The organism is Acinetobacter sp. GWC1_38_13, assembly GCF_001767535.1.
Taxonomy (GTDB): Bacteria; Pseudomonadota; Gammaproteobacteria; order Pseudomonadales; family Moraxellaceae; genus Acinetobacter; species Acinetobacter junii.
This window is the reverse complement of the sequence record NZ_MELG01000070.1, coordinates 1-42105: the sequence shown is the minus strand read 5'-3', so window position 1 is coordinate 42105 and position 42105 is coordinate 1. Positions and strand designations below refer to the sequence as shown.

At 37.6% G+C, this 42105-nt stretch carries 43 protein-coding genes, 1 tRNA gene and 2 pseudogenes; 19 read left to right on the top strand and 27 right to left on the bottom strand.

Annotated elements, in window-relative coordinates:
• The 3 genes from A2003_RS06960 to A2003_RS06950 form a co-directional block, all read left to right on the top strand.
• A partial coding sequence (locus A2003_RS06960) for an FAD-dependent monooxygenase (protein WP_286687041.1) occupies positions 1-791 on the top strand: 791 nt, incomplete at its 5' end.
• On the top strand, positions 788-2020 hold the full coding sequence (locus A2003_RS06955; protein WP_039048051.1) for an FAD-dependent monooxygenase: 1233 nt from the start codon (positions 788-790) through the stop codon (positions 2018-2020). The genes A2003_RS06960 and A2003_RS06955, both read left to right, overlap by 4 nt.
• A gap of 173 nt (positions 2021-2193) precedes the next feature.
• Positions 2194-2442, top strand: coding sequence for a hypothetical protein (locus tag A2003_RS06950; protein ID WP_004912421.1), 249 nt, complete (start codon positions 2194-2196; stop codon positions 2440-2442).
• Between the two features lie 21 nt (positions 2443-2463).
• On the opposite strand, the gene A2003_RS06945 is transcribed toward A2003_RS06950, so the two are convergent.
• Positions 2464-2913, bottom strand: coding sequence for a MerR family transcriptional regulator (locus A2003_RS06945; RefSeq protein ID WP_171053783.1), 450 nt, complete (start codon positions 2911-2913; stop codon positions 2464-2466).
• A gap of 61 nt (positions 2914-2974) precedes the next feature.
• On the opposite strand from A2003_RS06945, the gene A2003_RS06940 reads away from it, so the two are divergent.
• Positions 2975-3616 carry a cation efflux transmembrane domain-containing protein gene (locus A2003_RS06940; protein WP_212388323.1) on the top strand — a complete coding sequence of 214 codons (642 nt, stop codon included), beginning with the start codon at positions 2975-2977 and terminating at the stop codon, positions 3614-3616.
• 14 nt (positions 3617-3630) lie between these two features.
• Here the strand turns inward: A2003_RS06940 and A2003_RS06935 are convergent, their stop codons facing one another.
• Both A2003_RS06935 and rsmI read right to left on the bottom strand, forming a co-directional pair.
• Entirely contained in the window at positions 3631-4005 is a 375-nt protein-coding gene (locus tag A2003_RS06935; RefSeq protein WP_004912413.1) for a hypothetical protein, read from the bottom strand.
• 20 nt (positions 4006-4025) lie between these two features.
• On the bottom strand, positions 4026-4868 hold the full coding sequence (rsmI, locus tag A2003_RS06930; RefSeq protein WP_004963095.1) for a 16S rRNA (cytidine(1402)-2'-O)-methyltransferase: 843 nt from the start codon (positions 4866-4868) through the stop codon (positions 4026-4028).
• A gap of 16 nt (positions 4869-4884) precedes the next feature.
• On the opposite strand from rsmI, the gene A2003_RS06925 reads away from it, so the two are divergent.
• The 4 genes from A2003_RS06925 to A2003_RS06910 all read left to right on the top strand — a co-directional run bounded on the left by A2003_RS06925 (position 4885) and on the right by A2003_RS06910 (position 7893).
• The gene (locus A2003_RS06925) at positions 4885-5820 is read left to right on the top strand and encodes a penicillin-binding protein activator (RefSeq protein ID WP_005402308.1); all 936 of its coding nucleotides are present in this window, start codon (positions 4885-4887) and stop codon (positions 5818-5820) included.
• A gap of 12 nt (positions 5821-5832) precedes the next feature.
• The gene (locus A2003_RS06920) at positions 5833-6237 is read left to right on the top strand and encodes a YraN family protein (protein ID WP_004955268.1); all 405 of its coding nucleotides are present in this window, start codon (positions 5833-5835) and stop codon (positions 6235-6237) included.
• A 69-nt stretch (positions 6238-6306) separates the two neighbouring features.
• Positions 6307-7017, top strand: coding sequence for a BON domain-containing protein (locus A2003_RS06915; protein ID WP_004955265.1), 711 nt, complete (start codon positions 6307-6309; stop codon positions 7015-7017).
• A gap of 3 nt (positions 7018-7020) precedes the next feature.
• A complete protein-coding gene (locus tag A2003_RS06910; protein WP_004912398.1) occupies positions 7021-7893 on the top strand; it encodes an alpha/beta hydrolase in 873 nt (290 codons plus the stop codon).
• A gap of 17 nt (positions 7894-7910) precedes the next feature.
• Here A2003_RS06910 and nudC read toward each other — a convergent pair whose 3' ends face one another.
• From nudC to dnaQ, 3 genes are all read right to left on the bottom strand, one after another.
• The gene (gene nudC, locus A2003_RS06905) at positions 7911-8663 is read right to left on the bottom strand and encodes an NAD(+) diphosphatase (RefSeq protein WP_286687040.1); all 753 of its coding nucleotides are present in this window, start codon (positions 8661-8663) and stop codon (positions 7911-7913) included.
• Entirely contained in the window at positions 8663-10309 is a 1647-nt protein-coding gene (locus A2003_RS06900; RefSeq protein WP_286687039.1) for a chemotaxis protein, read from the bottom strand. Before A2003_RS06900 ends, nudC begins: the two co-directional genes overlap by 1 nt.
• A 126-nt stretch (positions 10310-10435) precedes the next feature.
• Positions 10436-11782 (bottom strand): DNA polymerase III subunit epsilon, encoded by a 1347-nt coding sequence (gene dnaQ / locus A2003_RS06895; protein ID WP_286687038.1) that lies wholly within the window; start codon positions 11780-11782, stop codon positions 10436-10438.
• A gap of 282 nt (positions 11783-12064) precedes the next feature.
• On the opposite strand from dnaQ, the gene A2003_RS06890 reads away from it, so the two are divergent.
• From A2003_RS06890 to A2003_RS06865, 6 genes are all read left to right on the top strand, one after another.
• Positions 12065-15310, top strand: coding sequence for a lytic transglycosylase (locus A2003_RS06890; protein ID WP_279680178.1), 3246 nt, complete (start codon positions 12065-12067; stop codon positions 15308-15310).
• 6 nt (positions 15311-15316) lie between these two features.
• Positions 15317-17155 carry an extracellular solute-binding protein gene (locus tag A2003_RS06885; protein ID WP_286687037.1) on the top strand — a complete coding sequence of 613 codons (1839 nt, stop codon included), beginning with the start codon at positions 15317-15319 and terminating at the stop codon, positions 17153-17155.
• A 24-nt stretch (positions 17156-17179) separates the two neighbouring features.
• Positions 17180-18250, top strand: coding sequence for a microcin C ABC transporter permease YejB (gene yejB, locus A2003_RS06880; RefSeq protein ID WP_286687036.1), 1071 nt, complete (start codon positions 17180-17182; stop codon positions 18248-18250).
• Positions 18250-19260, top strand: a complete 1011-nt coding sequence (locus A2003_RS06875) for an ABC transporter permease (protein ID WP_286687035.1) — start codon at positions 18250-18252, stop codon at positions 19258-19260. Before yejB ends, A2003_RS06875 begins: the two co-directional genes overlap by 1 nt.
• A complete protein-coding gene (locus A2003_RS06870) occupies positions 19235-20821 on the top strand; it encodes a dipeptide ABC transporter ATP-binding protein (protein ID WP_286687034.1) in 1587 nt (528 codons plus the stop codon). The genes A2003_RS06875 and A2003_RS06870 overlap by 26 nt, the downstream gene beginning before the upstream one ends.
• Positions 20822-20933: 112 nt before the next feature.
• Positions 20934-22178 (top strand): NADH:flavin oxidoreductase/NADH oxidase family protein, encoded by a 1245-nt coding sequence (locus tag A2003_RS06865; RefSeq protein ID WP_004963068.1) that lies wholly within the window; start codon positions 20934-20936, stop codon positions 22176-22178.
• A 5-nt stretch (positions 22179-22183) separates the two neighbouring features.
• On the opposite strand, the gene A2003_RS06860 is transcribed toward A2003_RS06865, so the two are convergent.
• From A2003_RS06860 to pyrC, 15 genes are all read right to left on the bottom strand, one after another.
• Complete coding sequence (locus tag A2003_RS06860) at positions 22184-22867, bottom strand: glutathione S-transferase N-terminal domain-containing protein (RefSeq protein ID WP_005402314.1); 684 nt, start codon at positions 22865-22867, stop codon at positions 22184-22186.
• A gap of 250 nt (positions 22868-23117) precedes the next feature.
• Positions 23118-23945, bottom strand: a complete 828-nt coding sequence (locus A2003_RS06855) for a tyrosine-type recombinase/integrase (protein WP_286687033.1) — start codon at positions 23943-23945, stop codon at positions 23118-23120.
• A 226-nt stretch (positions 23946-24171) separates the two neighbouring features.
• Positions 24172-24369 (bottom strand): hypothetical protein, encoded by a 198-nt coding sequence (locus tag A2003_RS06850; protein ID WP_286687032.1) that lies wholly within the window; start codon positions 24367-24369, stop codon positions 24172-24174.
• Entirely contained in the window at positions 24366-25742 is a 1377-nt protein-coding gene (locus A2003_RS06845; protein ID WP_286687031.1) for a zonular occludens toxin domain-containing protein, read from the bottom strand. Before A2003_RS06845 ends, A2003_RS06850 begins: the two co-directional genes overlap by 4 nt.
• Before the next feature lie 62 nt (positions 25743-25804).
• Positions 25805-26080 carry a DUF2523 family protein gene (locus A2003_RS06840; protein WP_286687030.1) on the bottom strand — a complete coding sequence of 92 codons (276 nt, stop codon included), beginning with the start codon at positions 26078-26080 and terminating at the stop codon, positions 25805-25807.
• Positions 26073-27314, bottom strand: coding sequence for a virulence factor TspB C-terminal domain-related protein (locus A2003_RS06835; protein WP_286687029.1), 1242 nt, complete (start codon positions 27312-27314; stop codon positions 26073-26075). Before A2003_RS06835 ends, A2003_RS06840 begins: the two co-directional genes overlap by 8 nt.
• A 96-nt stretch (positions 27315-27410) precedes the next feature.
• Positions 27411-27677 (bottom strand): major capsid protein, encoded by a 267-nt coding sequence (locus A2003_RS06830; protein WP_286687028.1) that lies wholly within the window; start codon positions 27675-27677, stop codon positions 27411-27413.
• A gap of 18 nt (positions 27678-27695) precedes the next feature.
• On the bottom strand, positions 27696-27893 hold the full coding sequence (locus A2003_RS06825; RefSeq protein ID WP_286687027.1) for a hypothetical protein: 198 nt from the start codon (positions 27891-27893) through the stop codon (positions 27696-27698).
• A gap of 22 nt (positions 27894-27915) precedes the next feature.
• Complete coding sequence (locus A2003_RS06820) at positions 27916-28209, bottom strand: hypothetical protein (RefSeq protein WP_286687026.1); 294 nt, start codon at positions 28207-28209, stop codon at positions 27916-27918.
• A 38-nt stretch (positions 28210-28247) separates the two neighbouring features.
• Positions 28248-29420, bottom strand: a complete 1173-nt coding sequence (locus tag A2003_RS06815) for a replication initiation factor domain-containing protein (protein ID WP_286687025.1) — start codon at positions 29418-29420, stop codon at positions 28248-28250.
• Positions 29410-29652, bottom strand: a complete 243-nt coding sequence (locus tag A2003_RS06810; protein ID WP_286687024.1) for a hypothetical protein — start codon at positions 29650-29652, stop codon at positions 29410-29412. Before A2003_RS06810 ends, A2003_RS06815 begins: the two co-directional genes overlap by 11 nt.
• A 12-nt stretch (positions 29653-29664) precedes the next feature.
• Positions 29665-29913: a hypothetical protein gene (locus A2003_RS06805; protein WP_286687023.1), complete on the bottom strand. Its 249-nt coding sequence runs from the start codon at positions 29911-29913 to the stop codon at positions 29665-29667.
• A 357-nt stretch (positions 29914-30270) separates the two neighbouring features.
• Positions 30271-30346, bottom strand: a tRNA-Glu gene (locus A2003_RS06800).
• Positions 30347-30365: 19 nt separating this feature from the next.
• Positions 30366-31031 carry a ribonuclease T gene (gene rnt, locus A2003_RS06795; protein ID WP_125318442.1) on the bottom strand — a complete coding sequence of 222 codons (666 nt, stop codon included), beginning with the start codon at positions 31029-31031 and terminating at the stop codon, positions 30366-30368.
• A complete protein-coding gene (gene pyrC, locus A2003_RS06790; protein WP_005402315.1) occupies positions 31016-32050 on the bottom strand; it encodes a dihydroorotase in 1035 nt (344 codons plus the stop codon). Before pyrC ends, rnt begins: the two co-directional genes overlap by 16 nt.
• A 162-nt stretch (positions 32051-32212) precedes the next feature.
• Here pyrC and A2003_RS06785 point away from each other — a divergent pair, with 162 nt between their 5' ends.
• Positions 32213-33475: a GGDEF domain-containing protein gene (locus tag A2003_RS06785; RefSeq protein ID WP_286687022.1), complete on the top strand. Its 1263-nt coding sequence runs from the start codon at positions 32213-32215 to the stop codon at positions 33473-33475.
• Positions 33476-33537: 62 nt separating this feature from the next.
• On the opposite strand, the gene A2003_RS06780 is transcribed toward A2003_RS06785, so the two are convergent.
• Entirely contained in the window at positions 33538-34737 is a 1200-nt protein-coding gene (locus A2003_RS06780; RefSeq protein ID WP_004912365.1) for a L,D-transpeptidase family protein, read from the bottom strand.
• 202 nt (positions 34738-34939) lie between these two features.
• Here A2003_RS06780 and hemE point away from each other — a divergent pair, with 202 nt between their 5' ends.
• The 4 genes from hemE to A2003_RS06760 all read left to right on the top strand — a co-directional run bounded on the left by hemE (position 34940) and on the right by A2003_RS06760 (position 39470).
• Positions 34940-36013 (top strand): uroporphyrinogen decarboxylase, encoded by a 1074-nt coding sequence (gene hemE / locus A2003_RS06775; protein WP_004912363.1) that lies wholly within the window; start codon positions 34940-34942, stop codon positions 36011-36013.
• Between the two features lie 42 nt (positions 36014-36055).
• Entirely contained in the window at positions 36056-36850 is a 795-nt protein-coding gene (locus tag A2003_RS06770; protein WP_004955231.1) for a DUF817 family protein, read from the top strand.
• Between the two features lie 184 nt (positions 36851-37034).
• On the top strand, positions 37035-37505 hold the full coding sequence (locus A2003_RS06765) for a DUF3015 family protein (protein ID WP_039048096.1): 471 nt from the start codon (positions 37035-37037) through the stop codon (positions 37503-37505).
• An 84-nt stretch (positions 37506-37589) separates the two neighbouring features.
• Complete coding sequence (locus tag A2003_RS06760) at positions 37590-39470, top strand: Lnb N-terminal periplasmic domain-containing protein (RefSeq protein ID WP_286687021.1); 1881 nt, start codon at positions 37590-37592, stop codon at positions 39468-39470.
• Between the two features lie 36 nt (positions 39471-39506).
• Here A2003_RS06760 and A2003_RS06755 read toward each other — a convergent pair whose 3' ends face one another.
• The 5 genes and pseudogenes from A2003_RS06755 to A2003_RS06735 form a co-directional block, all read right to left on the bottom strand.
• The gene (locus A2003_RS06755; protein WP_087540557.1) at positions 39507-39869 is read right to left on the bottom strand and encodes a cupin domain-containing protein; all 363 of its coding nucleotides are present in this window, start codon (positions 39867-39869) and stop codon (positions 39507-39509) included.
• Positions 39870-39882: 13 nt separating this feature from the next.
• Entirely contained in the window at positions 39883-40431 is a 549-nt protein-coding gene (gene folE / locus A2003_RS06750) for a GTP cyclohydrolase I FolE (protein WP_017397502.1), read from the bottom strand.
• A gap of 90 nt (positions 40432-40521) precedes the next feature.
• Complete coding sequence (locus tag A2003_RS06745) at positions 40522-41211, bottom strand: Smr/MutS family protein (protein ID WP_020899737.1); 690 nt, start codon at positions 41209-41211, stop codon at positions 40522-40524.
• 159 nt (positions 41212-41370) lie between these two features.
• A pseudogene (locus tag A2003_RS15050) lies at positions 41371-41847 on the bottom strand (GNAT family N-acetyltransferase).
• A gap of 136 nt (positions 41848-41983) precedes the next feature.
• Positions 41984-42105: pseudogene (locus A2003_RS06735) on the bottom strand (indole-3-glycerol phosphate synthase TrpC); the annotation flags it as partial.

The window sequence follows — 42105 nt, the reverse complement described above, 5'->3', positions numbered from 1 at the left end:
CACTGACACAAGATGCAGATGAGGTTCACATTGAAGCCATGCGTAATGGTGAATATATACACTCGCTCAAATCAAAGTTAGTGATCGCAGCAGATGGTCGTGATTCTTTCTGTCGTCAAGCAATTGGTGTGGGTGTGGATGAACATGATTATGACCAAGTTGCGATTGTCACAACGGTTCAAACCTCTAAACCTCATCAACAGGTTGGTTTTGAGCGTTTTAGCGCATTAGGACCATTGGCATTATTACCTTTACCTGGTGAATATCGTCGTTCTGTCGTTTGGCCAGTTAAAAAAGGTACTGAAGCTGAATGGTTGGGTGAAGAAAATGATCAGCACTTCTTAGATGCTCTACAAGAAACTTATGGCGATCGTGCGGGTAAATTTGAAAAAACGGGTAAACGTTTTAGCTATCAATTGTCACAAGTTCTGGCTCACAAGCAGGCGGTTGGTCGTGTAGTTCTCATGGGTAATGCAGCGCACACAATACATCCTGTTGCAGGGCAAGGCTTTAACCTTTGTTTGCGAGATGCCGATGTATTGGTTCGTTATTTACTAGAACAGCTAGCGAAGTCTGATGATATTGGTCATCCTGATAATTTATTGGCTTATGAGCAAGCACGTTTAACAGATCAGCAGCGTGTGATTAAGTTCTGTGATTCAGTGGTGCGCGGTTTTAGTAATCAAAATCCGCTTCTTAAATTAATAAGAAATACAGGATTGATTGCATTTGATGTGATTCCTGGCATTAAGCCTTTGGTTGCGAACTATGCGATGGGGCTAAAAGCATGAGTGAAATGTTAGATGTCGTCATTGTTGGTGGTGGATTAGTCGGTGGTTTAACAGCTTTGTTGCTAGCACAAGGTGGCGTGCAAGCAACTGTATTGGATGCTGCACCAGTGCTTGATCAAGACAAAACTTTAGCCGTGATGAATCCACGTGTGTTAGCTTTAAGTCAAGCAACGATTCATCTACTAAAGACGGTTGATGTTTGGAATGATTTAGCACGACAAATGCCATATTCAGGTATGCAAGTCTGGAATAAAAATGGTTATGGTGAAATAAATTTTGGGCATGCTTCTGAAGAGCAACCTCATGCAAATCAAGCTTTAGGTTCAATGGTTGAGCCAAGTGTTTTGAATATTGCGATACAGCAAAAAATGTTACAGCAGCTCAAAGATTACCGTACCCAAGTAAAAGTTATTCGCATTGAGCAAATTGCAAAAGGTTGGTCGATTCAACTCGCCGATGGCACGATCCTCAAAACTAAGTTATTGATCGGTGCTGATGGTGCAAACTCATTTGTACGTGAGCAAGCTTATATTGATTTAGATATTTTAGACTACAAACAAGCCGCAATCAGTTGTGCGATTAAAACGACACAACCGAATCAATATGTCGCACGCCAAATTTTTTTACCTACTGGTCCACTTGCATTTCTACCTATGGCAAGCTTAGATCAACAAGAAAATGGCTACTGGCAATCAATTGTATGGACTCTACCTGATGATTATGCGGATGAATATTCGAAGTTATCAGATCAGGAGTTTATGCAATTACTGACACGTGAAAGTTTGCAAATGTTGGGTGAAGTGGTCGATGTAAGATCAAGAGCACAATTCCCACTTAAAGCAAGAGCAGCTCAGCGTTATATCAAATCTGGTTTAGCTTTGATTGGAGATGCTGCACATGTCATCCATCCTTTGGCAGGTCAGGGCGTAAATATCGGTTGCTTAGACGCAGCAGTTTTATGTGATGTTTTATTGCATGATTTAAAACGTGGTGTATGGGCAAATGAGCAAACTTTGCTTCGCTATGAACATCAACGTAAAGGTCAAAACGACGCCATGATGCACAGTATGTCAGCAATCGGGTGGTTAGAAAGTTCAGAGCTATTTCCCTTTGTTTGGGCAAGGAACTTTGGATTAAAGCAAGTTGAACAATTTGAAGTACTCAAGGGTCGCTTTATGCAACAAGCGAATGGATTGGGTGCATTGCAACACACACGCTACGCTTGCTAAAAAATAGTAGATATTTTTTATACAATCATTTATAAATCAGAGTGAATTTGGTCGTTAAAAGTACAATTTGTTAAACATTCTACTTTGATAAATGAGAAGAGCTTGTTACATTTCACAAAGTTCTGATGACCAAATAACGATGATGAAGATTTAGTCATTGTGGGGAGAGTAATATGACGGAAATTAATGATTACGATGAAAATACTGAAGACTCTGCTGTAGACGATGAAGAGGCGAAAGCAGCAGAAAGCGGTGCAGATAGTGAAGAAGCAACGATTGATGATGCTGATCTAGCTGAAGCTGAAACGCTAACAGTGACTGCTAAACAGAAGCAGCGTCAGGCTTTGGAAGATGAAGTGGCTGCGTTCCTCGCTCGTGGTGGCAGAATTACTGAAGTTCCTCCTGGTGAACATCACGACTGAATTTAAAGCATTTCAAAGGCATCACGATTGTGATGCTTTTTTATGTTGATGTAATGTGAGATCGCATTCTAGTGGCTGATGTAATCCTTTTAGAATTCCGCATTGTTCTATCGTGCGGTGTTGAGAGCATTGTTGTTTCAGTTGAATAAAGTCTTGCTTGAGGTGCTCTAAATTTTGAATCTTTTGAGAAACTTCATTAAGGTATTGATCAATCAAGTGATCAACTTCGATACAGGTTTGGTTGGGATGAGTTGATAACTCTTTCAACTTTTGAATATCTTGCAGGGTTATGCCCAATTCGCGGCAATGTTTTAAAAATAAAAGTTCTGAAAGTATCTCTTCAGAATAATGTCGATAATTTCCTGCTGTACGTTTTGCTTTTTCAAGTAATCCAATCTTTTCATAATAACGAATGGTATCTATTGAAACACCTGACTTTTTAGATAATTGCCCAATTGTAAAATTCATTATGCTTGACTCTAGAGCTACTCAAGGGTTTTTAATCACTATAAAAGATTCTTAGAGAAAAGTCATGGCAGGATGTGGTTGTAATACAGCGTGTTCCCCAGCAAAAACAATGAGTCCTAAGTTTAGAAAGGCATTATGGATCGCATTGATTTTAAATGCGCTTATGTTTTTTGTAGAAATCATCGGAGGAGCGCATGCACAATCCGTGTCTCTATGGGCTGATGCACTAGATTTTGCAGGAGATGCTGCAAACTATGCTATTTCATTAATTGTGCTTTCTATGAGTTTGTATTGGCGAGCAACGGCAGCTTTACTGAAAGGAATCACTATGGCTGCTTTTGGTATCTTTGTGATCATTAAAGTGATTTGGTCATGGTGGATAGGTGTGATACCTGAACCTATGCTAATGGGAGCTATTGGGATATTGGCATTACTGGTTAACGTATTTGTTGCCATCATGCTTTATACATTTCGAGATGGTGATGCCAATATGCGTTCCGTATGGTTGTGTAGCCGTAATGATGCGATCGCAAATATTGCGGTAATTTTCGCTGCAGCAAGTGTTTGGGGAACAGGAACCGTCTATCCAGATTTATTGGTCGCTTTTATTATTGCTTACCTCGGTGTGAGCTCAGGATTGAGCGTAATTCAACAGGCGAGATCAGAGCGAAAAATGGATCAAAGTAAGGTTATGTCAAAAGCTTAGCAACATTGAAAAAATTACTGGAGTCTCCGTGCGATATGATTTAGGTAGTATTCAATATCAATTTCTCTATAACCCAATAACTGACCGATTCTACGTTCGATTGTGGGTTGAAAACCTTTTTGTAGTAAAGACTGCTCTAGTATCGATAGCAATTCATTAAGATGAGATTTTGGAGCATTCTTATAAATCAAACAAAATGTTATAGTTTTATTCGCATGTTGAGTTGGGAAGGTCTTCATAATCTTTTTTAAATTGCCTGAATTTAAATGGGATAAGAATTCATCTGGAACTTCCTCATAAAAAAGGGCAATAGGCTTTTCACCCGAAAGTAGTAACTCAAGTTCTCTACCTTCGTGTGGGCCTAAAGTAGGTGATAAATCTATTGCCATTTTTAGTCTGTTATGATGTTTTAATTATCATTTTGTGTTAATTCCAAAGCACGCTGATATGCTATTTTCTTTTTAATACCAGTCAAATCAGCTGCCAATTGTGAAGCTGCTTTGACGGAGAGATCTTGTAGTAATCGTTTTAATAAGTCATCTAGCTTATCTTGTTCCATATCTTTTTCAGTCGTAGCACCACCAACGACAACAACGATTTCACCTTTTTCTTGGTTGTGATCATTTTGAATAAACGTTACGAGTTCTTTTAACGTCATTTTTTTGATCGTTTCGAAAGTTTTAGTAATTTCGCGAGCAAAACCTACAGGTCGATCTTCACCAAAGACCTGAACCATATCTTGGATACATGCCAAAATTCGATGAGGTGCTTCGTAGAAAATTAATGTTTGTGTTTCATCTTTTAGCTTTTCAAGTTGACTAATGCGTTGAGAAGCTTTGGATGGAAGAAATCCTTCGAAACTAAAACGATCGCTAGGCAAACCAACAGCACTTAATGCTGCGATCGCTGCGCATGCACCAGGCACAGGAATAACACGTATTCCATGTTCTTGAGCAGCACGAACAAGTTTGAAACCAGGGTCACTAATTAATGGCGTTCCAGCATCACTGATTAGCGCGACGTCTTCACCATTTAACATTTTTTGGAGAAGTTGATCAATTTTGTTACTTTCATTGTGATCATGACACGCAGTTAATTGAGTTGAGATATTATAGTGTTTAAATAACTGTGCAGATTGACGAGTGTCTTCTGCCGCAACTACCGATACAGACTTTAAAATATCAATTGCACGATAGGTCATGTCATCTAAGTGCCCAATCGGGGTTGCTACAACAAATAATTGAGCACTCATAAAAGGTAACTCCCTAATGTATATAAAAAAATATTGGCTGCCGCTTTTTTTTGCAGCATTTGTGAGCCCAGCTTACGCGGACATCTTGGTGATTCTACCTGAATCTGGTGCTATGGCGCGAGCGAGTGAAAACATTAAACGTGGTTTCTTGAGTGCTTATGCAGCATCTGGCAGCCAAGAAAAAATAATTTTTGCCGATTCAACTAAAAATAGTATGGATTACATCTTTAAGAAGAAGGTGAATAACAAAATTAAATTGGTCGTTGGTCCTTTGGCTAGAACTGATATTGATGCTGTCATGCAACTGGAGCCTAAACTTCCTGTGCTGGCACTAAATGATGTGAATCAACATGCTGAAAATGTGTGGCAATTTAGTTTGTCGAAACAACATGATGCAGCTGCTTTGACCCAATTATTAAAAAACGATCGGGTAAAAAAATTATGGGTTCTGCGTGAAACTGGTACTGAAGCAGCCACAGAATTATTTATGCAGGCTCTTTCGGTAGAATTTGGTTCAGAAATACAAGTTATAGACACTCTGCCTAAAAAAATCTCGAGAAAGGAAGGGTTGTTACTGCTGGGGCATCATCAATGGATTCAACAACTAGGTGAGCTACCTGAAAAGAAAGTCTATGCAACACCATTAAGTATCGAGCAGGGACAGACTATTCCTTTAGGACTTAGCTTTTGTGATACGCCTGCATTGTATAATGGACAATGGGTAGATCTTATTGAAGCGTATAAAGAGCAGCCTGAAAATATGGCATTTCAACGCTTACTTGCTTTTGGTGGTGATGCATGGACAATCACTCAATATTTATTGAGTAATCAGAATCAGCAACAAACTTCATTTATGGGGCGAACTGGTGCAATAAGTTTTAAAGACAATAAAATTTTCAGACAACCAACTTGCTATCAGCAACAAGAGCACGGAATCCAAATCTTAAAATAAGAAATAAATGTCATGACAGAAAACGCAAATGAACTCGGACATTGGGCTGAGCAACAAGCATTAATCTATCTTCAACAATTTCAATATGAATGTGTCGCTCAAAATTACCATTCACGTTATGGAGAAATCGATTTAATTGTAAAACGACAGAATGAGTTGATTTTTGTTGAGATAAAGGCACGATCGGCAGGGAGCTATGCGGAGTCATGTGAAGTGATTACACGCTCGCAACAACGAAAAATAATAAAGACCGCGCAGCAGTTTTTACAGAAAAATCCTGATTATGAGGATTTTGATTGTCGTTTTGATGTGATTTGTTTTGATTTTCCACAGAAAATTGCAAAAACAGTACAACCAGACTTTTCAAAATTGCAGTATGATCAGCAGTGGATTGAACATGCATTTACTTTAGATTGAGCATTAATTTGGTCATTTTGAGATAAATACCTAAGATTGAACAAGTTTGTAGATAGGGAGTCTTGCCAAGTGTTAAAACGTTTAACGATTACGTTACTTTGCGCTGCAAGTTTATCAGGATGTGCGAGTTTTATTTCGGGTGGAACAGGAACTTCACCTGTCGGCACAGATAGTGGGGAACGTAGTCTCGGACAAGTATTTATTGATTCGTCTATCAAGCGTACAGCCAATATTAATTTGTATAAATTAGATCACCGTTTTAAACAGTCCCGCATCAATATTGAAAGTTTTCATAGTAATGTCTTGTTAACGGGGCAGGTACCTGATCCATACTTGAAGCAATTAGCTGAAGATAATCTTCGAGCAATGAGTGATGTCAAAGCTGTACATAACTACATTACTGTTGGTGATAAAGTTGGCTACAACACGATTATGCAAGATGCAACAGTAACCGCAAATACTCGTGGTTTACTGATGAAAGCACCTGTAGTTTCAGATAGTAAAGTGTTGGTACACACTGAAAATGGTGTTCTTTATGTCATGGGACGTCTAAATACTGCGGAAATAAGAGATTTGGATGACGTCTTACAAAAAGTTGGTAATGTGAGTAAAATTGTTACTCTGATTGATAATATTGACCAATCATCTGGAACGATGGCGAGTTCAACCACAGCAACTCCTATGGTGGGTACAGTGACGACACAACCTCTCGTTGAAACTCCAGTAGCAATTGATCCCGATCAGGCAGAACCTGCGACTTCTACACCGACTGTACCCTAATTTATGAAGCAACTTATTCAACAAGTTCAAGAAAATGTGACACGGGCGAAAAGCTTTTATCAAGAGTTTCGTCTGTATGATCTAGCCAGTTACTCAATCAATTATCTGACACCAAAGGATACCTTTGAAAAGGAAGAGCATCTTGCCTATGGTTTAAAGGCAAGACATCGTTTAGACCTTTATCGAACTAAAAATCCTAAAAAGCAGCGACCATTGATTGTGTTCGTGCATGGTGGTTCATGGCAACATGGTAATAAACGTGATTATCTTTTCGTAGGTGAAAGTTTTGCTCGAGAAGGTTTTGATGTTGCTGTTATTAATTATCAACTTGCCCCAGAACAAATTTTTCCTGCATTTGTTGATGATCTTGCTCAAGCAATTCATTATCTAAATCAAAACCAAGCAAAACTTAATATTTCTACTGAAAACATTATATTAATGGGGCATTCCGCGGGTGCTTTTAATGTAATGTCAGTGGTTTATTCTCCGTACGCTCAGAACTTCAAATATACTGATAAGATCAAAGCAATCGTGGGAATGGCTGGTCCATATCATTTTGATTATAAAGATGATCCTCTTTCTGAACATGCCTTTGATCAGCATGTACCGTATAAGCAAGTGATGCCATATTATTTTGTCAATCCGAACAAGATTAAGCACTATTTGTTGATGGCGGAAAACGATCAGTTAGTAGGTAGTCATAATACATTTGATCTGGATAAAGCACTAAGAGAAAAAGGCAATCATAGCCATGTGATGGTGATTCCAAAAACAGGACATATTACCATCGTGGCAACACTTGCAAGTTTTGTCAGTCATTACTTCAAAACGAAACGCACCATTATGCATTTCTTGGAAGAGGCTTTAGAAGACTAAATAAAAAAGCATCTTAATTAAGATGCTTTTTTTTGACCTACGATTTGAGTAATCATACTGTGGGCAATACTGCCTTTGAATGGGATTTCAGGTAATTCATTAAACTTGAAGAACTGAGCGTCACTAATTTCTTCTACTTGCAATTCAATGTCACCCGATTCGTATTCAGCATGAAACGCTATCATTAAGTTACTAGGGAATGGCCAAGGTTGGCTAGACATGTAACGAATATTTTTGAGCTTTAAACCAACTTCTTCAAGTGTTTCACGTTGTACAGCTTCTTCAAGAGTTTCACCAACTTCAACAAAGCCTGCAATCAAACCATACATATTTGATTTGTTATGAGCGGATTTTGCTAGAAGAATCTCGTCAGTGCCTTTAGTGATGACTGTAATAATACAAGGCTGAACTCGAGGATATTGGTGGTACCCACAAGCAGGGCAAACCATCGCATATTCTCTCGAATGCACTTCGGTCATATGACCACAATGACTACAGAATTTATGGTTACGACGCCACTCAAGTAATTGGACAGCACGGCTTGCTTGTAAGAAATCCGAAGTATCCCATGATTGTATGAGTTCTCTGATCGGAACTAATTGATAGCCCTCTGGAATTGGCTCGTCATCAAGAAGATCACGTGCAATTACTTGGTCATCGTGATGAATAGGCAAATCACTTGCTAACTTTTCAACTTGAGGTAACTGTAAATTTTCATCTACTAAGAGCTTTTGATGTTGAAAAATATAAGCAAGTGATAGTTGGGTCATTATGCCGCTGCGCTTTGTAACTGTTGACTGTTTGATAATGCCACATCAAACATAGATTGCAACACAGGTTGTTTGTTCTTTAAGTTATCAACCAATAGATCAAGTCCTGCGACAACATTTAAAATACAGTTAATGTGTTCAGCCTCAAAAGTTTCATTTTGAGCAAGTCGATGTTCTGCAAATTGAACTGCACCTAACAAAGCGGTTTGTTGTGCAGTACTTCCCAAGAATAGGGCAGCACCTGATAGTTCTTTGAGATAAATAGGCAGAGACTCTAAATTGTGTGCTGTAGAGTCTTGAGCGTAAAGACTAAGTGTTTGGGTCAGCGTTTCAATGAGAGTTTTGGTTTCGCTTAATAAAGCTTTGTGAGCTTCATCTAAACGATCCAAAGAGATTTGCATGTTATTCACACGTAATTGTAAACGACTTGAAGTATAGTTACGTTCAAGAATCCCAATAGAATTCATCGAAGCTAAGATACTATTCATTAAATGTTGTACTGATGCTGCATCAGTCAATGTATTTGTTTGGCTGAGTTTTTCTGCTTGCTGCGTCAGTTCTTTTGCCGCTTCATTTAGATTGAGAATTTTAAATACATTTGAGAGCTGATGAAGTTTTTGCTGAAGTTCTTGAGTTTTTTCAGCAGACATATTTTCATGGTTATATTCAATCTCGTTGCGGATTTGAGCCATCTCATCCGTCATTAGTTGGCTAATGGTATGAATTGTTTCGTAGTCTGGTCCGTACAAATGGCGACTCAAAACTTGTAGCTGAGTATCACTGAGTAACTCATCACCAATATTAAGTTGTTCACGAATATGATGAGAAAGATCATCTTCTTGACTGATACAAATACTCAAGATATCTGCTAAATCATTTAAGTCAGTTTGAAATGCATTTGGATTAGCAAGAAATTGACCAATATTGGTTTCAATTTTAATAAATGTACGTAAGCGTGCTTCGGTAATTAGTAGATCTTCAATATGTCCTAAACCTACATTCACAAGTTGCCAATATTGTTGACTTGGCAAACCCGCTGCTAAACCAGCCATATAAACCGCAACAAGTTTTAAGCCCTGTAAATCCAAAGGTGTTTCTGCTTGTTTAATCAGTTTATTTAAGCACAATTTATATAACTGATGGACATACTGTGATTTTTCTAAATCAGGGGTCTTTGGCAAATCAAAATTTGGCGTAAAGCAATCCAATAAAGGTTGAATCGTTTGACCTTCTTTAGTGATTGGCTTGCCTAATGCTTTTTCTAAACGATTGAGTGTATCTAATAGGAACTGTGGAACTTTAACTTCACGTAAACAAATGAATTCGATATAACGTTTCAGCATGGTTGTGCCTTCGCTCAAAGCCACAACATCACTGGTTTTAATTTGTTCAGGTTGAGCCATGATTTTACGCATAAGCTCAGCAGAGTATTGCGTAATCTGCGATAGGTGTGGGATATCAATCAACGCTAGAACATTCGTGCATTGTTCAAACTGATTGAGAGCATCATCAATCCCAAATGGCAAGACTTGTTCTTCGGCAAGAGTATTGACTGCAGTCTCTACCAATTTAATCGAATTATCGATCTCATTTTTTATTATTAATAATGCCGTTGGGTCGAAATGAATCGAGGTTTGGTAAGACATATGACCTACACCTTTCCTAAGTTGTTATATCCATGAACCCTCTATGGAGAGGGTTTAAATCTTTAAGAGTTAATATAACTTAACTTTGAAAGCTTGAAACAAAAAAACCTGAACTTATAAGCAAATTTATTTTGCAAAAAAGCATGGTTTTCCATGTTTTTCTTCGAATTGTTTGACCCAAGTCTCATGTTGCTGAAGTTCATCATCAGTCGGGTAAATAATTGGCAAATCAATTTGTACGCGTTGGCGAGTGGTTTTATTCTGTAGTTGTTCTGTTTGGGATAGGGCATCCATATCAAATGAGACTTGTCCGCCTGTCATCGCCAAGTAAACATCAGCCAAAATTTCAGCATCGAGTAATGCACCGTGGAAGGTACGATCGCGAGCAGGAATTTCATAACGACGGACTAAGGCATCAAGTGAATTTTTTTGACCAGGATGCTTGTTTTTAGCAAGGGCGAGTGTATCCGTAACTTCACAAACTTCTGATAATGCTGGAAGCCCCGCGCGTTTAAACTCCATATCTAAGAAGTTCATATCGAAGGTCGCATTATGTGCAATAATTTCAGCACCTTTTAAAAATTCGAAAAGTACATCTGCGATTTCAGCATATTTAGGTTTGTCCGCTAAGAATTCATCAGTGATACCGTGTACATCGACTGAGTCGCCAACTGGTTTTTCTGGGTTAATATAAATATGAATTGAACTACCAGTAAGCTTACGATTAATCATTTCGATTGCACCCACCTCAATGATTCGATCGTTGTCTTGATAATAGAAACCTGTCGTTTCTGTATCTAGAATCAATTGGCGAGGGCCTTGTAGATTTAATTTTGCATCTGTAATTACAATGTATGGGTTTGAAGATTCATTTACAGATTTAACCTCTATATTTTCTTCGATTTGCTCTGTAACTTGTAAATCAATTTCAATCTCTTCAATCAACTCATCTGCTTCTGCATCAAGGTCCAAACCGAAGGGATCATCAAGCAGCCAATCAGATTCAGGCTTTTTTGTATCAGCGTTAGCCTGCGTCATTTTTGAGCTTTGTTTTGCAGTTTGTTCAGCACCCATGTTTGCTAGTTGATCAGCCATTTCATTTCCTGGATGGCCCGCATGACCTTTGATCCAGTTCCACTCGATATTTCTATTTGCGCACACGGCGTCTAATTTTTTCCACAAATCAGGATTTTTGACATCTTTCCAATTTTTCTTTTTCCAACCATGTATCCATTCAGTGATACCTTGTTTTACATAGTTTGAATCTGTCCAGATAATGAGGTGAGCATCGACTGGGCAAAAAGAAACACCTTCTATCGCTGCAGTTAATTCCATTCGATTATTGGTTGTTTCTAGCTCACCACCATAAATTTTATGTTCTTCGGTTTCTGTAATGATATAAGCTCCCCAACCACCTAATCCTGGATTGCCTTTACATGCGCCATCTACATAAAGTGTGATTGTTTGAGACATAGTTGAACCTAAAAGTTTAAACGAGAATGGTAGAGCGGATCATCATCAAAATAAGCAGAGTACTTTTTTAAAAAGTACAAGCGAAAACAGTGTATCACCCCTTGATTACGGGCGGTATTGTAAAACTAAATTGCATTGATGAACGTTACAAAACTCATCTTTTTTAATTTCTTGTAACATTTCGATGCGAATCACGTTAAATTATTGCCTTGTCTAAGTGACATGCTTTACTACAATGGCAAATCGAAGAAATAAACTAGCGTGAGTTGACTGGAAGTTTTTATGTATAAATCGACCACATTGGTGTGGCAACAATCTGCAACATCATTATTTAAAATTACTGTACTGACTTCTGCTTTAGCTGCGCTAGGAATCACGACAGGGTGTTCATCTACACCTCAGTCTTCTAAAGTCTCATCATCAAAACAATTAGGTTCTGGCTATTTGGATGCTAGTAGTTTGGATTCGTTAGAGGATTTACTATCAGCAACCGACATGCGTGCAGTAGAGGGTGATCGATTACTGGTTTTAAAACATGGTGATGTGTGGAAACGTATGACTGTTGGATTCAAAATGGATTTAAACCATTGGGATTCACGTATCGAAGCACAGCGTGGTTGGTTTATTTCTCGTCAACCATATTTAGATCGTTTGAGTGCGCGTGCCAGCCGATATCTTTATCACACTGTGAAAGAGGCTGAACGCCGTGGTATGCCAACGGAATTGGCTTTGCTACCAGTTATCGAAAGTTCTTACGATCCAGCAGCAACGAGTAGTGCAGCAGCAGCAGGATTATGGCAATTTATTCCAAGTACTGGACGTATTTATGGTTTACAGCAAACCAGTCTTTATGATGGTCGTCGTGACGTAGTTGAATCTACGCGTGCTGCATATGAGTTTTTAGGTAGCTTGTACAACCAGTTTGGATCATGGGAGTTAGCATTAGCTGCTTACAACGCAGGTCCCGGACGTATTCAACAAGCGATTAACCGTAATAAGGCAGCTGGCTTACCAACTGATTATTGGTCATTAAAATTGCCACAAGAAACGATGAACTATGTACCTCGTTTCTTGGCAGTTGCTCAAATTATCAAAAATCCAAGTGCTTATGGCGTGGCTTTACCTCCAATTGCCAATCGTCCTCACTTCCGTGAAGTCAGTTTGTCAGCACCTTTAGATCTGAATCAAATTTCATCTATTACAGGTCTAAGCCGTGCAGAGTTATATGCGCTCAACCCTGCATATCGTGGTGAAACGGTTGATCCAACAAGTCCGATGCGTATTTTGATTCCTGCAGACTTGAGTCCATCGATCGATGCAAAACTTCGTTCAGGTAAATCAAGTTCTGGTGGCTTCTGGGCGAGCAATCAGACTCCGCCTGCTATGAATAATACATTGAGTACTTCAACGACAACGCGCACAAGTACTGGACAGGCAATTAGTCCTTCGACAAAAACACCTCCGCCATTAACGGCAAGCACTACAACGCGTCCAACATCTACCACAACGACGAAGATGAGTACGCCTAAAGGTGCTGATGCATTGGCATCTTTTGCTGCTGCTGCTGATGTACCAAGTGCACCTCGTATTCCAGTGGCGATTACACCTGCGCCTAATGTCAAACCTGTGAATATTGAACCACCAATTTCACTAAAAGAGCGTGAGCAAATCGTTGCAGCGGTAAAAGACGAAGGTGAGAAGAAAACTGTTGCTCAAGTTTTAGAGCCTCAACCTACGCAGGCTGAAAAAGACCAAGTTGTTGCTGAAATTAAAGCAATTGCACCGAAAGGAACTGAAATTGTTGATCCTTTTGATGGCAAGATTAAGCTCACTGCGATCCAAACTAGCCAATCAGTGGCTGATGAAAAAGGTCAAGAAGTCACTAAAGGATTCGCTTATCCAAAAAACTTGGTTGAAGACGAAACCACTGCAAACAGTGATGATGCTAAACGAAACCAAGGTAAACCTTATATTAAAACGGACACCGATGTTGTTGTTGTAGCACCAAAAGGCAAACGTAGTACTTATGTCGTATTACCTGGTGACACATTGGCTGTGATTGCACAGAAAAATGGAGTGAACTGGCGTGATATCGCGCAGTGGAATCAAATTGATCCAAATGGAACCTTGTTTGTAGGTACTAGCTTGTATCTCTATGATGCAAAACCACAAGCTGAAGTTGTGAAAGCAACAGAAAATAAGCCTGATAGCTATGTCGTACAATCAGGTGATAGTCTTACCAATCTTGCTGCTCGTTTTGATTTGAGTATCAAACAACTAGCCGATTTTAATAATTTATCAGTTACTGATGGATTATTTGTAGGGCAAAAACTGAGCTTAAAAGAGCCAAAAAATTCAATACGTAGTTCTCAACAAAATAGTCGTGAGATTGATAAAGTTTCCACTAATAAAAAAGTGGCAACAAAATCATATACTGTGAAACGCGGTGAATATCTCAAATTAATTGCTGATCGTTATGCATTATCAAATCAAGAGTTGGCTGACCTAACTTCAGGTTTGACGGCTACGAGCGATTTGATGGTTGGTCAAAAAATCAATGTACCTCTACATGAGGTATCTAAAGTAGATGAGCCTACTGAATCAAATGCTAAGGTTAACTATAGCAATGTGACAGCTTCAACAAGTTATAAAACTGAAAATTATACGGTTCAACGTGGTGATACCTTATCCAGTATTGCCAGTAAATCGAAAATAACATTGAGTGAACTGGCTGATCTAAATAACTTGAAGTCCAACAGTGGTGTGCGTTTAGGCCAAACCTTGAAGATACCAGCAGGTTCATCTGTTCCAGAGCAGTACGTCGTTCAATCAGGTGATAGTTTAAATGCAATCGCAGGTAAATATGATTTAAGTGTAAATTATATTGCTGATTTGAATGGATTGGAGCGTACTGCTGGATTACGTGTAGGACAACGTTTAAAACTTGCTGGAGATGCACCTTCCAAGTCATCAAATGTCACAGCGACAAAAGTCAAAGATAAAGATGAAACGGCACCTGATATTTACACCGTAAAATCAGGAGATACTTTAAGTAATATCGCTAGTCGTTATTATCTACAGCTCGATTATGTAGCTGCATTAAATGGTTTGTCACGTAACAGTACTGTTCGTATTGGTCAGAAGCTCAAACTTTCTGGTGATGTACCAAAAACAGAAACAGCAAAAGTTGAGTCAAGTAAAACGAGCTCGAAATCTGTTTCTAGTAAAAATACGGAAAAATATACTGTAAAAGCTGGTGAATCCCTCAACAGTATTGCAAATCGTTTTGGTATGTCGACTCGTGAATTAGCTGATCTTAATGACTTGAAAGCAAATGCAGGGTTGCAGCGAGGTCAAACAATTTCTGTTCCTAAAGTTGTCACTGAATACAAGGTGAAGCGTGGTGATACCTTAATTGGTTTAGCAAGTAAATATGGTATGGAAACTAGCGCTTTGGCTGAGATGAATGATTTAACGCCAAGTACACAATTGCGTATAGGTGATGTTATTAAAGTGCCAAACCTGTAAGTACTGATGCTTTCATTATCTACAACTCTAAAGCTTAGTCTGTTCGGGCTAAGCTTTTTTGCTCAAACCACATTTGCAGCCCTTCAAACGACACCATACTTAGCGATGCATGTGCAGCCTAAATATGCCAATTTTTCAGTCATGCCATATGCGGATGTTAAAGCACCTAAAGGTGGTTTATTTAGCCAATCCACATTAGGCACTTTCGATAATTTAAATAGTATGAATGGAAAAGGGAGTGCAACAGAGGGCGTGAACTATCTTTTTGATAGTTTAATGGATCGCTCTTTGGATGAGCCACGAGTGATGTATCCACTACTTGCCGAAAAAGTAACTTACGATCCTGACAATCTGAAGTCCGTAATTTTTCACATGAATCCTCAAGCACGATTTAATAACGGGCAGGCATTAACATCGGATGATGTGAAATTTACTTTTGATACATATCAAACCAAAGCAAATTTGGGTTTGCAGATGTATTTATCAGATTTGGCAAAAACCGAAATTCTATCAAAGCACCAAATCAAATTTATATTTAAATCCAACAAAAATGTTGAAATGCCATTAATTGTGGCGAGTCTTCCAATTTATTCAAAAGCAGATTGGAAAAACAGAGATTTTACTCGCACTACGCTGCAACCTATTATTGGATCAGGGCCTTATATAGTTGATCGTATCGATGCGGGTCGGAGTATTACTTATAAACGCAGTCCAAATTACTGGGCGAAAGACCTTGCTGTTAACCGAGGGCGTTATAATTTTGATCGACTAAAATATGTGTATTATCGAAACTTAGAAGTGAGTTTCGAGGGATTTAAATCTCAACAATTTTATTTCTATGAAGAAAAAAATATCCGTAATTGGGTGAGGGGGTATAACTTTCCATCTTACCGATCAGGTTGGGTTAAAAAGTATAAGGCTCAATTAAGCACCCCACTGGATATACAAAGTTTAGTATTTAATACACGACGATCACCATTTCAAGATATTTATTTCAGACAGGCATTAACTTACGCCTATGATTTTGAATGGCAAAATAAAGCACTTTTTTTTAATCAAAATAGACGACTACAGAGTTTTTTTGATAATACTGACTTAGCCGCAGTTTCTAAACCAAGTTCTGCTGAGATGAAGATTTTAAAACCTTATCTAGCGAAGCTTCACCCGATCATCCAACAAGGTGTAGTCGCAGATTGGCGTTATCCTAAGTCGGATGCCAGTGGATTTAATCGTAATAACTTACTACAAGCACAAACAATCCTTAAACAAGCAGGATATAAGATCGTTAATGGTAAATTGCATGATCCGCAAGGTCGATTGATTCAAATAGAATTATTACTTCAACAAGAGAATCCACAACGTGAGCTGATGCCATTCGTGCGTAATTTAAAGCGACTTGGAATACAGGTCAATTTGCGTCAAGTGGATGTCCCGCAGTATATGGAGCGGATACGTCGTCAAGATTTCGATATGATGGTTTTTAAAATGCCGCAGACTTTGACCCCTGGAAAAGAGCAGGCACAATTTTGGGGAAGTAAGGCTGCAAATGAAGCAAATAATTATAACTATGCAGGAATACAATCTCCTGTAATTGATCAAATTATTGGAAAAATAATTGCAGCTAAAAGTCGAGATGAAGTTGTACTCTATACTCGAATTCTAGATCGCTTACTGCGTGCGGGCTATTACCATATTTTGACATATGGTAAACCACATCGTTGGTTTGCTTATTGGGATATTTATCAGCAACCAAAAACTAAACCAAAACTTTCTGTCGGGTGGGAATATTGGTGGGTTGATGCAAAGAAAGCCAAGATGCTCAATCAATCTTCGATTAAACATTAAATCAAATAATGAAGGATTAAGTTTATGCTTCACTATATTCTGAAAAGAATGATTTTGATGATTCCGACATTATTTTTTATTCTGTTAATCAATTTTATCATCGTACAAATCGCACCTGGCGGCCCAGTTGAGCAAGCCATACAACAAATACAAAATGCTCAAGGATTGGGTGTAAACCCAAATAATTCAAATACGCTGGGTGAATTGGCTCAGTATGAAGGCGCTCGCGGCTTAAGCCCTGAGATGATCGAAAAAATTAAAGCGCAATATGGGTTTGATCAGCCTGCTTATGAACGGTTTTGGATCATGCTCAAAGGATATTTAACCCTTGATTTTGGAACAAGCTTTTTCAAGGATAAAACAGTTGTACAATTACTGTATGAAAAACTTCCTGTTACCTTGTCCTTAGGTATATGGAGTACTTTCCTGATCTATATGATTGCAATTTCGCTAGGGATCAGCAAAGCCAAAAAGAATGGTTTGCTTTTTGACCGTGCGACCTCATTGTTATTGGCAATTAGTTACGCCGTCCCATCATTTGTATTTGCTATTGTACTTGTGGTTTTTTTTGCAGGTGGAAGTTATTGGCAGTGGTTTCCTTTACAAGGATTAGTGTCGGAAAATTTCGAGCATTTAAGCTTTATAGGAAAAGTTAAAGATTATCTTTGGCATATGTGCTTGCCGATTATCAGTATGGTATTGGGAAGTTTTGCTGCTTTGACGTATTTGACGAAATATTCTTTTGTTGAAGAACTTAATAAGCCTTATGTGCTGACAGCAAGATCAAAGGGATTGAATGAAAATCAGGTACTTTTTCGACATGTATTCCGCAATGCGATATTGATTGTTGTTGCTGCTTTACCTGAAACCTTGGTTGGTATTTTCTTTGTTGGTAATTTATTTATCGAAATCATTTTTAATTTGGATGGCGTAGGATTATTGGGTTTTGAAGCGATTACGCAACGTGATTATCCTGTGATTTTTGGTACTTTATTTCTATTTACATTCTTCGGTTTAATTCTTCGCCTTATAGGGGACATACTTTATCACTGGATAGACCCTCGCATTGATTTTGAATCACGAGGTGGGCGTTGATGTCACCTTTAATGAGAAATCGACTATATCGTTTTAAGCAAAATAAATTGGGATTTTTCAGTTTAATCTTATTTTTGATTATTTTTAGTCTTTCTATCTGCGCTGAGTTTATAGCAAATGATAAACCTCTGCTTGTTAGTTATAAGCAGTCACTCTATTTTCCATTATTCAAAGATTATCCTGAAACAACATTTGGTGGCATATTTGAAACATCGACTGATTATCATGATCCTGCTGTAAAACAATTGATCCAACAGCATGGCTGGATGATTTCACCAACTGTAGCTTTTTCATATCAAACTCCAAATTTATCTCTCACTGTTCCAGTACCATCTCAGCCGACATTACAAAACTGGTTAGGGACAGATGATCAAGGTCGTGACGTATTTGCTCGCATCTTGTATGGTCTAAGGGTTTCACTTTTATTTGGAATCGGGCTAACTATAGTGGCGGCTTGCATCGGAATAGTTGTAGGTGCAGTACAAGGATATTATGGTGGTTGGATTGATCTAATTGGACAGCGGCTCTTGGAGGTATGGGGGGGCTTACCCATGCTGTTTATTGTGATGATATTGGTCAGTATGTTTAGCCCAAATGTATATTGGCTCTTTTTAATTATGCTGTTATTTGGATGGACTGAATTAGTAGGATTAGTAAGAGCTGAGTTTTTGAGAGCACGAAATTTTGATTATGTACGCGCTGCTCAGGCTTTAGGTGTCAAAGACCATAATATTATTTTTAAACATATTTTACCAAATGCAATCAGTTCAAGTTTGTCGCAAATACCATTTATGCTTACAGCAAATATTATTGCTTTAACGGCACTAGATTTTCTTGGTTACGGATTACCTGCGGATGCAGCATCGTTAGGCGAACTGCTGTTGCAAGGGAAAAATAATTTAGATGCACCATGGCTAGTATTGTCTGGCTTTTTTACTTTGGCAATTGTGCTTTCACTTTTGATTTTTATTGGGGAGGCTGCTCGTGAAGCATTTGACCCCAAACAATAATACTGCCTTGTTGAAAGTTCAGAAATTAAGTATTGAAAACCAATTAGGCACTAAGCTTGTTGATAATTTCAACTTTGAACTTCATCATTCACAGACTTTGGCGATCGTTGGTGAAAGTGGTTCAGGAAAATCAATAACTTGCCTTGCAATATTAGGATTGTTATCTGATAGCCTTAAAGTAAAAGGTGAGATCCTGTTTGATGGTGTGGATTTGCTTAAAATGAATCAGCATCAATGGCAGCAAATTCGTGGCAAAAAAATTGGGATGATTTTTCAGGAACCGATGACAGCACTTAATCCATTACATCGTGTCGAAAAAATCGTTGGAGAGAATTTGTTGTTGCAAGGATTCTCTAAATCTAAAGTCAAAGAAAAGACCCTCGACTTATTAAATGAAGTCGGTTTAGAAGATGCAACTCATCTCTTGAAACGATTTCCACACGAGCTTTCTGGTGGTCAACGGCAGAGAGTCATGATTGCTATGGCATTGGCATTGGAACCTGAAATTTTAATCGCTGATGAACCGACTACAGCTTTGGATGTTGTTTTACAAAGACAAATTCTTGATTTGCTCAAACAATTACAACACCATCATAAAATGGCAATTCTCTTAATTAGTCATGATTTAAGTGTTGTTAAACAATATGCAGATGAAGTTTTAGTTGTTAATCAAGGACGAATTGAACAGCAGGGTGATATAAATGAAATTTTTCAACATCCCAAAAACGAATATACCAAAAGCCTGTTGCACCATGATTTTGGGATTGCACTAGAACAAAATAGTGGAAAAACGTTGCTTGAAATTCAAAATCTGTCAGTACGTTATCCGATTAGAAAAGGATTATTTAATCAAATAAAACAATATAAAACAGCTGTTAGTAATATTAGTTTCTTATTAATGTCAGGTGAGGCTTTAGGTATTGTGGGGCAAAGTGCATCAGGTAAAACATCGCTAGCACTAGCAATTGCTCGACTTATTCCTAGTGAGGGAGAAATAAATTTTGAGACACAGAATTTAAATCAACTAAATCAAAAACAGTTAAGACCTTTGCGTCAGCAATTTCAAATTGTCTTTCAAGATCCTCTAAGCAGTTTGAATCCTCGATTATCAGTTTTTCAAATTATCGCAGAAGGGCTTGAACTGAGTGCAGTAAAATCAAACCTGATCGAAAATATGATCGATGAGGTGTTAATAAAAGTTGAATTAACTCCTTCTGAAAAATTTAAATACCCACATGAGCTTTCTGGTGGGCAAAGGCAACGAGTCGCTCTGGCTAGAGCCTTGGTTTTGAAACCAAAGTTGTTGATCTTAGATGAACCTACATCAGCTCTTGACCGCATTACACAACAAGCAATTATTTTGCTTCTGCGACGGTTGCAACACCAAGAGCAGATCAGCTATTTAGTGATCAGTCATGACTTACAAGTCATAAAATCCCTCTGCCAAAATGTTTTGGTAATGCATGAAGGTAAAGCTTTGGAATATCAAGCTTCACAAGATTTATTTCGTGATCCTCAAAATGAATACACAAAATTATTGATTGAGGCGATTTGTATATAGCATTGTAATTAAACTGACATATGTTATTGTCAACTTATCGGAAGATATCTTGACATCAACAATAATCAGATTAAATTAGAGTAATTACTCTAATTTGTAGCAGAGGATGACCATGAGTCAGATTGCAGACAGTATCCAAATTCGCAACACAACATTCAAAAATCGTATTATCAAAGGTGCTATGAGTGAAGCTTTAGCTAATCACGAAGGTCAGCCGAATGATTTACATATTGGATTGTATGAAGCTTGGGCTAAAGGTGGCTTGGGTTGTGCAATTACAGGAAATGTAATGGTTAACATTGCGGCTAAAAATGAGCCAGGTGTCGTTGCGATCGAAACTGAACGTGATTTGGCGAAGTTGCAACAATGGGCTGCGGTAGGCAAAAAATACGGTATGGTACAATTAATTCAGTTGTCACATCCAGGTCGTCAATGTCCAAAAGGATTAAACAAAGAAACAGTAGCACCGTCTGCTGTACCTTTTAGCCCGATGTTAGCAACGATGTTTGGTACTCCACGTGAGTTACGACATGAAGAAATTCTAGATATCATCCAACGTTTCGCTACAGCTGCAGCAGTCTGTGAGAAGGCTGGATTTGAAGGTGTACAGTTACATGGTGCTCATGGTTATTTGATTAGCCAATTTTTATCACCACTAACCAATAAGCGTACTGATGAATGGGGTGGTTCAATTGAGAACCGTATGCGTTTCTTAATTGAAATTTATAAAGCCGTTCGTGCTGCGACTTCAGAAAACTTTATTATTTCGGTAAAACTCAATTCAGCTGATTTCCAACGTGGTGGTATTACTGAAGAAGATGTGATTGCAGTATTTAAAGCAATCGATGCTGCAGGAATTGATATCATCGAGATTTCTGGTGGTACTTATGAAGCACCTGCAATGGCCGGTGCAAAAGCAGAATCACGTAAAGCAAGTACTATTGCACGTGAAGCATATTTCTTAGAGTTTGCTGAAAAGATTCGTCAGCATGTCACATGTAAGTTAATGGTGACAGGTGGTTTCCGTACAGTTGCAGGTATGAATGCTGCACTGGAAAGTGGTGCATGTGATTTTATCGGGATTGCACGACCATTAGCGGTTGAAACAGATTTAACAGATAGCCTAATTGCAGGTAATGATGTGCGTTATGCTGTAAACCAAATTAAAACAGGCATTCCTTTTGTTGATAAAATGGCAATTATGGAAATCATTTGGTATGCGGCACAATTCAAAGCAATTGGTCAGGGTAAAAAACCAAATCCTAAATTATCACCATTACTTGTTTTCTTGAATTATGCCAAAGGCAATATTAAAGCGGTTGTTAAAGGTCGAGTGAATTCGCGTAAATCGGCATAACTGAATTACCACGCAATCGTCCAATAGGACTGAAACGTAGAAGCAGACCATTGTCCTTTGATTAAAGATTTTTTAAAGGCGGGTCTGTTTTCTATTTGGGCTAAATAACGCTGTATATGTTTAAATTGATGGTCATTTGCCGAGCAAGCCAATAATGGAAACCACATCAAAATATCTGCAACCGTAAATTGATCCCCAGCAAACCATAAATGATCTTTTAAATGCTTATCAATCATGGTCATTTGTTGCTGTAACGATGGATTTAAATAGCTTTGATCAAATCCATATTTTAAAAACTTTGAAACGAAGCGAACAGGAAATGGTGTACGTTGTACAATCTGGTGAAAAATTTGTTTGAGTAATAGATCTGGAATAAATGTGGCTTCACAATAATTTTTCCAATAATAAAAACTTTGAAGTTGCGATCCTAATAATTTACTTTGCCCTAATTGAGGGTATAGATAAGATAAGTAATCAATAATCGCTGAAGTTTCGGCTAAGATAAAAATTTGTTCTTGATTTATTATTTCAACGGCAGGAAATTTCGATAATTGATGCGGTGAATTTTTCTTTTCATCTAAGTCCGAATGATGGTTGATGACTAATTCGTAGGGAAGTCCTAATTCTTTTAAAAACCAAACGATGCGTTGAGAACGTGAATTTTGTAAATGGAATAAACGGATTTGCATATTAGGTTTAAATTTATAGTTTTGATCAGTTTTCAGTATAGGGTAGAAAATATGCTAAGGATAATAAAATAGATTTTTCAAAATAATTATTTTTTAGCAGCTCTACGTATAAAAACTAATAAAAAAGCCACTGTCTGAATGATGCAGTGGCTTTTTTGAATTTGGCGTCCCTACGGGGATTCGAACCCCGGTTACCGCCGTGAAAGGGCGATGTTCCACTGGCGGTTTTTTAAGCATGTTTTTTGTAAAGTTATGTTAACGTGGGTAGGAATTTTAAAACGTGGTGTAAATTTTCAGGTGCTAAATGTGAGTATCGTTGCGTTATTCGAATATCCGAATGACCCAACAGCGTTGAGACATGATAGAGGGGAACGCCTTGTTTCACGAGAAAGCTAGCAAATGTATGTCGCAGATCGTGAATCCTAACAGCACCTAATTCAGACCTTTTTACTGCAATCTCAAATCCTCTCCTAAAACTCTTTATATGTGTATCTGTATTTTTGTTATAAAAAACATAATGTTTATGTTGTTTCAATCTATATAAAGCAGCAATAGAAACTGTATTTAATGGCTTATAGACTGTTTTCTTATTTTTGCTCAATGAGTTACGTACAATAAAATATCTATCATGTAGGAAAACATTATTCCAAGTGAGTGTCGTAAGCTCAGAAGCTCGACAACCAGTATTCAAAGCTAATACAACAAAATCATGTAAAAGTTGATTGTTATGTTTTAGTGTCGACTGGAGAAGTTCATGACATTCAACAGCAGTTAAATAACGTGGAATAAAGTCATCCTCAAAAAGTCGAAAACGATTAAATACATTTTTAAAATTTGCAGTTTGATTATATTTTAGATAGTAGTTAAATGCTGACTTAATGACGTTCAATTCTCGATTGATCGTACTGTTTTTCACACCCGATAATTGTCTAAAAGTACAATAGTCAGTTAAAACATCTATTGTTATTTCATCATACTGATAGAACCATTCGATATATTTTAGTTTATCTTGATAGCTATGTTTTGATTGAAACAATCCATTTTTAGTATAAAAGTCTAGTATTTCTTTTACATTCATTTTTTACCCCATAGTAAAAAGTCGCTTCGCTCGGTTAATCTCTCATAGAACAAATAAAAGCAGGTAATCAGGGAGGGGATGTATTTAGATGCATCAATGTCGTGGGCGAGACCGCCCACTAAGCCCCACAGACGTGGGGTAGTAACATAAAAGCAGGGGCGTGAATCTTGGCATAACGATATAAGCCCTTTGTTAGGGCTTATATATTGCTCTTCGAGCAATGGGCTTAGAAATCAAGTAATTCACAATCATCAAAATGATCATCAACATGTTCATTGAATTCTAGGTTAGGTATAAGGTGATTACAGATATGGCAGTAGCTGTATTGAGTATTGATTTTTTTTAGAACAAATGAATCATTTGTTGAACCATAAGCCATGTATGTTTGATAAATATCTTCTAATTCTTCAAGTGTAAAAATCATAATGAATCCTGAATTGGTTGAGAAGGTTCAGTGACAGATGTATTAGATGGTTTAGGAGAAGATTGAGAAGTAGCAAAGTAATTAAATGGACGATCACCATCATCTATAAGTCGCTTGCAATCTTCACTGGAGACATCAAGCCTAGTACCTTGTTGAGTGTATGCATAATACTTACCATTGAATTTTGCACAGCCACTGAATACAGGTTTTGTAGTAGCGTTATAAGTTAGATTAGCTTGAGTAAGATAGGGTTGTTCAGGATCGTATGACACAGATGCATTTTCTTGTTTATCTGTTTTAAAGCTGTCAAACCATTTAACACATTCAGGTTTTTCAACATTGATTGCTTTTCTACATTCGGTATTAGCATCAAAATCGGTTTTGACCGCAGGATCAGAAGCATGGACGTTTGAAGTTTGTGTTGTAGAAGTTTGTTTTTTAACTTCCATTTTCTTTTCATCACTTCCAAAAAAATGACCCAAGAAACCTGAACCGCCTGAAAGACCATATAAAAATATTGATATTGCAACCAAAATAAAGGAAGCAAAGACATAAAGCCCAGCAGGTGTACGTTTTTTACTTGTATCTATAGAAGTTGATTTATATAGCTTAAAGATTGAATCTTTAGGTTTAAAAGTGAATTTTGATTCACAGTTAAGTTTGTTGATTAAAGTATTAGGGTACTGTCTTAAAGAGCCGTATTGGTAAACCTTTGGAGTTCTCCAGTAAGGACGGGTGATATGCAAATGACAAGAAATAAGCTCTTTAATAGTTGGGTGTAAATAACTAGGGCTTTGTGTAATAAACCAAAAGTCGAAACCCCTGTGACGGTGTATTGTTAATTCTTGAACGATATCATCATTCTTGTTTTTGTTGTCATTGTATGGAGGTACAAGCTGAACTTCATCAACAGCAAATATAGAACCGTCAGGGCATTTTCTCCAGTCGATAACTAAAGCACGAACATAATCTATTTTTAATGCTTTAATGTTTGAATAGATAGTTCTGACAGCATAAAAAGGTTGTAAATCATGCTTCTCACCGCGTTCATTAAGTCGTTCAATTGTTTCATTAAAGCGAACGACACGAACATAGTAATCATCAGGACGTAAGTCATCAAAACGCTGACCAAGCATGTCATAATAATTATCTTCAAGAATAACAAGGACTGTTTTTAATTCATGACCTGAACCTTGTTCCTCTTCAACATATGAGAAATCATCTTTGAATTTTTCAATGTATTGCTTATTGTGTTTGTAGACCTCAATATTTCGAACAAGGTTAATTTTGTTCTTTCTTTCTTGATCGTCCAATTGAGTTACGACATAAGCCGTTTTTGATGCGCCTGGAACACCCGTTACAGCATTTAGCATTTATATTCTCCTTAGCACTATTTTGCGCGCTCGTTCGCGTCGAGGCTCCTTGTCCTCGCGCGCTATTTGCGTGCTAGATATAACTTTGCTGAGTTTTGTACATACTTCGCAGCTATTGCGCCTAAAACAATGCTAAAAGCTATGTCGAAGCCACATATGCCAGCCAATCCGAGAAGAGCGGTTGAGATATCACCTAAAGAAGCTTGAAATTGATCAATAGCAGTATTTAGTGCAGTTAAAATTGATCCAGCAGTAAGTAAAGTAATACCAGCACCCTCTAAGACGTTTTTTAAAAAACCCTTATGTAAACTGGAAAAAATTGTTGAAAGACTAGCCATTTTCACGCACTCCACCGAGTATAAGAACAGCAGAGAATGAAGCCATAGAGATGACTATAGGTTTTAAATAAGTCGAGAGAGAATCACACCAAACAGAAAAGTCTAGTTCCCAATGTATAGGTATACCGTGAAAGTTAAAGTCAGCTAGTACAATTGGAGGAGGACAAGAACTAGAAAATGAAACTGATGTGTCTGTAATATCGTCGGTCGGATCGTTGAACTCTAATTCAGTATCTGTTTGTGGTTCATCTTTAAATATGTCTGAAAATTCTTGTACTTTTGTTTTAGCAAATGTGTATGCTTCAGTTAAAGCTGTAGTTGAGCGATTCCACCAATCTGTCAAAGTGATTGGAAAGTTAATAACAACGTTAGCAGCTTGACAAACAATAGGTGCCCAACCGCAAAAAACTGGAAAACTTAAAGAAATGTCAGTTATATCGGGATTAGACTCGTTAGGTTTTGTATTTCCTTGGGCTTGTTCAGAAGTTTGGGTTTTTGCATTTGCATTGAGTTGTGTTTCTACATCTGATTGTGTTGATGCATCGTTTGCAAGCATATCTTGTGCTGCTGCTGTTGTTACATCTTGTGCACCAGCTTTTTTTTGTTCGTCTGTTTCTGATTCTGCATTTGAGATGACTTGAGCTGCAATAGTATCTAATGAAACATAACGCTTTTCTTCTTGTTCTTGTGATGAAGTATAAGGAACATTGTCATATGCACCACTGTCACCATAATTGACTCGACAAGATGAGCCAACGATTGTGTATGAAGTTGCACCGTTGTAATATGTTTGTGCAGCTTGGAAAGCAGCTGAACAGAATGATGTAAAAGAATAATATTTGATTGAATTATCCATTCCTGCATATGTTGATTGATAGACAATTGAGCCAGGAGGAATGTAAGAAATTCGGTTGTTTTCAGGTTCAAGTGTCCAATCGACTACGAAACCGAGAATTTGTTCAAGAGCGACAGAGATAGCATAACCATAAAGACCGCCGCGGAGGACTTTAGCAACTTGCGAGGCATTTGGAGTAATTTTTGCAGTACTTGTTTTAACTATGTTTACGCCATTTTCTATACCTGATTTTGTTGCATTGATTATTGTTGAAGCACCTTGTGCGATTTGTTGTGTAATAGTCCAACCACCTAAAGTTGAGGCGTGAGCTAAATTAAAAGGCATCATATGAATACTGAAGATTAATAACAAAGTTATAAATTTTTTATAATTAGCCATACAGCCCCCAGTAGTATAAATATAGGTATCCAGTTAAGTGCACTTGCTTCTTCCATTTTTAACTCCAAAAGCTAAGCCCCCGAAGGGGCTTATGAATTACGCTGAATTCGCGCCACGTTTTAAGTAACGCCATCCAGCAAAAATACCGAGAATGATTAGACCAGCACCAAAAAGTGCAATGACTGTTGCTTTTGAGCCGTCGATTTCAGCAGTTAAGCCAGTAGCATCAATTGATGAAGCAGCATGTACAGATGGAGCAAGAGCTAAAGCACCACCAACAGTTGCACCTAAGCCATATGTTGAAACGTTGCGTAGAGTTAAAACGCCACGCTTTTCTTGTACTGCAAGTTGATTGTTTTTCATTTGAGTTACCTCTCTTAGTTAAAGTGATTTCACCGCTTTGGCGATGATTGCGTAAGCGATAAATACGCCCGCTACAGCTAGTAGACTTCCCCCAATCTCTATCATCTGTGACTTAGTAATAGCCAAAGTTGATAAATAACTGAATTCAACCCACTGGAGACACGTGAGGACACCATTAACGTCAGGTTCAGATAATTGGTCACAAACGTATCTCATTTCTTAAATTCCGAGTTACAGACTAAGCAGTCTTTTGTGCAGGAACGATTTTTACATCGTGAACAACAGTCATTTGTTTGTTGCCATTGGTGACGATTTCCATATCTACCTTGGCTTGAATCGGAAACTTGGCATCCTGAATTTTTTTGATATTTTCGGATGTCCCCCATTTGTATTCGACAGTTGCAGAACCCACACCCGACTCGTTTGACAGGTCAGTCATAACGAAAATCTTAGTGAAATTATGTTGAACACCGTCTACAGCATTGTTGTAGCTCTTAGCACCAGTGATCACAGCGTCAGTTGTAAATTTCATATTTATAATTCCTAAATAGCCTAAGTAGAATCCCTAACCTATGCAGGCAACGCAGTAGGGGGGAGTGATTGCGTAAAATCAGCGGTTAGTTGTTTTAGCCTTTTTGGAAACTCATCCTTTTCAGGCATTAAGATGTCCAAGACCTTTGTGTCATCACCGTAGAATTTACGAAAAGCGTTTAAATATTTGCCGAACTGGTGACGTGTGATTTGTATCGCTTTGTCCCAAACGATTTCGGCTTTTTGTTGTAGTAACTCGAACTTGATAGCTTTTGACTGATCATCGAATATGTGAAAACAAGGATACGCAGCTAAGAAATGCTCAGAAGCGTTTAGCAAAGCATCAAGAGGGATATAATAGGAACGGGCTTTAAACTCGACCTCAACACGTGTCCACATGCTGTCAGGGTCACCGAGTTGCTTGCCTTTTTCATATACACGGCAGAATTTTGAAGATGTACGCTTTCCGATATATGCAGTACGACCATTGCCATCAGGACGTTTCCAACAACCGTCAGTTCTAAAAGCAGGCGGACGACCTCCACAGGTAAAGCCCCCAAGTGTATCTTGTTCATCAGCCCAATCAGGTGAAACAAGTCCCCCGACAAGATCATCGAAAGCATAGTCAATGCGAGTAATTTTAGGACGATGAGCATAAAGCGATAGCCAAGCATGTAAGTCTTCTTCCCATCCATACTTGCCAAGTGTGCAACCTTGACCAGAGATCGAAAGCATCATTGTGTTGTTTTGACCACCTATACAGATAAAGCCACAATCATTTTCTAGTTGATAGGCTTCTTCATAGTAGTTAATGCCTTTAGCCAGTTTCTTTTCGATGCCAAAGCCAAATATTTGTTTAACGACTTCATTTAAGGCTTCAACACAATAAAGATCAGGCTTTTCAGCATGGGTTTGTATAAAACTACTTAAAAAGGTGTCTTTATGGATAGTCAGATTTACCCAGTCAATTACAGAAACTTCACCATGAGCAGGACGACGTATAAGTACAGGCTTAGGTCCATCCTCAGTGAGTACCATTACGGTATGTTGTAACGGGTAATCTTTATAGGCTTTTTGCAAGTTTGCACGAGCTGATACCTGTGACTTTTCCCCCGTGTTACTACGGGGTGAAATTTGTTCGAATAGAGATGACCACACTGGGTATGTGGATAAAGGGTTAAGTTCTTGATTAGCCTTGTATTTAGTATCCATGACAGTCATCCCCGATAGAGCGTAAAAATTCGATGCTTTCTCTATTGTGTTTTTCGAGATCATCAGATAGAGCTGAGACCACTGGAGAGGGTGTACCCTCGTCATTTAAAAAGTTTTCAATATAAAAAAGGACTGCAACAGCGTCAGGGCAAGGGATGCCACCTTGTAGAGAATCAACACCATCTATGTGGACTTTTCTAGCAATCTGCTCAAAGGCTTCTATTTCAGTCATTTTTTATACTCGTTATATTTGTTCTTGTAGTGAAGTAATACGTTGCATAAAACGATTTGAAGCAAGAGCAATATTTATTAGTAATTGGTCATATTCAAAAATATCTATAAGACCAACAGCAAAATAAGCTTTTAGAGAACCAAGAGCCTCGTAATAACGAAAAAAGTGGACATCAATATCAGAACCAAAATATTCATCAATATTATTGATCTGATCTAGAACGTATTGCTTTGCCCCAGCAGGGTTATTGTTGTAATCCATATAATGCCCCTTGTTTACATTTCTCGCCAAAACTTGATAAATTTATCAAGGACAGGGCAAAAAAAAGTTGATATCTTTGTCAGGTAAACATACTTGACAAAAGTATCAAAATCAAGAGGTGACAAAATGCTAAAAGACATCATCGAATTGTGCAAAATTCGCTTTGGAAGCTATGAAAAAATGGCTGAAAAATTAGACCTTGATCCAACAGTAATATCGCATTGGAAAACAGGAAAAAGAAAACCTAACCATATTCATATTATGCAAATGGCTGATTTTATTGGATATGATAGATACCACGTGCTCTGCTTAGTCATGGAAGAAATCGACACGAAAAACGCAGAGCTATGGAGAAGTTGGCGTCCCTACGGGGATTCGAACCCCGGTTACCGCCGTGAAAGGGCGATGTCCTAGGCCTCTAGACGATAGGGACTTCTTGAGGTGGGTATATATTAGGGCTCTGTCACCAAACTGTCAAGAAGGTGGGGTGATAGTTTGTTCAAAATATAGCAAAACAGTTCTGCTGTCTTTTGCGTATCGTATAAAGCAGAGTGAGCTTCTTTACCATCAAACTCAATTCCAGCTTGAATACATGCTCTTGCCAATACAGTTTGTCCAAACATCACCGCACTAAGCGTGACCGTGTCAAAAACTGAAAAACTATGAAAAGGATTTTGGTTTTTAGTTCCTGAACGTGCGATAGCAGCTTGTAAAAAACCTAAATCAAAGTGTGCATTGTGTCCAACCAGTACAGCATGTGTGCAATGCTGTGCTTTTCGGACTTCATTCAATGATTTAAAAATACGGCGTAAAGCACCACGTTCATCTTCAGCCATTGCAACACGCATAGGATTGAAAGGATCAATTCCAATAAAGTCTAAAGATCGACGATCGAGATTAGCACCTTCAAATGGATTAATGTGTGCATGAAAAGCAGGACCAGGTATAAATTGTCCCTGATGATCATAGACTATTGGGATACATGCTATTTCAAGCAAAGCATCCGTTTGTGAATTAAAACCTGCTGTTTCAACATCGACTACAACAGGTAAGAATCCACGGAAACGTTGACCAATGACAGGAGCTTGGTTTTCTTCGTGTGTCACACTTTTCTCCATTGCAGTGTCTTACCTGCATGAAGTGGGATAATTTTTTGACCATCAAGATAATCAAATGATTCTGCAACGGTATTTTCTTCTTTCACCAACGTAATGGTTGATGTATTTCTTGGCAAGCCATAGAAATCAGCACCGAACATACTTGCAAAACCTTCCAAGCGCTCTAACTTGCCAACTTGATCAAATGCTTGTGCGTAAAGCTCAATCGCATTTGGTGCACTATAGCAGCCTGCACAACCACAAGCATTTTCCTTGGCATTTTGAGCGTGTGGCGCACTATCAGTACCTAAGAAGAATTTTGGACTACCGCTTGTTGCCACTTCTAATAAAGTTGTTTGGTGTGTTTGACGTTTTAAAATCGGCAAGCAATAGAAATGAGGCTTCACACCACCAACCAACATATCATTTCGATTAAAAAGTAAATGTTGAGGTGTAATTGTTGCAGCTACATTACGATCTTGTTCAAGAACAAAATTTGCTGCATCACTGGTCGTGATATGTTCAAGTACGACTTTGAGCTTAGGGAATTGTTTCAATAAAGGAGAAAGAATTTCATCCAAAAAACGTTTTTCACGATCGAAAATATCTACATGGTTATGAGTTACTTCACCGTGAAGTAATAAAGGGACTTGGTGTTCTTCAAGTTGTTCAATGACAGCATAAACTTTGCGAATATCACTAACGCCATTATCAGAGTTTGTCGTTGCACCAGCAGGGTAAAGCTTGATTGCATTTACAAATTCTGATTCTTTGATTTTTCTAACTTCATCAGGCGATGTAAAGTCAGTAAAATAAAGCACCATGCGAGGATCAAAATTTAAGCCTTCAGGTACATGAGCAAGAATACGTTCACGATACGCTACAGCTTCTTCTACAGTTTTGACGGGTGGAACAAGGTTCGGCATACAAATCGCACGTGCGAATTGTTTAGCCAAATCGGGTACTGTGCGTTTTAATGCTAAGCCATCACGTAAATGAGCATGCCAATCATCGGGTTGTAAAAGCGTAATAGTATTCAAGGTGAACTTCAAACTTAAAAATAATACAAATAATAATGCATAAAGTGTGAAAATGGTAACTACATTTACGGATAAGTGGTTAAGCAAAGTGCATGACAAAATGAGAAATTGTGTTATTTTTATCCAGCACAAAAATACATCACCATAAGAAGAGTAAAAAGGATGGAAAATCAATATGATCTTGATGAATTACAGAGGTCTAAAGAGGATCTAGAGCAGCTTGTTGCTCGACACTATAAAGGTCAAAAAAAACAAAAAACTTTACCAGCAAAACTAGAAGAAGATTTCTGGAAATTTAACATTGATCGCACACGTATTAATGCGATTCAGTTTTTTGGACAAGGTGTCATTACTTACACGATTTTTGTCTTATTAATCTTACCTTCTAACTATTTGGTTATTCGTTCCAGTCCTCATTTTATTGTTGATTTTGTTTATAGCATTTTAAGTTTACTCATCGTTGGTGCAGCATTATTTTTATTTTGGACTTTTTCTAGATTTAGAAAATTGAGCCGACTTTTTTATCCAGTTGCTTGCGTTATTGTCTTTTGCACAATTTTCTTTCCATCTTTATTGATGATGAGTGTGTCTAACGTTGTATTACAGAATCAGGCAATGGTACTGATTGCATTTTTGTATATGTTAGGCTTTATTCTGAGTGGAATAAAACCCAATCATATGCTGTGGATTGGAACACTGGCTGCAGTATGTATTTTATTATCCTTCTATTATTTTAATATACCGTGTGATTTTTTGATGCTTGGGCGCACGTTTATAGGAAGCTTGCTCTTAGGTTTTTCTATCAGCATCATGTTGACCTCAAAAGAAAGAAAACTATTTTTAAAAACTAAAATTTCGGAAATAAATGAGAGAATTCTCCGTTTACAAGCATCAGAACTTTTACATTTAAGCCAGCATGATGAATTAACAAAGGTTTCCAATCGACGAACTTTTGAGGAAATGTTTAGTTATTACTATGACATGGCTTGTAAAGAAAATAAGTCGATGTCAGTTCTGTTTATCGATATTGATTATTTTAAAAATTATAATGACTTTTATGGTCACCAAATGGGAGATCAGGTTATTTCGTCTATAGCGAAGACCATTAAAAGTTCAATTCGGCACATGGACTTTATTGCACGCTATGGGGGGGAGGAATTTGTTGTATTACTTCCTGAAACATCGGCTCAAGGTGCTTATGCCGTCGCAACGAATATTTATAAAGCAATTGATCGGCAAATGATTCCTCATGAAAAATCATTAGTTTCAAATCATGTCACGATCAGCTTAGGAATTACGGTATTTAATGGTAATCCTAAAATTAGCCAAGAATTATTGATTCATACTGCTGATAAAGCACTTTATAGAGCCAAACAATTAGGTCGAAATCAAATCTATTATCAGCCACTGCCTGTTGTTGAATAATTATAGAATCAAAAAAAGCCGAATCATAAAATTCGGCTTTTTAAATTATGAAATGATTGGAATTATTCAAGGAATTTTACAGTCACACCTGAGCGAACTTTGTTACCCAAATCATTTGCATCCCAGTTCGTTAAACGAATACAGCCATGTGAAGCTGTTTTAGAGATTAATGAAGGACTTGGAGTACCGTGAATACCAAATGATTTTTTACTTAAACCAATCCAAATATTACCCACTGGCGCGTTAGGACCTGGTGGTAAAGAAAGAGGTTTAAGGTTATTACCTTGAACAAAGTTAGACGGTGAATAGCTATACCAAGGATTTTTTGCAACGCCGACTACTTTATACGTACCAGTCGGAGAAGGCGTGTCAGTACTACCAATTGTTGCAGGAAATGAAGCAATCATTTGGTTGCGACTGTTGAAAAGATAAAGCTGACGAGCACCTTTATGTGCAACGATCAAGTGAATATCTTCTGGTAAATCATTACGCACATTGGCAACAATAATTTTTTCACCAGCTTTTTTGAAAGTTGCTGTTGGGTTGATCTTTTTCAAGAAGTTTTCATCCATATGAAACTTCTCACCCAACATTTCTGTTACACGTGTGTAATACAAACCTTTCATTTTTGCTTGTAAAGCATAATCAGAAGGAATTGATTCGGCATATGGACCTTTCAAATCTGCTTCTGTAATTGTGTATTCTACATAAGCTGGTTTAGTTTGTTTCGCAACTAATGCATCCCAAGTTTCCTTGGTAAGTTCACCTGTCGGTGTTAAACCATTCATCTGTTGGAAAGATGCAATTGCTTTTAAAGTGTTTTTACCATTTGAGCCATCAATTGCACCAGGTGAAGCATGTGCATTGTTTAGCATTACATGAGCACGCGCATATACCGGAAATTGACCCTTACCAATATTTTCATACCATTCTGAATTGTTCAGACTGTCTAAAGTCCAAGTAACTTTTGGTGCTGGAGTTGTATTGGTTGTATCAGGAGTATTTTCTAGTTTTGAAGAAACTGCTGAAGCAACACCTGTGTTTACTTGAGGATCAGAAACTGCATTATCAGCGACACTAGATGCTGGTTGAGCAACAACGCTTGAAGCAGCTGAACGTTCTACTGCTAAAGGATCAATCGGATCTTGAACAGGTGCCGAGATTTTTTTTGGATTTAAAGGTTGCTCAGTTGTTGGGGCAGCAAAAGCAACATTGGCAATAATACAACTTAAACTCATAGCGAGTAATGAGCGAACGAACATGTAATTCAACCTTAAGAATTATTCATATTGAGATATAAGATGTTGCAAGTATTACAGAAAATCAGTGAGCTTGCAGTAGCAGTTTTGTGTCTAAGTAAAAAAATAATGTAGGAAGTCTGAATTTTTGTATGGATTTGGAATTATAAAAATTGGGTTAACTTTGTTATCATGCGTTTCACATGAAAAAATTTAGAGATTGGTAATGACAACGTTGAAAAATGATCGTTTTTTACGAGCTTTGCTACGTGAGCCTGTAGACACCACACCAGTGTGGATGATGCGTCAAGCAGGGCGTTATTTACCAGAATATAGAGCAACTCGTTCACAAGCGGGTGATTTCTTATCTCTTTGTAAAAACACTGAATTTGCTTGTGAAGTTACTTTGCAACCGTTGCGCCGCTATGAGTTGGATGCTGCGATTTTATTTTCTGATATTTTGACGGTTCCAGATGCGCTTGGATTGGGTCTGTATTTTGAAACAGGTGAAGGCCCAAAGTTTCATAAAACAGTACGGACAGAGCAAGATGTTGCTAACTTGCCGAAATTAAATTCAAAGTCTGATTTAGCCTATGTGATGAATGCTGTGTCCACGATTCGATCTGCATTAGGTGGTCAGGTCCCTTTAATTGGGTTCTCTGGAAGTCCTTGGACTTTAGCAACTTATATGGTTGAAGGGGGCTCAAGTAAAGAGTTTCGTTTCACTAAAAATATGATGTACGCTCAACCAGAAGTGTTACATGCATTACTTGATCATCTTGCAGATTCAGTAATTGATTATTTGAACGCACAGATCGATGCAGGTGCGCAAGCGATTCAAATCTTTGATAGTTGGGGCGGAGCACTTGCACATCGAGAATATGTGGAATTCTCATTGAATTATATGACAAAGATTATTGCAGGGCTTCAACGAGAAAAAGATGGTCGCCGAATTCCGATTATTGTCTTTACCAAAGGTGGTGGACAATGGTTAGAGACGATGTTAACTACAGGTGCAGATGCATTTGGCTTAGATTGGACGACTCCTCTTTATACTGCACGCGAAGTTGTAAATGGTCGTGCAGCATTACAAGGAAATCTAGATCCAGCGGTACTTTATGGATCAGCAGCATCAATTGAAAAATCTGTAAAAGCGATGCTCGATGACGCTTATAAAAATGGTGAAAAAACAGGATATATTGCAAATCTTGGTCATGGTATTACTCAATGGGTTGATCCAGCTCAGCCGAAGATCTTTGTAGATACTGTCCATGCATACAGCCAGAAATATTTAGGTTAATCCCTTCGAATTTTTCATGATTAAATTGATTAGGATCATTTCGTGCATTTGATTGGATTAGCTTTAAATTTTGGAACTAAGGCAGCTTCGGCTGCCTTATTTGGATTGTTACTTTTAATCGCTTTTGCAGTAACAGCACCGATGGGAAGCCAAGAATATTATGGTTTCTTCCGTTATGATTATCTATTGTTTTATGCATTGAGCATTCAAGTCTGCCTAATCTATTTAAAGTTAGAATCTTGGGCAGAGGCAAAAGTGATTGCTTTGTTTCATATCATGGCGATGGGGATGGAAATTTTCCTAACCCATCCAGCAATTGCTTCTTGGCAATATCCACAACCTGCAGTATTCAAACTATTAACTGTGCCTCTATTTGCGGGTTTTATGTATTCAGCTGTAGGTAGTTTTTTTGCTCGTTCATTGAGATTATACAAAGTTTCTTTTGAGAACTTGCCAAGATTTGCAAATATGTTGTGTTTGGCAGTTTTATCCTATTTAAACTTTATGACTAAGTTTTTTATTCCAGATTATCGGTTGGTTCTATTTGCATGGAGTATCATTATTTTCTGGAAAACAAAATTATATTTTCAGTTAAGTGATTCACGGTTCAAAGTGCCGATGCTTCCAATCTTACTTTTACTTGCATTTTTGATTTGGATTGCTGAAAACATTAGTACATTTTATAAAATTTGGCTGTATCCAAGCCAAGTCGATGCTTGGCATATGGTCGGATGGGGGAAATTGGGGTCTTGGTATTTATTATTACTCTTAAGTTTGGTTTTGGTATTAAAAATCTTAGGAAAACGAGATAAAAAAGGTACTTGGCAGTTAAACTAGCTCAAGAGTTAAGTTTAAAATGAAGTGATTATTAACTTCTATATAAATATTTCAACTTTATTTCAAATTTTATTTGCTAAAAAAAGCTAACCTCGTTATTTTAATTTACGTGCGTATAGATTTAATGCTAAGCACGATAGTGATAACAAATACCAATAAATAATTGATACTGGAGATCTTTCCTATGTTAAAAAAAATTGCATTAGCAGCTTTGTTAGCAGCTGGTTCAAGTGTAGCGATGGCAGACAATGATGTTGGTTGTGGTGCTGGTACACAAATTTGGGCAGGACAAAAAGGTATTGCACCTAAAATCCTTGCTGCGACTACAAATGGTATTTTTACTAACCAGTTATTAGGTATTACTTTTGGTACTTTAGGATGCCGTCAAGGTGGAACTGTTACGGCTCAAGTCGTTACATTTACAAATGAAAATGCTGAATCTTTAGCGCGTGATATGGCAGTAGGTCAAGGTGAAAGCTTAAACGTACTTGCTGAACTTATGCAGATCAAAGCAACAGATAAAGCGCGTTTCTTTGCTGTTTCTAAAGAAAATTTTGCTGAAATTTACTCAAGCAAAAATAAAAATACGCTTCAAGTTTTAGATTCTTTACAAAGTGTAATGGCGAAAGACGCTGTACTCAAAGCTTATGTTTAATACGTTTGAACATAAAACCCTGTCTTAATGGCAGGGTTTTCTTATAGATAATTTATTCTTAATAATCTTAAAATTTGCGACTGAATGAAATTAATAACTTGTACCATTGCTACTTTAATGTGCCATTTTGCACATGCTTCAGTTGAAACCGATATACAAAATTATTTGAAGATTGCTGAGCAGAAACAACTGCATCAAGATGTTACATGGCAACGCCTAATGTACGCTGACCAATCGCAAAAAAGTGAGGTTGCTTATGATGGATATTTTTATGCAAAAGATGGAAAAAATAATTTAAAAAATGAATTACAAGCCGATATAAAAGCTTTATTTATTAATTCAGCTGATAATCAATCGATTCGTTGTAAATTTCCTGCTCGTAGTCGTTGGTTGATCCAACAACTCAATATTGATACCGAAAAGCTTCTAATCGTCAAGTGTCCTGAGTTTGATCAATGGATTAATCAAATTAAACCTTATAAAGCCACGTTGATTTATGCAACTGACTTTATGGGGAATCCAAGTTCGATGTTTGGGCATACCTTACTACGTTTAGATCCTAAAGATCAGAAACAACTGAATTTAGTTTCATACGCAGTAAACTATGCAGCGACAGTCAGTGGTGAAGATAATTGGTCATATGCTTGGAAAGGTCTAACAGGGCAGTATCCTGGTGAATACTCTTTAATGCCTTACTATCGTAAAGTAAAAGAGTATGGTGACTTTGAAAGCCGTGATTTGTGGGAGTACGAGTTAAATTTAACGCCTGAAGAGACTCGTTTCTTAGTCGAACATATCTGGGAAATGCAACATGTGAGTTTTCCTTATTATTTTGTAAGTGATAATTGTGCATATCGTTTGCTTGGATTAATTGATTTAGTTCGTCCGAACTTAGACTTAAAAAAACAATTTAATTATGCTGCAATTCCGATTGAAACGTTAAAGGCGGTTGATCAACAACACTTAGTCAAAGAGGTGGTCTACCGTCCAGCTTTGGAAACTCAATTACTATCACAAGCAAAACAACACGGTACTCCACTGGCTAAAGTTGCCCATCAAATTGCATTTCAAGATGTGGAAAAAGCTCAACTTTTATTAGAGAAATTTAATCGACACGATCAAGCAAAAATCTTAGAAATGGCATATGACGATTTGTATCTGCAATATATCAGTCGTCAAGTCGATGCAGACTTTGCACAGCCGCAGCTAAGACAACTTCTTGCCGAGAGAAGCCAAATTGATGTTGAAAAGCAACGTCAAGAGCCTGAGCGTCCTAAAAAGCAACCTGTTGAAGGACACCATGCGCGAAATCTATCTGTAAATGTCGGTGAACTACAAGGACAGAAGTTTATCGAGTTAGGACATCGTCAGGCTTACCATGATCTGATTGATCCTCAAGGTGGTTATCGTTTAGGTACTCAATTATTGTTTTTAGACGGCAATATTCAATATCGTGATGATCAACTCAAGCTCGAACATTTAGATTTATTGACTGTAAATTCGTATAACCCTATTCAGCCATTTAAATCACCCATTACTTGGGGATTTAATTTAGGTTGGAAACAAGAAGCTCTAGATCAAGGAAATTTTAGTGATGATCAGCAGCATGGTGTTATGAACCTAAATATGCAGGTCGGCTACAGCTTAGCCGATTATGATCGTCGACATTTGTGTTATGCCCAAATGCAAAGCCATATTCAAGGTGGTCGTTCGCTCGATAAAGGTTGGCGAGTTGGTGTAGGACCAACAGTTGGGTGTATGAATATCTGGACGGATACGATTAATAGTGTTGTGCAAATTGAATTGCCGTATTGGGAAGATCAAAGTCAGTGGAATCTAAGAGTAGGCTCTCAATTCCAATATAGTTTAAATTCAAATAATGCTTTAAGGTTGAATTGGAACTTCGAACAGCAAGATCATAAAGACTGGAGTAAAGTTGGGTTGGGTTATGTTTGGTTCTTCTAGGATTAAATTTTAAAGAGTTTGATAGATAAAAACCTATCAAACTTCAACAATAACAAAGTATTTTTTTACAGCTTCAATTACTTCAAATGTACCCACAAATGCAGGTGGGATAATACCTGCATGGCCCGCAGAAACTTCAATATATGAATCTGTTTTGGGATCATGAATACGAACAACACCTTCAATGACTTGAAAGAACTCTTGTTTATTGTCTGCAAACTGAATGTTCCAAGCACCCACTTCACATTGCCAAATTCCACATCCCATATGTGGGTGTGTATATAAGTCATAGGTAAGACGTTGTGGATTGCCCTTAACCAAACGGTCAGGCCGAGGATAATCAATGCTGGCTTCAGATTGAATTAACTCACCAAAGCCTGCTAATTGGATTGAAGACATGACAATGCTCTGATTAATAACTTTCAGGGACAGCGCTTAAAAACTCACGACGTGCATCTTTGTCCGTTTTAAAATCACCCACAAAAGAAACAGTACGAGTGGTAGATTCTTGCTTACCAACACCGCGCATCATCATACACATATGTGCAGAATCGATCACTACAGCCACACCACGTGCTTGTGTCACCTCGGCAACAGCTTCAGCAATTTGTTGTGTTAAGTTTTCTTGAATTTGCAAACGGCGCGCAAACATTTCTGTAATACGTGCAAACTTAGATAAACCTAAAACCTGACCTTCAGGCAAATATGCAATGTGGACACGACCGTAAAAAGGGAGTAGGTGATGTTCACAAAGTGAATAAAATTCAATATTTTTAACCAATACCATTTCATGGTTATCGGATGGAAAAACCGCACTATTTGTAACTTCTTCAAGTGTTTTACTATAACCAGAAGTTAAAAAAGAAAAAGCTTTAGCCGCACGCATAGGCGTATCTTTGAGGCCAGGACGATTCAAATCTTCGCCAACGGCAGTTAAGATATTTGCGTACGATTGCTGCATAGACATAACAATGTTCACTTAGGTGGGTTGAACAAAACGGGAATTGTATCAGAAAACGATTCAAAAACTTAATTTTGAGTCAAATGCCGATTATTGTTTGTACTTTGGATTCTTTTCTGCACGTTTTAGTAGCACGAGAACAGCACCCGTACCACCTTGATTTTCAGGAGCACTGACAAAGGCAAGTACATCACGATGTTGTCTAAGCCAGCCATTTACATAGGTTTTTAAAATCGCTTCTGGACCTTTACCATGAACAATTTTGATGACATTTTGATTTTCGTCTTTAGCCATCTGAATGATTTGTAAAACTGCGGCACGTGCTTGCTCGACAGTACAACCATGTAAATCTACAGCTTCAAACCAACGAATTTTACCTGCTTTTAAGTCTTCGAATACTTTGTGCTGTAAAGTTGCAATTCGATAGCTTAATGCAGCTTGGCTTGCCACAGGATTTAAAATCGCTTGAGTATCTGAAATCTCAGTGAGTTCCTGTTCGGCGCTACCTTCAGCTGCTGCACGTTTTGCAAGGGTTTGCGCGTCAATTTTTTTTACGCGTTTTGGTTTGATTTGTGCAATGTTACCATTATCAATTGGCTTTACGCCTGTTAAGGCTTTTTTAAAAAGCTCAGTATCTTCCATTTCTTCTTCAACAGATTGAGATTTTTTCATCTCTGCTTGTTTAGCAAGATTGCTGGATTGAGGATTTGAGATTTGCTTTTTAAAAGCTTTCAGTAAATTAAACTGATCTTTAGAAAGCGAAGAATCATTTTTACTCATAATATTAAGAAAATATGTAAGATACGAGAGGGATGGAAAATTATAGTCTGAAACCGTGTTGATTTGAACTGAATCAGATTCACATAATTTTTTTGATCAATGAAAGCTTGGTAGTGGTCTATTCTAAAAACAATGATTGATTATCTAAATCATCTTATTTCATATTGATGGTTTATATAGCCTATATTTTATAAAAAGTTCACCACTAAGCATAATTTCACTTTCCAGCTCAAATCCTAATAAATAAATTCTTTTTAATTTATTTCTTGTAGGGGGTAATAAGATCGTGATTGATTCCATCCCCATTTCATTAAATGCTCTTCTTATAATTTCATTAAAGATTTTCTTGCCGAATCCCCAGTATTGAGGGTGTAACACTAGTGCTAAATCAGCATCTCAATCTTCATATTGTAAGCCACCCCAACCTGCAAATTTATTGTCAACTAGAAATGCCCAAGGACCATAACCATGGTCTTGCCATTGTTTTTCTTTTTCTTTAACCCAATCGAGACATTGTTTTTCATCAAATAGGCTATCTTTAGCCAAAGGCATATGTTTGAGCACTCGGTCGTTAGTTAGTAACGAAATAATGTCAGCGATTTCAATATTACTTAGATGACAAAACTCAATATTCAATGTTTATTCCTAAAAATATGAATGGTTCTTTATTATAAAATTTAAATGATTATTCATAATTATTCTTTTTCAAAATAAGATTGAGATATGAAAAAAGCCCAATCATAAGAATTGGGCTTTGCATTGAGCTATAAATTTAAATTTGCTCAGGCTTTCCAAACAATGCTGCAAATGCTTGATCTGGTTTAGGCTGTTTCATAAAGCTCTCACCAACTAGGAAAGTATGAATATCATTTTCCTGCATCATTTGGACATCAG

Excerpts from the sequence above, each read along its gene's own strand:
- A2003_RS06935 (WP_004912413.1), bottom strand. The coding sequence starts at position 4,005 with ATGGCAATAGATTTATCACCTACTTTAGGCCCACACGAAGGTAGAGAA.
- A2003_RS06815 (WP_286687025.1), bottom strand. The coding sequence starts at position 29,420 with ATGGATACTAAATACAAGGCTAATCAAGAACTTAACCCTTTATCCACA.
- A2003_RS06830 (WP_286687028.1), bottom strand. The coding sequence starts at position 27,677 with ATGAAAAACAATCAACTTGCAGTACAAGAAAAGCGTGGCGTTTTAACT.
- folE (WP_017397502.1), bottom strand. The coding sequence starts at position 40,431 with ATGCAGCAATCGTACGCAAATATCTTAACTGCCGTTGGCGAAGATTTG.
- A2003_RS06765 (WP_039048096.1), top strand. The coding sequence starts at position 37,035 with ATGTTAAAAAAAATTGCATTAGCAGCTTTGTTAGCAGCTGGTTCAAGT.
- yejB (WP_286687036.1), top strand. The coding sequence starts at position 17,180 with ATGCTTCACTATATTCTGAAAAGAATGATTTTGATGATTCCGACATTA.
- A2003_RS06780 (WP_004912365.1), bottom strand. The coding sequence starts at position 34,737 with ATGTTCGTTCGCTCATTACTCGCTATGAGTTTAAGTTGTATTATTGCC.
- A2003_RS06785 (WP_286687022.1), top strand. The coding sequence starts at position 32,213 with ATGGAAAATCAATATGATCTTGATGAATTACAGAGGTCTAAAGAGGAT.
- A2003_RS06810 (WP_286687024.1), bottom strand. The coding sequence starts at position 29,652 with ATGACTGAAATAGAAGCCTTTGAGCAGATTGCTAGAAAAGTCCACATA.
- nudC (WP_286687040.1), bottom strand. The coding sequence starts at position 8,663 with ATGACCCAACTATCACTTGCTTATATTTTTCAACATCAAAAGCTCTTA.
- A2003_RS06820 (WP_286687026.1), bottom strand. The coding sequence starts at position 28,209 with ATGAAATTTACAACTGACGCTGTGATCACTGGTGCTAAGAGCTACAAC.
- A2003_RS06950 (WP_004912421.1), top strand. The coding sequence starts at position 2,194 with ATGACGGAAATTAATGATTACGATGAAAATACTGAAGACTCTGCTGTA.
- A2003_RS06900 (WP_286687039.1), bottom strand. The coding sequence starts at position 10,309 with ATGTCTTACCAAACCTCGATTCATTTCGACCCAACGGCATTATTAATA.
- A2003_RS06865 (WP_004963068.1), top strand. The coding sequence starts at position 20,934 with ATGAGTCAGATTGCAGACAGTATCCAAATTCGCAACACAACATTCAAA.
- A2003_RS06920 (WP_004955268.1), top strand. The coding sequence starts at position 5,833 with ATGACAGAAAACGCAAATGAACTCGGACATTGGGCTGAGCAACAAGCA.
- A2003_RS06840 (WP_286687030.1), bottom strand. The coding sequence starts at position 26,080 with ATGGCTAGTCTTTCAACAATTTTTTCCAGTTTACATAAGGGTTTTTTA.
- A2003_RS06835 (WP_286687029.1), bottom strand. The coding sequence starts at position 27,314 with ATGGCTAATTATAAAAAATTTATAACTTTGTTATTAATCTTCAGTATT.
- rnt (WP_125318442.1), bottom strand. The coding sequence starts at position 31,031 with ATGGAGAAAAGTGTGACACACGAAGAAAACCAAGCTCCTGTCATTGGT.
- A2003_RS06760 (WP_286687021.1), top strand. The coding sequence starts at position 37,590 with ATGAAATTAATAACTTGTACCATTGCTACTTTAATGTGCCATTTTGCA.
- A2003_RS06825 (WP_286687027.1), bottom strand. The coding sequence starts at position 27,893 with ATGAGATACGTTTGTGACCAATTATCTGAACCTGACGTTAATGGTGTC.
- A2003_RS06910 (WP_004912398.1), top strand. The coding sequence starts at position 7,021 with ATGAAGCAACTTATTCAACAAGTTCAAGAAAATGTGACACGGGCGAAA.
- A2003_RS06755 (WP_087540557.1), bottom strand. The coding sequence starts at position 39,869 with ATGTCTTCAATCCAATTAGCAGGCTTTGGTGAGTTAATTCAATCTGAA.
- dnaQ (WP_286687038.1), bottom strand. The coding sequence starts at position 11,782 with ATGTCTCAAACAATCACACTTTATGTAGATGGCGCATGTAAAGGCAAT.
- A2003_RS06850 (WP_286687032.1), bottom strand. The coding sequence starts at position 24,369 with ATGATTTTTACACTTGAAGAATTAGAAGATATTTATCAAACATACATG.
- rsmI (WP_004963095.1), bottom strand. The coding sequence starts at position 4,868 with ATGAGTGCTCAATTATTTGTTGTAGCAACCCCGATTGGGCACTTAGAT.
- A2003_RS06890 (WP_279680178.1), top strand. The coding sequence starts at position 12,065 with ATGTATAAATCGACCACATTGGTGTGGCAACAATCTGCAACATCATTA.
- A2003_RS06940 (WP_212388323.1), top strand. The coding sequence starts at position 2,975 with ATGGCAGGATGTGGTTGTAATACAGCGTGTTCCCCAGCAAAAACAATG.
- A2003_RS06875 (WP_286687035.1), top strand. The coding sequence starts at position 18,250 with ATGTCACCTTTAATGAGAAATCGACTATATCGTTTTAAGCAAAATAAA.
- A2003_RS06805 (WP_286687023.1), bottom strand. The coding sequence starts at position 29,913 with ATGGATTACAACAATAACCCTGCTGGGGCAAAGCAATACGTTCTAGAT.
- A2003_RS06745 (WP_020899737.1), bottom strand. The coding sequence starts at position 41,211 with ATGAGTAAAAATGATTCTTCGCTTTCTAAAGATCAGTTTAATTTACTG.
- A2003_RS06860 (WP_005402314.1), bottom strand. The coding sequence starts at position 22,867 with ATGCAAATCCGTTTATTCCATTTACAAAATTCACGTTCTCAACGCATC.
- A2003_RS06845 (WP_286687031.1), bottom strand. The coding sequence starts at position 25,742 with ATGCTAAATGCTGTAACGGGTGTTCCAGGCGCATCAAAAACGGCTTAT.
- A2003_RS06955 (WP_039048051.1), top strand. The coding sequence starts at position 788 with ATGAGTGAAATGTTAGATGTCGTCATTGTTGGTGGTGGATTAGTCGGT.
- A2003_RS06925 (WP_005402308.1), top strand. The coding sequence starts at position 4,885 with ATGTATATAAAAAAATATTGGCTGCCGCTTTTTTTTGCAGCATTTGTG.
- A2003_RS06885 (WP_286687037.1), top strand. The coding sequence starts at position 15,317 with ATGCTTTCATTATCTACAACTCTAAAGCTTAGTCTGTTCGGGCTAAGC.
- A2003_RS06855 (WP_286687033.1), bottom strand. The coding sequence starts at position 23,945 with ATGAATGTAAAAGAAATACTAGACTTTTATACTAAAAATGGATTGTTT.
- hemE (WP_004912363.1), top strand. The coding sequence starts at position 34,940 with ATGACAACGTTGAAAAATGATCGTTTTTTACGAGCTTTGCTACGTGAG.